The organism is Halalkalicoccus tibetensis (assembly GCF_037996645.1).
Taxonomy (GTDB): Archaea; Halobacteriota; Halobacteria; order Halobacteriales; family Halalkalicoccaceae; genus Halalkalicoccus; species Halalkalicoccus tibetensis.
The window spans coordinates 1-55,235 of sequence record NZ_JBBMXV010000002.1 but is presented as its reverse complement, the minus strand read 5'-3'; the positions used below and the strand labels follow the sequence as shown (position 1 = coordinate 55,235).

Sequence of the window (55,235 nt, the reverse complement as noted above, 5' to 3'; positions counted from 1 at the left end):
GGAGATCGCCCGCCTGCTGGCAGCGCCCCACCGACTGGGCCTGACCGCGACCTTCGAGCGTCCCGACAGGGCTCACGAGACGATCGAGGAGCTGGTCGGGCCCGTCGTCTATCGGACGAGCGCCGACGAGCTCGCGGGCGAGCACCTCGCGCCCTACGACGTCAAGCGGATCGAAGTGTCGCTCACTGAGGCCGAACGCGCCGAGTACGAGGAGGTCCAGGAGACGTTCGTCTCCTACCTCCGGGAGTCGGGCATCGACATGCAGCGGGGCAGCGACTACCAGGAGATCGTGAAGCGTTCCGGCAACGACCCGAAGGCCCGCGAGGCCTTGCTCGCGAAACAGCGCGCCCGCGAGATCGTCTCGAACGCCGACCGGAAGGTCGAGGAGCTGGGCGCGATCCTCGATCGCCACCGCGGCGAACGGGTCATCGTCTTCACCGCGCACAACGACCTGGTCTACCGGCTCTCCGAGCGCTTCCTTATCCCGGCGATCACCCACCGGACGGGGACCGAGGAACGACGCGAGATACTCGAGCGCTTCCGCGAGGGTACCTACTCGCGGGTCGTCGCCTCGAACGTCCTCGACGAGGGGGTCGACGTCCCTGACGCCAGCGTCGCGGTCGTGCTGTCGGGCAGCGGCTCCGAGAGGGAGTTCACCCAGCGGTTGGGGCGGGTCCTCCGTCCGGGCGAGGGGAAACGGGCATTGCTCTACGAACTCGTCAGCGAGGACACGGCCGAGGAGAACGTCGCGGCCCGGCGGCGGTGATCAGGCGTCCGAGCGGTGGTCCTGGCGGTCGGGGTTGATCCGCCCGTGTTCGTGTCGCTCGTGGGCCCGCATCACTCGGTGGTGGTCGGCGGCAGTCCCGACGACGACGTAGAACTCGCACAGTCGGCATTTGTCGACGATCATGGGAACTGTGGTTGGTGCCGCGACCGCATAACGCGCCGGCTTGCCCCGGCGTGCTTGCTCCCGCCGGCGTTTGAGCGCGCTTTTCACTCCCGACCCCATATGAGGGGTAGTGCTGACGAAGGAACTGCTTCGCGTCTCGCGCGCCGGCGGGGGATACCGACCCCGGTTCGCCGGTCGCGAGGCCCGTCCACTCGCGGCGAAGGTGCTCGGCGCCTTCCAGGGGAGCGTCGGCGAGCCGCGCTCGGTGCTCGACGGCGCGCTCGCCGAGCTCGAGGGCGAGTACGAGTTCAAGCTCGTCCGCGGGCTCGGGAAGCTCGTCGAGCGCGGGGCGACCTTCGAGACGCGGGCCGCCGTCGAGCCCGAACGCGCCCGCCGGGCGGCCTTCGAAGCCGGCGAGGCCCTCGGGGTGGCCGACGAGGCCGAGCGCGAGGAGGCCCTCGAGCGAGCCGCCGCCACGCTCTCGATAACCCCAGCGAAGCTCGACGAGGCGCTGTACGCCGACCGCGAGGAGCGCCAGGTGCTCGTCGCGCTCGACGGGCGCTACGATCCCGACTCCCTCCTCGCCCAGTACGACCTCTCGCTGGCCCAGACGGCGCTGTTCGACGCCCGCGAGGTACGCATCAGGAGCGACGATCCTCGAAAACTCGTCTCGGCGACCAAACGGCTGGGCCTGCTCTACGAGCTGCGGAGGACGGATCGTGGCCGGGAACTCGTCGTCACGGGCCCCGACGCGCTGTTCCGGGCGACCCGCCGATACGGCACCCGCTTCGCCCGGCTGCTGCGGGCGGTCGTCGGGGCCGGCGAGTGGGAGCTGACGGCGACGATCGACGATCGCGGGGTCGAACGAACCCTTGAGCTCTCCGACGCCGACCCGCTCCGGCCGCCCGACGCCGAGCCGGTCGCCGAGGCCAGCTACGACAGCGGCGTCGAGCGCGAGTTCGCCGCCCGCTTTTCCGCGCTCGACCTCGACTGGGAGCTCGCGCGCGAGCCCGAGCCCCTCGAGGTCGGCGCGAGCGTGATGATCCCTGACTTCGCGTTCGACTACGCCCACTCCGATTTCCGGGTCTACTTCGAGATCATGGGCTTTTGGACCCCCGAGTACGTCGAGAAGAAGCTCGACCAGCTCGAGCGCGTCGAGAGCGTCGAGCTGCTGGTCGCGGTCGACGAGTCGCTGGGCGTCGGCGAGGAGATCGAGGCCCGCGACCACCGCGTCATCACCTATACGGGAAGCGTGCGGATCAAGGACGTCCGCGACGCGCTGCGCGAGTACGAGGACGCCCTGGTCGAGGAGGGCGCCGCCACCCTCTCCGACGCGCTCTCGCCCGAGGAGGACGTCCTTTCCCTGTCGGAGCTCGCGGCCCGCCACGGCGTCAGCGAGGACGCCCTCGACGGGATCGTCTTTCCCGACCACGAACTGGTCGGGCGGACGCTGGTTCGTCCGTCGGTCCTCGAGGGGCTTGCCGACCGGCTCTCGGCGGGTCAGTCGTTCTCCGAGGCCGAGGCGGTCCTCGAGGACGCGGGGCTCACGGAGCCCAGCGCCGCCCTCTCGCGGCTCGGCTACCGTGTCGAGTGGGCCGGGCTCTCGGGGGGGACGCTGCGCCCGACCGGGGACTGAGGACAATTATACAACCAAAACACTTTTTATTTAGGGGGTTGGAGTCGTTATTACTTCCCGGTCCTGCTGATTCCCCCTCCCCACCCCAGTGGATTCGGGAAGTGTTTTCCTTTCCCCTCTCTCAGAGTGAGAGCCCCCGCAGCCGGACGAGCGCGAGGCTCCCGACCGCGAGCGCCAACAGGAGTCCGAGCGCGCCGTAGGCGACGCCCCAGCCCGCGAGATCCGCGAGGGTGCCGGTGACGACGCTTCCCAGCGCGCCCAGCAGCATGTAGACGGTGCGCACGAGCCCGAACCCGCGGTTCGTCTCGTCCTCCGAGAGCCGGACGATGTAGCGGTCCTGCAGCGGCGCGCTCCAGCTCATCGCGACCCCGGCGAGGGCGACCGCGCCGGCGACGACCGGGAGCGAGGAGCCGGCCACGAGGACCGGGTAGGCGACGATCCCGGTCGCGAGCGTCGCCGCGAGGGTCGGGTCCCGGCCGAACCGATCGGAGAACCCGCCGATCGTCGGAGCACAGATCCCGTGGGCGACGAAGTACAGCGAGAACAGCGCCCCGGCGAGCGCCGTCGAGTAGCCGTGATGCGCGATCAGAAACGCCGGGAGGAAGGAGGCGGTGGCCTGCCAGACGAACGCCGAGATCACCGCGAGCACGGTCGTGTAAGCGATCGCCGGCCGCGAGAGCAGTTCGACGAGCGTCTCGGGCTCGAACCCCTCGCGCAGCGGCCGTTCGGGGTGCTGGGGCTCGGTCTCGCGCACTCGCCAGGCGAACAGCAGACCGACCGGGATCGCCGCGGCGGCCCCGAGGAGGATGGCGGCCCGCCAGCCGTAGCGCGCGGCGACGGCCGCCGCGAGCACGGGCGCCGAGAGGCCCGCGATCGGGCTGCCGGCGACGTGGAGCCCGATCGCCCGGCCCGTGTTCGAGAAGATCCGGGTCAGCAGCGTCGTCGCGACCACGTAGTGCAGTCCCGCGCCCGCGCCGAGCGCGACGGCGAACAGCCCGAAGGTCGCGAGCGACGGCGAGAGCGCGAGCGCGACGCTGGCGACGGCCGTGACCGAGACGGCCGCGAGGATCACGCTGCGCTCGCCGTAGCGATCGGCGAGGATCCCCGAGGGAAACTGCGAGAGCGCGTAGGCCGCCCACATCCCCGTGAGCGCGAGCCCGATCATCCCCGCGGAGGTCCCGAACTCGCTCTCGATCTCGGGGACGACGGGGCTGATGACGAGCCGGGCGACCATCGTCGCGAAGAAGGCCGCCGTACAGAGGACCAGGACGGTGTTGCGGTACTCCCAGCGCACATCTGGGGTTGAGCCGACCCCCGCTAAAACGTGTGGATAGCGGCCAGCGAGACTGGCTCAGTCCTCGCGCCGTCGCCCCTTCGGCACGACCGAGCGCAGCTCGCCGTGGAGGTAGAGGCCGACGCCCAGCGGCTCGCGTCCGCCCGCGATCTCGTGAGCGGCGATCAGGTAGCCCCAGTCGCCGTCCCACTCGAGCTCCTGGTCGTGTCCGCGAACGAACGCGTCGGCTTCTTTCGAGCCGAGCTCGATCACGTTGCGCGTCGCCCCGCCCCCGAACCGCTGGACGGCGTTGGTCGTCGGCTTCCAGTGTTCCTGGCGGGTCCTGAGGAACTTCATTCCCAGTCCCTCGATCCCGGTCGGTGAGGGGACCTCCCCGTGGAGGATCCAGATCTTGCCCGCGCCCTTCTCCCAGAAGGAGTGGTCCTCGAACTCCTCGGGACCGATCGCGAAGCGTTCGTCCCACCACTCAAGCACCTCCTCGCGGGTGGCCCTGTTTTCGAGTTCGCGTTCGGCCGCGGTGGCGGGAAGCCGGTCGAACCGTTGGCCTGAATTGGATTCTGTCATCCCGTCACCTCCAGCTTCGCACAGAAGAACCCGCCCGTGTCGTTGTGGTGCGGGTAGTATCGCCGCGCCTTCTCGACCGACTCGTCGTACTCCTCGCCGTCCCACTCGGTGACGCCGGGCCGGGAATCGAGGGGCGACTCGAACTCGACGACGCGACAGCCCTCGGCCTCCAGTACGTGGTCCACGACGGCCTCGTTCTCCTCGGGGGCGAACGTACAGGTCGAGTAGACGACGGTCCCGCCCTCGCGGGTGGCCTGAATCGCCCTCTTGAGGATCCCCTTCTGGACGCCGGAGACGCCCTCGACGTGCGACAGCGTCCACTCGTCGAGCGCGTCGGGGTTCTTCCGGATCGTCCCCTCACACGAGCAGGGCGCGTCGACCAGGACGCGGTCGAAGGCGTCGAGTGAGAGCGGCTTCAGCGAGTAGTTGCGTGCGTCCTGGCGGGTGACGGCGACGTTCGTCAGCCCCAGGCGCTCGGCGTTAAAGCGCAGCGCCGAGAGGCGTCCGAGGTTGTTGTCGTTCGCGACCACGAGCCCCGTGTCGTCCATCAGTGCGGCGATCTGGGCGGTTTTTCCCCCCGGGGCCGCACAGGCGTCGAGCACTCGTTCCCCCGGCTGGGGGTCGAGTACCGTCGCCGGCAGCGAGGAGACCTCCTCCTGGCCGTGGATCCAGCCGTGGAAGTAGGGCCAGGTGTTGCCGGGCTTGTCGGTGTCGAGCTCCAGTACTCGGGGGTTCCACTCGCGGTCCTCGTAGCCGACGTCCCCCTCCTCGAGGGCGCGTTTGGCCCGCTCGACGCCGGCCTTGATCGTGTTCACGCGGACGACCGACGGGAGCGGGCGCTCGCAGGCGGCCAGAAAGGCCTCGAAGTCGTCGACGATCGGCTCGTAGCGCGACAACGCCTCCATCGTCTTCCGATAGCCCGCTCGCGCGCTTGTGGGTTTCGCTATTCCTCGGGGCGCTTTCCCTCCTTGAAGTCCGCGTGCTCGACCAACCCGTTCGACGAGGGCTGGCCGCGGCTCGGCCTCGATCAGACTCGTCCCCTGCCGGGACGGACCCACCCGTTCCACACCAGCCAGGGATACACCCGGTGTGTTCCATCGGCTGTGGCGGTCATCGGCCTTCAACAGTCGGGATGCTCCCCTTCCTTGTACGCCGCGTGTTCGAGCCACTCCTCGAGGGAGGGGACACAATGGTAACGAACGGTCTCGCTTCGCCCGTCGTACTCGACGACGTTCATCGCGACCAGCTCCGGCACGTGTCGCTGCCGGAGGTCCTTCGCGATCCGCTCGCGGGACGGATCGTCGCCGTTCGCCCCGCCCCCTTCCTTCTCCGCGATCCGCCTCGCGAGCTGTCCGACCGACATCGCGTTCCCCTCCGTCCAGTGGAGGACGTACAGCGCGTATCGCTTGCGGCGCTCGCTCAACACCCCGAAGACCGTCTCGAGGGACAACGCCGAAGACACCGTTCTCCGGTTCATTTCGGTCATCTTCCGTCCATTTTTAGCCAGGATCACCTGTTAACTGATCGTACTAAATTATGCATTCATGTAGTGCCGTTGTCGTCTTCGCCATGCTATTTACTGACAACCACTATAAACGAAGTGCTTGGTATGACAAGGAAGGGCACCGATTAAAGACGGTCGGCACCGAATCGGTCTCATGGCCCAGGTTACCGTCCACGACGACTCGATCCAGCTATCGGAGCCGTACCTCGTCGAGGGGTTGCCGGGGGTGGGGTTGGTCGGCAAGATCGCCACCGACCACCTGATCGAGCAGTTCTCGATGACCCACTACGCCAGCGTCCACTGCGAGGGGGTCCCCCGGATCGGCGTCTACCACGAGGAGGACGACGAGCTCAAGCCGCCGGTCAGGCTCTACGCCGACCCCGACCGGGACCTGCTGGCCCTCCAGAGCGAGGTCCCGGTCTCCGGCGGGGACACCTCGGAGTTCGCCGGCTGCGTCTCGGGCTGGCTCGCCGAACGGTCGGTGACGCCGATCTACCTCAGCGGCCGGCCCGCGGAGAAGGACGGTTCGCCCGAGGTCTACGGCGTCGCGACCGGCGACGCCGCCCACCACCTCGATCGCGCCGGGATCGTCCCGCCCCGGGAGACGGGCTTCATCAGCGGGCCGACCGGCGCGCTGCTCAACCAGGCGACCCGGGACGACATCGGGAGCGTCGGCCTGGTCGTCGAGAGCGACCCCAAGTTCCCCGACCCTGAGGCCGCCCGCGCGCTGATCCAGGCCGGCATCGCGCCGATCACCGGGATCGAGGCCGACGTCGACGAGCTGATCGATCAGGCCGAACAGATCCGAAGCCAGCGCGAGCAGCTCGCCGAACGCATGCAACAGGTCGACGAGGAGGAGAGCACGCAGGCCACACCCCTCGGGATGTACCAGTAGCCCGAAACGCCATCCGCCTCCCTCCGGCGCCCTACCCGTGATATACGAGTGTATTATACTCGAAATCATTATGTGTCTGGCTGTTTGTAGAATACGATAGACAGCTATGGACGATGGTTCTCGTTATGAGGTGAGCGCGTGCGCGCAGCCGAGCGTCTGATCGAACTCGTTACGGAACGCAGCCGGGTCGTGATCGCGGTCTTCCTGGTCCTCACGCTGCTGATGGGAAGCGGCGTCGCCGCGATCGAGCAGTCCTCGTCGCTGGACCAGTTCCAGACCGAGAGCGAGGAGGCCGACAAACAGGAGTACATCGACGAGCGGTTCGGCGCCGACGAGAACACCACGACCGCCCAGCTGATCGTCCGCGACGACGACGCCCTCTCGAAGGAGTCACTGCTCGCGACCCTCGAGCTCCAGGAGGAGTTCCGGGAGGACGAGAGGATAAACGGGACGCTCGTAGACGAGCCCTTCGGCGACCTCGCGAGCATCATCGCCACGGCCGCGATCCAGGAGGAGCGCGGCGACGAGCTCGGCGAGCGATCCGACGAGCTCGAACAGCGCGGCGACGAGCTGGAGACGCGAAGCGAGGCGCTGGAAGCCGAGGCCGACGCCATCGAGACAGAGAGTGAGGAGCTCGAAGCCGACGGCGAGGCCGTAGAGGAGGACACGGCGGAGCTCGAGGCCGATGCTGCCGAACTCGAGGAACGCCGGGCGGGGATCGAGGAAGAGCAAGCCGACCTCGAGGCCCAGTATCAGGCGGGGGAGATCGACGACGAGGAGTACGAGGCCCGGGGCGCCGACCTCGCCGAGCGCGGCGAAGCCATAGAGGAGGACGCCGCCGAACTCGAGGAACGTCAGGCCGCCCTCGAGGAGCGAGGGGAGGCCTTGGAGGAGCGCGAGGAGGAACTCGAGGAACGTGCCGACGAACTCGAGGCCGAGGGCGAGGAGCTCGAGAACGAGGCTGACGCCCTCGAGGAGGAGGGCGACGCCCTGGAGGACGAGGGCGAGGCGATCTCGGAGATCGATCCCGACACCGACGAGCAGATCGCCCAGCTCGAGTCGATGGATCAGTCCGAGATCGACGACGTGGTCACGACGGTGCTCGACGAGGACGCGCCCCGAGAGGTCTTCGCCTTCCTGCCGACCGACTACGAGCCGGGTTCGACGACCGCCGACGCCAGGGCGATCTACGTCACCCAAGACACCGCCGACGACGCGGTGATCGACGGCGAGGCGCCGCCGGCGCTGGTCGACGCCCAGCTCGCGATGGCCGACGTCGTCGAGGAGCGCTTCGGCGCCGACGGCTTCGTCTTCGGCTCGGGGATCATCACCGACGAGATCGACCGCTCGCTGACCGATAGCCTAGGGGTCGTCCTGCCGCTGGCGCTCGGGTTCGTCGTCGTCGTGCTGGCGATCGCCTACCGCGACCCGCTGGACATCGTCCTCGGGGGCGCGGGCATCGCCGCAGTGTTGCTGTGGACGTTCGGCTTCATGGGCTGGGCCGGGATCGCGTTCAACCAGATCATGATCGCGGTCCCCGTCCTGCTGATCGGGCTGTCGATCGACTACGCGATCCACGTCTTCATGCGCCACCGCGAGCAGCGCGAGACGCAACGCGTCTCGGAGAGCGAGCGGGGAGCGACGACCCGCGAGCAGCGCGCCGGAGGGGACGAGGGGACCCGCCGCTCGATGGCGGTCGTCCTCTCGGGGCTCGGGATCGCGCTGATCTGGGTGACGGCGACCGCGGTGATCGGCTTCCTCTCGAACCTCGTCAGCCCGGTCGCCCCGATCCGGGAGTTCGGGGTCGCGAGCGCGTTCGGCATCGTCTCCGCCCTGCTGGTGTTCGGGCTGCTGATCCCCGCGGCGAAGGTCGAGCTCGACGCCGTCCTCGAGGCGCGCGGCTACGACCGGAGACGGCGGGCGTTCGGCACCGGCGGCGGCGCGACCGGGGGCTTCCTCTCGCTCGGCGCCCGGGGCGCCCGGCGGGTCCCGTGGGCCGTGATCGCCGTTGCACTCCTGCTCACGGCGGGCGGGGCCTACGGCGCGGCGGGCGTCGACACCACCTTCGAGCAGGAGGACTTCATCGCCGACGACCCGCCCGCGTGGATGAAGAGCCTGCCGGGCCCGCTCGCGGTCGGCGACTACGACTCGAAGGCGAACCTCGAGTACGTCAACGAGAACTTCCTGCGCGAGGACAGCCAAACGGAGGTGCTCGTCGAGGGCGAGATCACGCGCGCGGACACCCTCGAACGGCTCGCCGAGGAGCTGGCCGTCGGCAGCGAGTCGGCGGTCGTCCTCTCCAGCGGCGAGGCCGACGTCAGAAGTCCGTTGGCGACGATGGAGACCGTCGCCGAGGAGGACGAGGCGTTCGAGGAAGTCTTCACGGCGGCCGACACCACCGGAAACGGCGTGCCCGACGAGAATGTGGAGGCGGTCTACGACGCGCTGTTCGCGGCCGACGCCGAGGCCGCAGAGGAGGTCGTCTACCGGACCGACGCGGGCGAGTACGAGTCGTTCCGGCTCGTGCTCTCGGTGCAGGGGTCGGCCTCGACAGACCTCGCGACCGAGGAGACCCGCGCGGTCGCCGCGATCCTCGACGGCGACGGGCTCTCGGCGACGGCGACGGGCCAGCTGATCGTCTTCGGGATCGTCGAGGACGAGCTCCTCCAGACGGTCATCGAGAGCATGCTCGTCACCCTCGTGGCGGTGTTCGCCTTCCTCATGCTCGCCTACCGGTGGGCCAACGGCAGCGCGCTCCTGGGCGCCGTCACCCTGCTGCCGATCGTCTTCTCGGTCGCGTGGATCCTCGGGACGATGTACGCGCTGGGGATCCCCTTTAACGTGATGACCGGGACGATCACAAGCCTCACGATCGGGCTGGGCGTCGCCTACAACGTCCACATGACCGAGCGGTTCCTGATCGAGCGCGAGCGCGGCGCCGACACCTGGGGCGCCCTCGATCGCGCCGTCACGGGGACCGGCGGGGCGTTGCTGGGAAGCGCCGCGACGACGGTCGGCGGGTTTGGCGTGCTCGTCTTCGCGATCCTCCCGCCCCTCCAGCAGTTCGGCCTCATCACGGGCCTGACGATCGTCTACGCCTTCCTCGGCAGCGTGTTCGTCCTGCCGAGCCTGCTCGCCGTCTGGGCGCGCTATCTCGGCCCGGACCGCGGACACACGATCGAGGCCGAGACGGCCGTCCCCGCCGGCGGGTCGGATTAGCTTCATCCCCGTCGGGACCGTAGGAGGGGTATGGCAGAGCTCGAAGAGAGCGTCGAGGAGTTCCTCGACGACGCCGACTACGTGGTATCGGAGTACGAACAGGGCTACATGGACGCCGACGCGGCGCTCTCGGTGCTGGAGGGGCACGTCGACGACCTCCGCGAGGAGTTCCAGGGGTAGGTAGCAAGCGTTATGCGCGGGCGGGCCGCGCACCAACCCATGACGGAGTTCTCACGGCGAGTCGAGGACGTGTCGATCAGCGGCATCCGCGAGGTGTTCGAGGCCGCGGGCGAGGAGGCGATCAACCTCGGGCTCGGCCAGCCCGACTTCCCGACGCCCGAGCACGCCCGCCGGGCCGCGATCGACGCGATCGAATCGGGCGCCGTCGACGGCTACACCTCGAACAAGGGGACCCGCGAGCTCCGGGAGGCCATCAGCGAGAAGTACGACCGGGACTACTCGCTCGCGGTCGATCCCGAGGACGTCATCGCCACCTCCGGAGGCAGCGAGGCGCTGCATCTGGCGATCGAGGCCCACGTCGACCCCGGTCAGGAGGTGCTCTTTCCGGACCCTGGGTTCGTCTCCTACGACGCGCTGACCCGAATCGCGGGCGGGACCCCGAACCCCCTCGAACTGCGCGAGGACCTCACGCTCGATCCAGAAACCGTCGAGGCGGCGATCACCGACGACACCGTCGCCTTCGTCGTCAACAGCCCCGCCAATCCGACGGGAGCCGTCCAGAGCGAGGAGGACATGCGCGAGTTCGCCCGGATCGCGGACGCTAACGACGTGCTCTGTATCTCCGACGAGGTCTACGAGCACATCGTCTTCGAGGGGAAGCACCGCTCGCCGATGGAGTTCGCCGAGACGGACAACGTCGTCGTCGTGAGCGCCTGCTCGAAGAGCTACTCGATGACCGGCTGGCGGCTGGGCTGGATCGCCGGGAGCAATCGGAGAATCGAGCGCATGCTCCGGGTTCACCAGTACGCACAAGCCTGTGCGAGCGCGCCCGCCCAGTACGCCGCCGAGGCCGCCCTCTCGGGCCCCCAGGACCCCGTCGAGGAGATGGTCGCGGCCTTCGAGGAGCGCCGGGACCTCGTGCTCGACGGACTGGCCGACATGGGTCTCGAGACCCCCACGCCCCAGGGGGCGTTCTACGCGATGCCGGAGGTGCCCGAGGGCTGGGTCGAGGAGGTCGTCGACCGGGGCGTCGTCGTCGTTCCCGGCGAGGCCTTCGGCGAGAACGGGGCGGGCTACGCGCGCCTCTCGTATGCGACGGGCACCGAGGAACTGGAGGAGGCCCTCGGGATCATGCGCGAGGCGACGCGGGCGGTGCGCTGACCTACAGCGGCTCCTCGCCCTCGACGATCCGCCGTGCTCGCTCGGCCAGCGCGGGAACGCGCTCCTCCATCTTCGGGTACATCGGGTCGTCGGAGTTGCCCTCCAGATAGCGCCGGAAGAACATCTCGCCCAGCGCGGCGAGCTTGTAGACCGCGAGCGCCCGGTAGAACCGTTCGTCCTCGAACTCGATCCCCGTCGCCTCCTCGTAGCGCGCGACCAGTTCGCGCCGAGTGGGATACCCCTCCCGCTCCATGAACCGTGAGGTGAGCTCCGGGACGGCGGGCTCGGGGTCCTTCGGGTCGCGCCAGTACGACAGCATCCAGCCCAGATCCGCAAGCGGATCGCCCAGGGTGCTCATCTCCCAGTCGAGGACCGCCACCAGGTTCGGCGGCGTCCCGGGTGCGAACACCACGTTGTCGAGCTTGTAGTCGCCGTGGACCAGCGTGTGGGGATGCGACTCCGGACGATTGGCCTCGAGCCAGTCGCCGACCTTTCCCAGTGTCGGCACCGCCCGCTCCTCGCTCGTGACCTGCGAGGCCCACTCGATCTGTTTCCCCCAGCGCTCGACCTGCCGGTCGGTGTAGCCTGCGGGCCGGCCGAACTCCCCCAACCCCACCGCCTCGGGCTCGACCCCGTGGATGGCGACCAGCGAGTCGACGAGCTCGTGACCGACCGCCTCCCGATGGTTCGCGAACCGCTCGGGCTCGCTCTCGCGCAGGACGTCGCCCTCGACGCGCGCCATCACGTAGAAGTCGCTGCCGATCACGTCGTGGTCCTCGCAGGCCAACAGGGTGTCGGGAAGCGGGACGTCCGTCCCCTGCAGCGCGTCCATCACCCTGTACTCGCGGAGCACGTCGTGGGCGGTGTCGGCGGTCTCGCCCGGCGGCGGGCGACGGATCACTAACTCCTTTTCGCCCCACGTCACGAACAGCGTCTCGTTGGAGTGACCTTCCTGATGATGGGAGACCGAGTAGCGCTCTGCAGGGCCGAGCTCGCCCTCGAGATAGCTGGCCAGGGTCTCCTCGTCGACGAGGCGCTCGAAGTACGTCTCGCTCGTATCGGTCATGGGATGCGATAGTTCGCCGTCGTATGAATAGCTATGGGACGCTGTTACCGATCTGTGTCGAATCGGGGGAATACTTTTACACTGTATCCCCGATTCCCCCGTATGGAGTACGACGACACGGAACGTGCGACCGAGTTCGCCGCCCGGACCCGCGAGTTCGTCGCCGAGGAAGTGATCCCGGTCGAACGGGAGGTCTTGGGCACCGGTCCCGTCTCCGAGGAGCGGGTCGAATCGCTCCGCGAGGCCGCCCGCGAGCGCGGGCTGTACGCGCCGCACTTACCTGAGAAATACGGCGGGCAGGGCCTGAGCTACCGCGATATGTTACCCGTTTTCGAGGCCGCAGGGAGAAGCCTGCTGGGACCGGCCGCCCTCCGGGTCGAGGCACCCGACGAGGGCAACATGCACACCCTCGAACTGGTCGGTACCGAGGAGCAGAAGGAGGAGTGGCTCGAGCCGCTCGCCGCGGGCGAGATACGGTCGGGCTTCTCGATGACCGAACCCATTCAGGGAGGTGGGTCCGATCCGAAGATGCTCGAAACCGAGGCCGAGAAGCAGGGCGACGAGTGGGTCCTCGACGGACACAAGTGGTGGACCACGCAGGGATCGGAGGCCGACGTGTTGATCGTGATGGCCCGAACGGATCACGAGGCCCACCCCTACGCGGGCTGCTCGCTGTTCCTCGTCCCCAGCGATGCCGACGGGGTGGAGATCGTCCGGGAGATCCCCCACATGGGCGGCGAACTCACGGGAACGGGTCACGCCGAGATCCGCTACGACGACGTCCAGATCCCCGAAGAGAACCTGCTCGGGGAGCGCGACGAGGGGTTCACCCACGCCCAGGAACGACTGGGGCCCGCCCGCCTGACCCATTGCATGCGCTACTCGGGGATGGCAGAACGCGCGCTCGACGTCGCGAAGGCCTACATCAGCGAGCGCGAGGCCTTCGGCGAGCCGATCGCCGAGAAGCAGGCCCCCCGCTTTACGATCGCCGAGGCCGAGATCGACCTCCACGCCGCGCGGACGATGGTGCGCCACGCCGCCCGCGGGATCGACTCGGGCCGCGAGGTCCGGATCCCGGTCGCGATGGCGAAGGTGTTCGCCGCCAACACCGTCCAGGAAGTGATCGACGACTGCATCCAGCTCTGTGGGGGCAACGGGATCGGCAAGGACCTCCCGCTTGCGGACTTCTACGAGAACGTCCGCCAGTTCCGGATCATCGACGGCGCCGACGAGGTCCACAAGCGCGTGATCGCCCGCGAGGCCTTCGAGGACGTCGACCCCTCGGAGATCGAGGCGATCACCCGCTACGGGGAGTAGGCCGTCGGGGTCGCCGCGGCACGAACCCTTATTATCAATGGACGAAAATAGACGATTAGAATTATCAATGGTAACTACAGCGCGGAGCGAGGGACGGCGATGAGCGGGCGGTTCGGCATCGAGGGCACCGCGATCGTCACGGGGGCGTCGAGCGGGATCGGGCGCGCGATCGCCGAACGGTTCGCCGAGGCCGGGGCGAGCGTGGTCGTCTGCTCGCGCGAGCAGGGGAACGTCGACCCGGTCGCCGAGGGGATCCGGGACGCGGGCGGCGAGGCACTGGCGGTCGAGTGCGACGTCACCGACCGGGAGGCCGTCGAGGCGCTGATCGAGTCATGCGTCGAGGAGTTTGGGACGGTCGACTGTCTCGTCAACAACGCGGGCGCGAGCTTCATGGCGGGCTTCGACGACATCAGCGAGAACGGCTGGCGGACCATCGTCGACATCAACCTCACCGGGACCTACAACTGCACGCAGGCGGCCGGCGAGCAGCTCAAGGAGGGCGGCGGGACGGTGATCAATCTGGCGAGCGTCGCGGGCCAGCGCGGCTCGCCGTACATGAGCCACTACGGCGCGGCCAAGGCGGGGATCATCAACCTCACGACGACGCTGTCGGCCGAGTGGGCCGACGACGACGTCAGAGTCAACTGCATCGCGCCGGGGTTCGTCGCGACGCCCGGCGTCGAGTCCCAGATGGGAGTCAGCGCGGAGAACATCGATCGGGAGGAAGTCGACCGGCGGATCGGGCTCTCCGAGGAGATCGCCGATATCGCGCAGTTCCTCGCGAGCCCCGCCTCCTCCTACATCGTCGGCGAGACGATCACCGCCGGCGGGATCCCGCGCGTTGAAGACGGCGAAGTTTGATCAGGCGATCAACGATCAGCTGATCGAGTAGCCGCCGTCGAGCACGAGGCCGTGTCCGGTGACGTAGCTCGCCTCGTCGCTCGCGAGGTAGGCGATCGCGTCGGCGACTTCTCCCGGTTTCCCGAGCCGTTTCAGCGGGTACTGGGCGACCATCCGCTCCTTCGCCCTCTCGGGGTCGTCGTGGCCCTCGAAGAATCCCTCGCCCAGCGCCGTCTCGATGAACCCCGGGCAGACCGCGTTCGCGCGCACGCCGTAGGGGCCCGCCTCGGCGGCCACGGTCCGGGTGAAGTTCAGCACCGCGCCCTTCGTGAGGGTGTAGGCCGCCTGCTTCGGCAGGGCGATCATCCCGCCCAGCGAGGCGACGTTGACGATCGCGCCGGATTCCCGGGCTTTCATCACCGGTAGCGCCGCCCGACAGCCGTACCAGACCCCCTTGCAGTTGACGTCGATCACCCGCTCGAGCGTCGAGAGCTCGGTCTCCTCGACCGACGCCGCCTCGTGGCCGATCCCGGCGTTGTTCACCAGCACGTCGAGCCCGCGGTCGGCCGCGACGCTCTCGACTACCCTCTCGAACCCATCGGGATCGGTCACGTCCAGCTCGCGGAACTCCGCGCTCGAACCCCCGTCCTCGATCAGGTCGACCGTCCCCTCGCCGCCCTCGCTGTCGACGTCCGTGATGACCACGTGCGCCCCCTCCCCCGCGAGGCGCCGGGCGGTCGCACGCCCGATACCGGCGCCCGCCCCGGTCACCAGCGCCGTTCGGTCCTCGAACCGCGGCCCGCGTGTCGTCCCTGCCATCGTTACCACGGGGTACGATACGCTGCCGTATAAATACCGATGTTCGGATTGAGGATCTTCAGAGATAACGGTGATAACCATCGGCGGTGGAGTTAAGACGGTCGTGGTCGGACGGGGAGTATGACGATCGAAGACATCGATCGCGTCGCGGTGCTCGGCGCGGGCAACATGGGCCACGGGATCACGGAGGTCGTCGCGCTCGCGGGCTACGACGTGACGATGCGCGACGTCAAGGTGCAGTTCGTCGAGGACGGCTACGGCTCGATCGAGTGGAGCCTCGAGAAGCTCGCCGAGAAGGGCCGCATCGAGGAGGAGCCCGAAACGGTGCTCGGGCGGATCGACATCGAGGTCGACCTCGAAGCCGCCGTCGCCGAGGCCGACCTCGTCGTCGAGGCCGCCCCCGAGCGCATGGAGCTCAAGCGGGAGATCTTCTCCGACCTCGACGAGTACACCCCCGAGGGGGCGATCCTCGCCTCGAACACCTCCTCGCTGTCGATCACCGAGATCGCCGAGGCGACCGACCGCCCCGGGCAGGTCGTCGGAACGCATTTCTTCAACCCGCCGGTGAAGATGGACCTCGTCGAGGTCATCTATGGGGCGGAGACGACCGACGAGACGGCCGAGACGGCCCACGAGTTCGTCGAGTCGATCGGCAAGACCCCGATCTACGTCCGGAAGGACGTCAACGGCTTCGTCGTCAACAGCGTCCTCGGTCCCTTCGGCGACGAGGCCGGCTGGATGGTCAGCGAGGGGCTCTACGACGTCCGCGAGGTCGACGCCGCGATGGTCTTTCGGAGGAACTACCCGATGGGGCCGTTCGAGCTGGGCGACCTCACCGGGATCGACATCGGCTATCACGTCCGCAAGGAGGCCGGCAAGGAGGTCCCGCCGATCACCGAGGAGAAGGTCGAGGCCGAGGAGCTCGGCCGGAAGACGGGGAAGGGCTACTACGACTACGAGGACAGAGAGGCGTCGGAGACGCCTCAGGCAGACGGCGAAGCCGTCGACGGCGACGGCCCCGACTACGAGCGCGGCCAGGGCGAGGACGTCGACACGCTGCGCATCGAGGCCCGGATGATCAACGAAGCCGCGAAGCTCATCGGGAACGACGTCGCGATCGCCGAGGCGATCGATACTGGACTGCGGCTCGGCGCGGGCTTTCCCGAAGGCCCCTGCCGGCGGGCCGACAAGCTCGGGCTCGATGAAGTGCTAGAAAAGCTCGAGACGCTCCACGAGGAGTACGGCGCCGAGCGTTACGAGCCCAGCGAGCACCTCCGGGAGCTCGTCGAGTCGGGCCGGACCGGCGAGGACGCGGGTGCCGGCTTCTTCGAGTACGGATCGGACGCCGAGCGCGACTACACGACCCTGAACCACACCCTCGAGGACGGCCTGCTCGCGATCGAGCTCGACCGGCCCGAACGACTGAACGCACTGAACGAGGACCTGATGGACGAAGTCGTCCACCTGCTGAACGCGGCCGACCTCGAGGAGGTCCGGGCGGTCACCCTCGAGGGTGCGGGCGACCGGGCGTTCTGTGCCGGCGCGGACGTCTCGGGCTTCGCGGGGACCGAGCCCCACGAGAAGGGGGTGACGGAGGTCTTCACGACCGTCGCGGAGTTCCCGCGGCCGACGCTGGCGAAGGTCGACGGCTACTGTCTGGGCGGCGGGCTCGAACTGGCGCTGGCCTGCGACCTGCGGGTCGCCACCGAAAACTCGGCCTTCGGTTTCCCCGAGATCGACCTCGGATTGATCCCGGGCGGCGGGGGCACCCAGCGCGCCATGCGGATGCTCACCGACGCCCGCGCGAAGGAGCTGGTCTTCCGTGGGGAGCATATCGACGCAGAGCGCGCCGAGGACTGGGGACTGATCAACCGTGCGGTCCCGAGAAGCGAGTTCGAGGAGGTCGCCGACGAGTTCGTCTCGGACCTCACGAACGGCCCGCCGATCGCGCTGCGGAAGGCAAAGCGGGTGATGGACGAGGGCCGCGACGGGGACCTCGACGCGGGCCTCGAGCTCGAGGCCCAGGCGTTCGGGCTCCTCCTGGGGACGGAGGACGTCGCCGAGGGGACCGCGGCGTTCTCCGAGGACCGCGAGCCGGAGTTCCGGGGGGAGTGATGGCGGCGCTCGGGGTCGACGCATGACCCGCTTCGAGGAGATCGAGGTCGGCGCGACCCTCGAGACGGCCGGGCGGACGGTCACCGGGGCCGACGTGGCGAACTTCGCGGGGGTGAGCGGCGACTTCAACGACCTCCATACGGACGCCGAACGGATGGCCGAATCGGGCTTCGGCGGGCGTATCGCCCACGGCGCGCTCGTCTTCTCGATCTCCACCGGCCTCCTCTGGCAGGCCCGCAGACGGCCCTCCCACGTGGTCGCGTTCTACGGGATCGACTGCCTGCGGTTCGTCGCGCCGGTGTTCCTGGGCGATACCGTCTCGGCGACGAGCGAGGTCGTGGGGAAGGAGCCCCGCGAGTACCCGACGGCAAACGGGGTCGTCCGCCGCGAGGTCACCGTCTCGAACCAAGCGGGGGAGACGGTGCTGTCGTATGAGATGCTGACCCTCGTCGAGTGATCGCGGCGATCACTCGTCGTGTTTCGAGAGATCGTTCAGCAGCTCGGGATCGGTGCGGAACTTGAGCACGTTGTGGATCACCGAGTTGCGGATGTTCTCGATCACCGCGCCGTGTTCCTTGTAGAACTCGTGGATCCAGTGCGACTCCGACTGGCGGTCGGGGAACATCATCACCGACTTCCACTGGTACTCACCATCGGAAAGGAAGTAAAAGAGGGTGTGCTGGTCGTCGCGGATGTACTCCATCGCGTCGCGCCAGCCCTCCTCGAAGTTCTCGGGGTTGAACTTGAACTCGAAGAGCCCGAAGATGAAGTACTCCTCGTTGGGGACGATCGTCTCGCGGAAGACGCCCTCCTCGCGCATCTTGCGGATCGACTCGCTGACGGTGACGTGGGAGACGTCGATCCCGTACTCCTCGTCGAGGATCTCGGTGAGCTTTCGCGAGGAGATCTGTGGGTTCGCCGACAGCTCGCGCAGGATGACGATGTCGCGGTCCTTGAACTCCCAGTCGGGGGGGCTTTCGGCCATTTCGTGGGGGGTTTCTCGTCTCGCGTACTGGTCCTTTCGATTATGACAGCTGATCGGCGATGATGTTCTTCTGGATCTCGCTCGTCCCCTCGTAGATCTTGGTGATCCGGGCGTCCCGGTAGTAGCGCTCGGCGGCGTGGTCGGTGACGTAGCCCGCCCCGCCGTGGACCTGGATCGACTCGTCGGCCACCTCGACCGAGCGCTCGCTGGCGAACAGCTTGGCCATGCTCGCGAACTTCATCGCCGTCCGCTGGTCGCCCGTCTCGACCTCGCTCGCCGCCCGATAGGTCAGCGAGCGGGCCGCCTCGACGTCGGTCGCCATCTCCGCGAGCTTGTGCTCGATCGCCTGGAACTCGTCGATCGTCCGGCCGAACTGCTCGCGCTCGCCCGCGTACTCCAGGGCCGCCTCGAGCGCGCCCGCCGCCGCGCCGACCGCCTGGGCGGCGACGTTGACCCGCCCGCCGGCGAAGAACTCCATTAGCTGGTAGAACCCCTCGTTCTCCTCGCCGATGACGTTCTCCGCGGGCACGCGCACGTCGTCGAGCCGCAGCTCCCCGAGGTCCGAGGCCCGGATGCCGAGCTTGTTGTCGATCTTCTCCGCGGAGAACCCCTCCGCGTCGGTCGGGACCAGCAGGGCGCTGATCCCCCGTTTCCCGGCGTCGGGGTCGGTCTTGGCCATCACGACGACCACGTCGGCGACCGTCCCGTTCGTGATCCAGGTCTTGTTGCCGTTGAGCACCCACTCCTCGCCGTCGCGTTCCGCGCGCGTCTCGATGCCCGCGACGTTCGACCCGTGGGCGGGCTCGGAGATGGCGCTCGCACACGCCGACTCGCCGCCCGCGATCCGGGGGAGCCACTCCTCCTTCATCCGGTCGTCGCCGAACTCGAGGATCATCTTCGAGCCGAAGCCCCTGGAGCCGATCGCGCTCCCGATCCCCGGGTCGGCTCTCCAGAGCTCCTCGGTGACGATCGCGCTCGAGAGTGCGTCCATCCCCGGCCCGCCGTACTCCGTGGGGATGTTCGGCGCGACCAGGTCGTAGCGGGCGGCCTGCTCGATCAGGTCGCGGGGGTACTCCCCGCTCTCGTCGTGCTCGCGTGCCGCCGGAGCGATCTCCTCCTCCCCGAACTCCCGCACCGCGTCCCGGATCGCTCGGTGCTCGTCCGAGAGTCTGAATGCCATGACGACGAATCGAATTTCAATGTAAAATAGTTTTGGACCAGACTACACCGACGTTAATCGGTTCGCCGTCGTGGACGCCCTCGTTTAAGGGGCGGGCGTTCGTGGGGTGGGTATGCACGCCATCGCGCTCGGCAACGAGGAGTTCGAGGGTCGCAACAACGCCTACCTCCTCGAGGGCGAGTCCCTCACCCTGCTGGACACGGGGATCGCGACCGATCGGACCCGCGAGCAGCTCCGCGAGGGGCTCGCCGAGTACGGCCACGGGTTCGCCGACGTCGAGCGGGTCGTCCTCACCCACTTCCATCCCGACCACGCGGGCCTCGCCGGCGAGATCCAGCGGGCGGGCGGCGCGACGGTCCACGCCCACTCGGCCGACGCGCCGCTGATCGAGCAGGACGAGGACGCGCTCGCCGAACTCGACGCGCGTCGCCGTGAGCTCTTCGCCGGGTGGGGGATGCCCGAGACGGAGCGCGAGGAGCTGCTCTCCTTTCTCGACGCCCACACGGGGAGCATGGGCGAGCCCGCCGAGGTGACCCCGATCGAGGACGGCGACCGGATCGCGGCCGGCGAGTTCGAGCTGGAGACGATCCACACACCGGGCCACGCCGCCGGGCTCTGCTGTTTCGCCTTCGAGGGCGGGAACGAGCGACGCGAGGCGTTCGTCGGCGACGCGATCTTACCCGTTTACACGCCGAACGTCGGCGGGGCGGACGTCCGGGTCGAGGCCCCCCTCGAGAACTACCTCGACTCGCTTCGCGAGCTGATCGACCGCGGCTTCGACCGGGCGTGGCCGGGCCACCGCGACCCGATCGACGCGCCCGCCGAGCGCGCCCGCTACATCGTCGACCACCACCGCGAGCGCACCGAGCGCGTCCTCGAGGTGCTTCGCGAGGGGCCCGCGGACGCCTGGACGGTCAGCGCCGAGCTGTTCGGCGACCTCGAGGGGATCCACGTCATGCACGGCCCCGGCGAGGCCTACGCACACCTCGACCACCTCGAGCGGGCGGGTCACGTCGAGCGCCGCGAGGGGGAGTACGTCCTCGCCGAGGAGCCCGACCTCGAGACGCTGATCCTGCCGGCCTGAACCGACCTCTGACCGACCGCTCAGCGGCCCTCGAACGCGGGATCGCGGCCCTCGAGGAACGCCTCGACGCCCTCCTCGTGGTCGGCGCTCTCGAAGACGACCCCCTGGGCGACCGCCTCGTCGGTCATCGCGCGGTCGATCGACTTCCCGAGGCCCTCGCCGAGCAGCCGTTTGGCGTGGCGAAGCGCCACCGTCGGGCCCGCGGCGATCCGCTCGACGATCGCGTCGGCGCGCTCGTCGAACTCGCCCTCGGGGAAGACGTGGTTGAACAGCCCGAGTTCGCCCGCGCGCTCGGCGTCGAGGATCTCGCCGGTGAAGACGAGCTCCTTTGCGACGTTCTCGCCGACGACCCGCGGGAGGAGATAGGAGGTGCCGGCGTCGACGCTCAGGCCCACGTTCCGGAAGACGAAGCCCATGCTCGCCCGGTCGCTCGCGAGCTGGAGGTCACAGGCCAGCGCGAGGTTCGCGCCCGCGCCCACGGCGGGCCCGTCGACCTTCGCGACGGTCGGCAGCGAGAACGTGACCAGCCGGGCGAGCGTCTCGCTGGTCGTGCGTTCGAGCTCGCGCACCCGCTGGTCGATCGGGGCGTCGCCCTCGATCCCCTCGCGCATCGCGGCGATGTCCCCGCCCGCCGAGAAGGCGCCGCCGGCTCCCTCGACGACGAGACAGCGTCCCTCGCGCTCCTCGACCGTCGCGAGCGCCTCGCGGAGCCCGTCGCTCACCTCGCGCGAGAGGGCGTTCCTCCGGTCGGGGCGGTCGATCGTGACCGTCGCCACCCCGTCGTCGAGCGCCAGTCGAACGGCGTCGTTGTCGGTCATTCGGCCTCGACCTCCTCCTCCCCCTCGCGGAGCTTGAACTTCTGGACCTTGCCGGTCGTGGTGCGGGGCAGCTCCTCGACGAACTCCACCTCGCGGGGGTGTTTGTACTCCGCGAGGTTCGACAGACAGTACTCCTTGATCCCCTCGGGATCCACCTCGGCGTCGGGCGTCGGCACGACGTAGGCCTTGACGGTCTCGCCCCGGCGTTCGTCGGGGATGCCGACCACGGCGGCGTCGGCCACGTCCTCGTGTTCGAACAGCAGCTCCTCGACCTCGCGCGGGTAGACGTTGTACCCCCCGGTGACGATCATGTGTTTCTCGCGGTCGACGACGTAGTAGAAGCCGTCCTCGTCGTGGTAGCCCACGTCACCGGTGTGGAACCACTTTCTACCACTCTCCTCGGTGAAGGCCGCCTCGTTGGCCTCGGGCAGGCCGTAATACCCCTTCATCACGTTCGGCCCCGCGATGACCACCTCGCCGGTGATCTCGTCGAGGTCGACCTCCCCCTCGTCGACGGGCCCGCGCTCGACGGGCGGGACGTCCTCGAAGCCGTCGGTGACGATCCGTGACTCGATCCCCGGTAGGGTCCGGCCGATCGAACCGACCCGCCGATCGTTCGGGCTGTTGAAGTGGGTGACCGGTGCGGTCTCGGTCAGCCCGTAGCCCTCACAGACGGTCACGTCGTAGAGCTCCTCGAAGCGCCGCAGCACCTCGATCGGGATACCCGATCCGCCCACCCCCGCGAGCCGCAGCGAGGAGAGGTCGAACTCCTCGGCGTCGGGCTGGTTGATCACGTCGTTGTACATCGCGGGCACGCCGTGCATCAGGGTGAGCTCCTCCTCGGCGATCAGCGAGGTCGCCTCCCCCGCGTCCCAGGAGGGAAGCGGGTAGAACGCCCCGCCGTCGAACAGCGTCGCGTTCATCGTCACCGTCATCCCGTAGATGTGAAACAGCGGCAGGACACCCAGCTGCTTGTCGTCGGCCCCGATCCCCCCGGGGACGACCGAGGCCGACGCCTCGGCGTTCGACGCGAGGTTCTCGTGGGTGAGCTGGACCCCCTTGGGCTGGCCGGTCGTCCCCGAGGTGTACGGCTGGACCGCGTCGTCGTCGTCGGCCCGGTCGACGACGTCGAGCTCGTCGCCGGCGAGGAACCCCTCGAAGGGGGTCGCACCCTCCGCGCTATCGCCGACGCTGACGACCTCCGCGACGTCGGTCCCCTCTTTGACCTCGTCGACGAACGGGACCAGATCCGAGAGCGCGACGACCGCCTTCGCCCCGCTGTCCGACAGCAGATGGCCGATCTCGCGGGCCTTGTACTGGGGGTTCATCGGGACGACCACGCCGCCGGCCCTGAGGGTGCCGTGGAAGGCGACGAGGAACTGCGGGAGGTTCGGCAGGTAGATCGCCACCCGGTCGTCCGCACCGATCCCCCGCTCGTCGAGCGCGGCCGCGAACCGGCCCACCTGCGCCCAGAACTCCCCGTAGGTGATCTCCCGGCCCTCGTACCCGATCGCCGTCCGATCCGGTCCCGCCTCGACGACCGACGCCACCTGGCTGACAAGATTTGCCATGTTCGACCCTCACAATGACCCTCGCCGCCAAAAAGATTCCCACTGTCCTTTCCATAGTTGCCCTATTCGGAGAGAAGACCTACCACTGATTACATCCGGGCCCGCGCCGCGTTATGGGTTACACTGCCGGCGGGAACGCGAACGGGGACCCAGAACTATGTGACTCCGATCCGATACGCCGTACATGGCTTTCGCACGCCACGGGGAGGGGGCACGCGGGGATCTCTCGGCGCTTCTCTCGCAGGTCCATCCCGTGTTCATGCTGCCGCCGGTCGCCGCCTCGTGGTTCGGGAGCATGCTCGCCGGCGAGTTCTCGCTCGCGCTCGGTGCCGTCCACATGGTCGCGATCTTCGCCGCCGTCTACACCGCCCACGTCAAGGACGGCTACGTCGATTTCTATCTCAGGAGCGAGGACGACGACCACCCGCTCTCGGAGGCGGGCTGTAAGCGCGCGCTTGCGGGCTCGACGACCCTGTTCTTCGCCTGTCTCGTCGGCCTGTGGTATCTCGTCGACGCCTGGGCTGCGCTTCTCACGCTGCCGACGTGGCTGATCGCCTACCACCACGCCCCACAGCTCGACACCAACCCGATCACGGCGACGACGGGCTACCCGGCGGGGATCGCGCTGGCGATCCTCGGGGGATTTTACGTGCAGACGGGCACGCTGGCACCGGTCGCGATCGCCTTCGCGCTGGTCTTCCTCGTCCTCCTCTCGGGCGTGAAGGTCATCGACGACGAGCAGGACCACGACTACGACAGCTCGATCGAGAAGCGGACGGTGGCGGTGGTCATCGGCCCCGAGCGCGCCCGAACCGCGGCCTACGGGCTGATGGCGCTGGCGCTCGCGCTCGTCGTCGGCTTCGTCCTCCTGCGGGTGTTCCCCCCCGAGACGACCCTCGCGGTCGTCGCGTTCGGCGCGGTCGCCGCGGTCTCGCGGCGTGCGGACTCGGAGATCGCGACCATGCTCCTGGTCCGGGGGGCGTACGTCTTCCTCGCGCTGCTGCTCGCGGCGGTCTGGTTCCGGCCGCTGTAGCCGGCCCGGGTCTTTAATCCGGTCCCGTTCGAACCCCGGCACATGGCAGACGACACCGCCCGCACGACGGCGCTCGAGACCGACATCGTCTCGCGGACCGCCGAGGACTCGGACGTCCCCGAGGAGGAGCTGAGGGACGCGCTCGAACTGCTCGATGCCGACCTGAAGGGCCGGCATTCGGAGTTCGAGCACAACACCTACGTCACCGTCGAGGAGCGGCGCGCCTACGCGATCGACCCCGAGGAGTGGGACTCGCTGTTCGAGCCCTACGATCTCGACGGGTCGGTCGAAAACGCCGCCCGACGGGCCCACGAGCGCCAGGCCGAGGCGCTGTTCGTCGCGGGCGAGGGCGACAGCGATTCCTTGGGTGATGCCTCCGGCGTCGTCGCGGGTATCGACACCGCAGAGCAGTTCGACTGAGTCAGCGAAACAGCGCGCCGGGGCCCGCGGGCTCGACGTCCGCGGTCCGACAGAGGTCCCACAGCGTCGCCCCGTTACTCGTTATCACTGGTACCCCCAGCTCGTTCTCCACGGACTCGACGGCCGATAGCGTGGGGTAGTTCGTACAGGAGACGAAGACCGCGTCGACGGCGGGGTCGACGCTTGCGACCTGCTCGGCGGCGTCCTCGGGTGTCAGCGCCCCGATCTCCGTGTTGTCCTCGATCCCGAGCCCCGAGATCGAGCCCACCTCGTAGCCCGCGTGTTCGAGATACTCGCACTCGCGGGCGTTCAGCTCCTCGTTGTAGGGCGTACGGACGGCGACACGCTCGGCCCCGAGCTCCTCCAGGGCGCGGTCGACCGACAGCGCCGTCGCGACCGCCGGGCCGTCGATCGCCGCCGAGAGCTCCTCCTCCAGCTCCTCGTCGAACCCGGGGCCGTGCAGCAGGCTGCCGGTCGTGCAGGCGTAGGCGACCGCGTGTACGTCGGCGTGCGAGAGCAACTCGGCGCACTCGACGACCCGGTCGCTCATCGAATCGAGCGCCTCCGCGGTCACGGACTCCAGCGGCATTCGGCTGGTATGAACCGAGACGCCTTCCGGAGCGTATCTCGGAAACTCCCGCTCGACGGCGGTGTTCGAGGAGGGAACGACGACGCCGAGGCGACGCCACTCGCTCATTCGCCCACCCCGTTCTCGCGGTCGCGCTCGGTCAGTTCGGGGTCGCGGTTCTCGAGGTCGCCGTGGCCACCGCCGCCGGGCGTCTTCACGGTGATCAGCGCCCCGGCGGGGACGTCACGGGTCGTCTTCGCCGACACGAGCTCCCCGTCTATCAGGTTCTCGCCCGGCTTGCCGTCCTCGCCGCCCGCGACCCCGCGGGGGCCGTAGCGTCGGCGCTCGGTCAGCAGGGAGACGGTCGCGGGCTCCGCGAGGCGCACCGAGCGCACGAGCCCGAGGCCGCCCCGGTGGCGCCCGCGCCCGCCGCTCCCCTCCCGCAGCGAGTACTCCTCGACACGCATCGGATATTCGGTTTCGAGGGACTCGATGGGCGTGTTGAGCGTGTTCGTCATGCCCACTTGGACGCCGTCCATGCCGTCTTTGTCCGCCCGGGCCCCGAACCCGCCGCCGATCGTCTCGTAGTAGGCGAACTCCCCGTTTCTGCCGCCGACCGTCAGGTTGTTCATCGTCCCCTGGCCCTGTGCGGGCACCCGGTCGGGTGCGGCCTTCGCCAGCGCGAGGAAGACGGTGTCGGTGACCCGCTGGCTCGTCTCGACGTTTCCGCCGACGACCGCCGCCGGGGGTCGCGGGTTCAACAGCGAGCCCTCGGGCGCGCTCACCGAGACGGGCTCGTAACAGCCGTGGTTCGGCGGGATCTCGGGGTCAGTCACGCAGCGCACGACGAAGTAGACCGCGCTCTTCGCCACCGAGAGCGGCGCGTTGACGTTGCCCGGGACCTGCTTCGAACTCCCCTCGAAGTCCACGTCGATCGACTCGCCCTCGACGGTGACCGTCGCCGCGATCGGGATCTCCTCCTCGGTGATCCCGTCGCCCTCCAGCACGTCGGTCGCCTCGTAGGTGCCGTCGGGCAGCTCGGCGATCTCCGCCTCGATCCGCTCTCTGGAGTAGTCGATCACGGCGTCGAACCCCTCCTCGACGACCCCTCGGCCGTGTTCGGAGAAGAGGTCCTCCAACCTGTCCTCGGCGCGGTCGTTTGCCGCGAGCTGGGCGCGCAGGTCCGCGCGGCGCTCGCCCGCGTTCCGGACGTTCGCGAGCAGGATCTCCATCACGTCGTCGTTGGTCTCCCCGCCCGCTTGGAGCCGAACCGCCGGCAGTCGCAGCCCCTCCTCGTAGATCTCGCGGGCCCCCGCGGGCATGCTCCCCGGGGTCGAGCCGCCGACGTCGGCGTGGTGCGCCCTGGAGACGGCGTAGCCGACGATCTCCTCGCTCACGGTCAGCGGCGAGACCATCGTGATGTCCGGGAGGTGCGTCCCGCCCGCGAAGGGGTCGTTCAACACGAAGACGTCGCCCGGCCGTGGGTCCTTCTCCCGGACCGTCTCGACGGCCTCGGGCATCGCGCCCAGGTGGACGGGGATGTGTTCTGCCTGCGCGACCATCCGCCCCTCCCGGTCGAACAGCGCGGTCGAGCAGTCGCGGCGTTCCTTGATGTTCGGGGAGTAGGCGCCCGTGATGAGGACCTGTCCCATCTCCTCGGCGATGCTTTCGAGCTGGTTTCTGAGTATCTCCAGTGTTATCGCGTCCATCAGTCCTGCCTCCGTGCGGTGAGCGTTCCGTCCGTCTCGACCGTCCCGACCCACTCGGGGGGCAGGACGGTCGTGCTTTCGGCCTGTTCGAGCACCGCGGGCCCCGCGACCCGCTCGCCGGGCGCGAGGCGATCGCGGTCGTAGACCGTCGCCTCTCGGCGACCCCCGCCGGGGAAGTACGCCTCGCGCTCGCCGACGACGGGGTCGCCCGCGCCCTCGTAGGCGACCCGCGGGGCCTCGCGGGGCACCGTCGCCGTTGCCCGGAGGTTGACGAGTTCGACGGCCTCGTTCATCCGATAGCCATAGGCCTGGTTATGAGCCGCGTGGAACCGCTCCTCGAGCGCCGCGGGGTCGAACTCGCTCAGGGGGACGGTGATCTCGAAGCTCTGGCCGACGTACCGCAGGTCGGCCGCCCGCTCGACCGCGGGCTCGCCGGTAGCGGTCTCCTCGCGGACCCGTTCCTCGAGCTCCGCGTACACCGATTCGACCGCCTCGATGTCGGCCTCCCCGAGAGGGGATCGGTAGGTCCTGACGGCGTCGTGCTTCTCGTCGGCCGCGAGCAGGCCGAAGGCCGAAAGCACGCCCGCGGGCCGGGGGACGACCACCCGCTCGATGTCGAGCGACTCGGCGAGCGAGACGGCGTGCATCGGGCCCGCGCCGCCGAAGGCGACGAGCCCGAACCCGCGGGGGTCGTAGCCCCGTTCGACCGTGACGGCCCGCACCGCGCGGGCCATGTTCGCGTTCGCGACCCGGTAGACGCCGCGGGCCGCTTCCAGCGCGCCGTCGAGATCGGCCTCCTCGGCCAGTCTCGCGAGCGCAGCGTGGGCGGCCTCGACGTCGAGCGTCATCTCGCCGCCCAGCGCCGTCTCGGGACCGATATACCCCAGAACGACGTTCGCGTCGGTGACGGTCGTCCGCTCGCCGCCCTTGCCGTAGCAGGCGGGGCCGGGCTCGGCGCCCGCCGAGCGCGGGCCGACCCGCAGGGCTCCTCCAGAGTCGACCCAGGCGATCGAGCCGCCGCCGGCCCCCACGGTGTTGACGTCGACCATCGGGGTCCCGATGGGGATGCCGTCGATCTCGGCGTCGGTCGTGCGTTCGATCTCGCCCTCGCGGACGAGGCTCACGTCGCTCGAGGTCCCCCCCATGTCGAACGTCACGAGCCCCTCCTCGCTTTCGACGGTGGCCCCCGCACCGACGACGCCCGCCGCCGGCCCCGAGAGGGTCGTGGTGACGGCGTGCTCCCGTACCGTTTCGGCCTCGGCGGTTCCGCCGTTGGACTGCATGATCCGAGGTATGGGAACGCCCGCCTCCGTGGCGCGTTCCGCGAGCCGCCCGACGTAGGAGTCGATTGCGGGCGTCACGTAGGCGTCGACCGCCGTCGTCGAGCTCCGCTCGAACTCGCGGAACTCCGCGAGCACCTCGCTCGAGGTCGAGACCGGTACGTCCAGCTCCTCGCGCAGGAGTTCGGCGACGCGGCGCTCGTTGTCGGCGTGGGCGTAGGCGTGCAGCAGGCAGACCGCGACGCTCTCGACCTCGCCGTCGAGCTCGCGCGCCAGATCACGGACCGCGCCCTCGTCGACCCGCTCCTCGATCCCCTCGGGGGTGGCGCGCTCGTCGAGCTCGTAGCGCCGTTTCCGGGGAACGAGCGGCGCGGGTTTCTCGGCGTCCAGGTCGTAGAGGTCGGGCCGGGCCTGTCGGCCGATCTCGAGGACGTCGCGGAACCCGTCGGTGGTCACGAGCGCCGTCTTCGCACCGTTCCGTTCGAGCAGGGCGTTGACCGAGACGGTCATCGCGTGGCTGAAGGCGTCGACCTCTCCGGGAGCGATTCCCGCCTCCTCGCAGGCCTTCTCGATGCCGGCCATCACGCCGACGCTCTGATCCTCGGTGCTCGGTACCTTCGCCGTCGTGAGGTCGCCGTCGGTATAGAGCGCCACGTCGGTGAACGTGCCGCCGACGTCGACCCCGATGTGTGTGTATCTCGTTGTCATAGCAGCAGGACGTCGTAGAGCGTCTGTAGCCCGATGCCGATCACGACGAGCGTCACGATCGCCCCCAGGGCGTTCTGTAGGGTGGAGTTGGTGTGCTCGCCGAGCAACGCGTCGTTGTTCATCGCGTAGATGAGGAACATCGCCAGGATCGGCAGGAGGATCCCGTTCGCGACCTGCGCGAAGACGATCACCTGAACGGGGTCGTAGCCGAGCCCCGAGAACACCGTCCCCGTGCCGAGGATCGTGATCCAGATCGCGCGAAACCGCGTCGAGGTGAGGTCGCGCTCCCAGCCGAGCGCCCCGGCGGTGGCATAGGCACCCGCGAGCGGCGCGCTCATCGCGCTGGTGAAGCCCGCAGCGAAGAGGCCGACCGCGAAGAAGGACAGCGCCCAGCCCCCGAAGACGGGTTCGAGCTGGGCGGCCATCGCGCCGACGTCGCCGATCTCGGTGCCGGCCGGGAACACCGCGGCGGCGGTGACGACGATCGAGAGGGTGATCGCGCCGCCGAAGACCACCGATGCGATCGTGTCGGTGCGACATTCGGCGAGCTCCGCGGGCCCGTCCCAGCGCTCTTGGACGGTGCTCGCGTGCAGGAAGAGGTTGTACCCTACCACGGTGGTCCCGATCAGCCCGGCGATCAGGTAGGCCGAGCCCGCCGGGATCGTCGGGACGAACCCGCCGCCGAGCGCGCCCAGATCGGGCCGGACGAGGATCGCGTTCGCGACGAACGCCAACCCCATGACGATCACCAGCCCGACGAAGGTGCGCTCGATCAGCTTGTAGTTCCCCGTCCAGAGCAGCGCCGCCGCGACGACCCCGATCAGCGGCCCCCAGACGTTCGCGCCGACGCCGGTGATCGTCGCCAGCCCGGCCGCGCCACCGACGATGTTCCCCGTTTGAAAGGCCGCGGTGCCGACGCCGATCGCGCTCACGACGAGCACGACGCTCGCGGTCTTCGCGGCGGGGTTGTCGAACTCCGCGCGCAGCGCCTCGCCGAGCCCCTCCCGGGAAACGAGCCCGAGCCGCGCGCTCATCTCCTGGAGGACGATCGTCGCCACCACCGAGAAGACGATCGTCCAGACGAGCACGTAGGCGTACTCCGCCCCGATGACGCTCGCGGTCGTTACCGTCCCGGGGCCGACGAACGCCGCCGCCACGATCGCTCCCGGCCCGATCGCCCGCAGCCGATCCATCAGTGCCATCCGTTCTCACCCATGCTATGGCACTACGAACCCAGCCACGGGGTATGAAGCTTGTTGAGAGACGTTCATACGCGTTCCATCATCCGTATGAACCGATCACTCGTCCAGTTCTTCGCTCAGCAGTGCCTTCGCGACCCCCTCCTCGATCGCCAGTTCGAAGGGGAGCTCGGCCGTCGAGCGCTCGATGAAGCGCAGCATGAACCGTTTCGTGGGTTCGGAGGGGAAGACGACGTGATAGGCACCGTTTTCGACCCCGCGAACGGTGAGGAAGCCACACAGTGAGAGCCACTCGAGGACCTCGCCCAGCTCGGAGAACCGCTCGGCGTACTCCGCGGCGTGGAAGTCCGCGACCCGGTCCGCCGCGGTCCGAAATTCGGGGTCGGGCTCGCCCTCGCGGTAGACGTGATCGAGAAAGCAGTGCAGGAAGTCGACGTCGAGCAGGACGTGCTCGCCCGTCGAGAGCAGGCGGTGGTACTGCTGGAGGTCGGCGCTCACGTCCGTTTCTGCGGCCTCGAAGTTCGCGGCGTAGAAGGTCAGCGCCCGACGGATCACGGCGCTCTGGCCCCCGCCGGTCTCGGAGAGCAGGGCTTCAAGGGCAGCCCGCGAGTCATCGTCGAGCGATACGGTCACACGATCTGTCATACCCGTCCGCAGGGCGGCCATCCGTGTATAGCGTGCGATCAGGAACTGCCTCGCCGATAGAGCAGCAGGTCGACCCCGGTCAGGAGTATCGCGAGGCCGAGCACTCCGGCTCCGGCCGTCGGCTCGCCGACGGAGAACGCGTAGGCCGCGAGCCCGAACAGGAGCAGGTCCAACAGCGCGATCGAGAGGAGCATCCCGGCGGGGCCGGTCTCCTCGTCCTCCCCTTCGCCGCCCTCGTCGTTGGCCTCGCCCTGGCCCGCGCGCTCGTTCTCGGCGTTCGCGCCCATGGTCGCCCTTCGGCCGGACGCTACTAACGGTTGTGCTCCGCTACGTCGCCGTGCTGCCGATCCCGACCGGAATGCCATCCATCGTCCGAAACCTGAAACACGAGCGCCGAGAGGTCCCGGTATGGAGCTCGTGGAAGCCACCGCGGACGACCTCGATGCGCTCGCCAACCGTTGGTACGACCTCGGGACGGGAATGGAGGAGTACTCCGAGCTGAACGAGCTCGCCTACACGGACGTCGATGAGGTCCCCGACGACGGCTTCCGCGCTCACCTCGACAGCGAGGACGTCACGGACTACCTCGTCGTTCACGAGGACGAGACCGTCGGCTTCGTCACGCTCCGCGAGGGTCGTCACCCCTCCCGGCAGTACTCGAACTACCTCCGTATCGTGAACGTCGCCATCGACGAAGCCGATCGGAGCCGAGGTCACGGCACGGCGGTCATCGAGCGCGTAAAAGAACTCGCTCGCGAACGGGGCTGTGACCATATCAAAGTCTCCTGTGAGTGGCACAACGAGGGCGCACGCCGGTTCTATCGCGATGCGGGTTTCGAGCCGAAGCAGGTCGACTACGCACAGCCTCTAGAGTAAGTGGCTCTGTTGAAACCCTCGATCGGCAACCGATTTCGGGGAGTCGTATCGAATACAGGGCGCGAATACCGTACGAGGTCCGGCTCGATTCGCGAAAGGAGGACCGCTCAGTATGGTCTTAGTGGTCCACGTATTTAGGAGGCGACGAGAGATGGATGACCATGGTGGATGTCGTCCTGCTTCGGCTCAGGGTGCGATCCGGATGGCCGCGACTGGTGATGGGACTTCTCGTCCGGATCTTCAGGCTCGAACAACGCATCATGAACGAGGGTGGAACGATCGGGGAGACCTTCCGGAACTGGGTGAACGCACAGTTCGAACCGATCCTCGTCAATGAAGGGATGTATACTGAATCCGCCTTTCTGGGTCGGGAGGACGACGATATCTGTCTGTTCTGGTATATGGAAGCGGACGATGTCGAAGCCGTGTACGAGGCGTTCGACGCCTCGGACCACCCCGTGACGAGCGAACGGGCCATCGGCTGGTTCTTCGAGAACCCTGAAAAGGTCCTCACGGCTGACGTCGAAAGCGATTATCCACTTCTCTTGCATGCCTGGCATCCCGATAGACCGTGATTCGCGAGGATTCGATGAACAGGTACACCTCATCGATTAGTAAGCGGGTGTACTGATCAGTTGATTCGTGGTCTCGAAGCGAGTACCCGGTTCGATATCCGTCGCCGCCGCTTCGACTCTCGCCCGATCGCCGCCGTTCGAAACGAGGCTATGCTCACTCAACAGACCATTCTCAATTGGTGCTCACGATCTTGACCACGTCGCCCTCGCTCAGTTCGTGGCCCTCGCCGACTCGGCGGTTCGAACGGGCGTCGACAGCGTGCAAGTAGCCCTCGCCGATGTCGCTATGGACGGCGTACGCGAGGTCCTTCGGCGTCGAGCCCGCCGGCAGGAGGAAGGCGTCGGGCAGGACCCGACCCTGCCCGTCGGTCCAGTGCGTCTCGTTCTGGACGGGGTAGGCCGTGAAACGGTCGAGCAGGTCGTAGACCGCGGTATCGAGGGCGGCCTGTACCCCGGTTCCGTCGTACTCGCCCATCGTCCCCTGAAGTTCCTCCAGTCTCGCCCGCTGGGCGTCGCTGAGTTCCCCGAGAACCTCGAAGTCGGGGTCGCCCGGGTCGTATTCGATCAGTCCCGTCTCGGCCCCCTTTCGCAGGGCGAGCTCGCCCTCGGCGGTGGTCGGGATCACGTGCCGGCCCGCCTTCTCGCCCGCTTCGCGCAGCCGTTCTATGTTCTCGGCGGGTGCGATATCGGCTTTGTTCGCGGCCACGAGGATGGGTTTCGTCCGCGCGCGGACGAGCCTGGCGAGCGCCCGCCTGTCCTCGTCGGTCCACTCCCGTGGGTTCTCGGGGTACTCGAGTTCCCGCAACACGACCGCGACGTCGGCCTCGCTCGCGCCGAAGCCCGTCAGGACCTCCGAGATCGCCTCGTCGATGTCGAAGCCCGGCGACCGGGACTGGCGCTCGACGCTTTCCCAGTTGCGATCGACGATCCCCGCGAGCCAGCGGTCCATCTCCTCCTCGATGAAGTCGATCTCCTCGACGGGGTCGTACGTGCCGACGTCGACGGGCTCGCCCTCGGCGTTCGTCCCGCCGGAGGCGTCGATGACGGTGATGATCGCGTCGGCATCGGTGAGCGCGTCCAAAAACTGATTGCCTAGCCCGCGGCCCTCGTGAGCGCCCGGAACCAGCCCGGCGACGTCGATCAGCTCGGCGGGGACGTAGCGCTTCCCCTCACGACAGTTCTCGTTGTCACAGCGTTCCTCGCGGGCGAGACACGGGCAGTCGGTGCGGACGTAGCTCACTCCCCGGTTGGGGTCGATCGTCGTGAACGGGTAGTTCGCCATGTCGACGTCCGCGCGGGTCGCGGCGCTGTAGAAGGTCGACTTGCCGGCGTTGGGCTTGCCGGCGAGCGCGAGCGAGAGCATACCCCTGCTACCGCCGAGCGGGGGAACTGCCTTTCGGTGGCCTCTCGTCGAGCCCTGCCCCGATCGGTCGGCTTTTGGGTCGAACTGGGTAATAGAGGGTATGGCAACGGAGTTCCTTTCCCACGCGGACCTCGTCGAGCGGCTCGAGGACCACACGTTCGATCGCCCGCCCGCGATCGTCTGCAACGCCCACATCACCGGGCTGGGGGTCGCCCGCGCGCTCGCGGCCCACGACGTCCCCGTGATCGCGATCGACCGCAACGGCGACGGGGTCGCCCCGTCCTCGGAGGCCGTCGCGTTCGCCGGGGAGGTCACCTACCCGCTCGACGACCTGGATGGCTTCCGTGCGGACGTCGAGGCGATCGCCGCTGCGGTCGAGGGCGAACCGGTCGCGTTCGGCTGCATGGACGAGTGGGTCCACGCCTTCGCCGACAGCGAGCCCGCGGGCGTTCGTCTGCCCTTCGCCGAGAAACGCGTCGTCGATCGCGTGCTCGATAAGGAGTCGCTCTACGGGATCGCCGAGGGGCTCGACGTCCCCTACCCCGAGACTCACCGGATCGCCGGGATCGGCGACGAGTCGCCCGATGCTGCCGCCGCGCTCGGCGATCCCCTCGACCCCGAGGCGGTCCTCAACCATCTGGAGTTCCCGTTCGTCGTCAAGCCCGCGCGGAAACGCGAGTTCGAGGAGGCGGTCGGGACGAACGTCATCGAGGTCGAGAGCGAGGCCGAGTACGCCGACGTGATCGAGACGGCCCGCGAGGCCGATATCCGCGTGATGGCTCAGGAGCGGGTGCCGATCGCGCAGGGCGAGGACTGCTCGCTGGCCTCCTACGTTCCCCCCACTGGAGATCCCCTGACCTTCGTCGGCAACCCGCTGGTCAGGTATCCCCGCGCGTTCGGCACTTCGTGTGTCGTCGAGCGCGTCGACCGCCCGGAGATCGAGGAGCGCGCCCTCTCGGTGCTCTCGGAGACGGAGTACTATGGAATCAGCGAGTCGGAGTTCGTCTACGACCGCGAGCGAAAGGAGTACGTCCTCCTCGACATCAACACCCGGCCATGGAAGTGGATCGGCCTCCCCGTTGCTGCGGGCGCGAACCTCCCGATGGCCGCCTACGCCGACGCGACGGGTGCGGAGTACGAACCCACGGCAGTCACGGACGCGCGCTGGGTCTACCTGCCCGACTACCTCGAACTGCTCGCGACCGACGAGAGCTTCGGCGACGTGATGAGCGAGGCCCAGTGGACGGCACTGATCTCGGGCGAGTTCGAGGACGGCGATGACCTGGCGACCGGCGTCTACTCGCCGAGCGATCCCGGCCCCACGTATGACGTGATCCGAACGGAGTTCGGCGGAATCGAGTACTACTGTTCCTGCTAGGGGACCTTTTTGCGCTTCGGGATTCGCTCGTTCGCTTCGCTCACTCGCGAACCGCTCAGCGCAAAAACCTCCTCCAAAAAAGCCGGCGCGGCGGAGCCGCGCCGGTCCACTCCGTTTACCCAGCAAGGGCCTCACAGTCCCCGATATCTCCCTGCTGATTTGCTCGCCACAATCAGGCGGCTTTTGGCGGCGGGGTCCGACCCCACGGGTATGACGGACGAGCGAATGGGGCTCAACCTCTTCACGATGAACTCGGTCGAACACGTCAGCGCCGGCTCCTGGCGCTATCCGGGCGACCAATCCCACCGATATACCGACCGGGAGTACTGGACCGAGCTGGCACGCACCGCCGAACGCGGCGGGTTCGACGCGATCTTCTTCGCCGACGTGCGGGGGATCTACGACGTCTACGGCGACGACCGGGAGATGGCGATCGAGCGCGCCGTTCAAACGCCCTCGAACCACCCCCAGGCGCTGGTGCCCGCGATGGCCGAGGTGACGAACCACCTGGGATTCGCGATCACGCGCTCGACGACCTACGCCCATCCCTACCAGCTCGCCCGCGAGTTCTCGACGCTCGACCACCTCACCGACGGCCGGATCGCGTTCAACGTCGTCACCTCGTATCTCGAGAGCGCCGCCCGGAACCTCGGCCTCGACGAGCGCATGGACCACGACGAGCGCTACGACCGCGCCGAGGAGTTCATGCAGGTCTGCTACCGCCTCTGGGAGGGAAGCTGGGACGACGATTCCGTAGTACGGGACCGCGAGGCCGGCGTTTACACCGACCCGGGGAAGGTCCGGGAGATCGACTTCGAAGGGGAGTATTTCGACGTGCAGGGTCCCCACGGCTGCGAGCCCTCGCCCCAGCGCACGCCAGTAATCTACCAGGCGGGCTCCTCCGATCGGGGGCGCGCGTTCGCCGCGAAGAACGCCGAGGCGGTCTTCACGAGCCAGCCGACCGAGGAGGGCGTGAGGGAGTACATGGACGACATGCGAGAGCGCGCCGCTTCACATGACCGGGAGCCCGATTCGCTCGACTTCTACGCCGGGATCGTCCCGATCGTCGGCGAAACCGAGGAGATCGCCGAGGCCAAACACGAGAGCTACAAGGAGACCATCGACGTGGAGGCGACCCTCGCGCTGCTCAGCGGCTTCATGGACATGGACCTCTCGGAGCTCGACCCCGATCAGAAGCTCGAACACATCGAGACCGAGGCGATCCAGGGTGCGGTGAACGCCTTCACGAAGGGCGATCCCGACCGCGAGTGGACGGTGCGGGAGATGGCGCAGTTCGCCGGGCTCGGGACGACCTCGCCGGTGGTGGTCGGCACACCAGTAGAAATCGCCGACGCCTTCGAGTACTGGTTCCACGAGGTCGGCGTCGACGGGTTCAACGTCAAGGAGGTGGTTCGACCGGCGAGCCTGCGCGATTTCGTCGACCTCGTGGTTCCTGAGCTCCGCGAACGGGGGCTCGTCCGCGAGGAGTACGAGGGGGGGACGCTGCGCGAGGGCATGACGGGGCGATCGGGCCTTCCCGAGGACCACGCCGGGAGGCGCGAGGCGCTGTCGGAAATGGGGCTGTAGTTACAGCGAGACGGCCATCATCACTTCGTCGACGTACTCGCCGTCGATCTTGTAGTGGTCCTCCCGAACCGCCTCGACCTCCCAGCCGTGACCCTCGAGGAACTCGATAGCCCCCTCGTTCGTCGAGGGCACGCTCTGATAGACCCGTTCGTAGCCCTGCGAGCCGGCCCACTCCAACCCGCGCTCGAGCAGGTGGCCCCCGAGGCCGTAGCCGCGGTACTCCTCGAGGACGCCCGTCGTGAGCTCCGCGGTGTGTGAGAGCTTCTCGATCTCCGGCGACTGGAGGTGCGTCCAGCCGACGACCTCGTCGTTGACCGTCGCGACGAAGAACACCCGCGACTCGACGTCGTCCTGGCGGAGCAGCTCGCGCTCGTGGTCGAGCTCCTGGGCGACGGTCTCGGCGACGATGTATGTGCGTTTCTCGGCGACCTGCCGGAGGACGCCGAGGATGCCGGAGAGATCGGCCTGGCGGGCCGGTCGGACGTGGAACTCGATGTCGTCCCGGGTGAACTCCTCCTCCTCGCCCTCTAGTTCGGGAACGACCTGAAGTCCGCCACCCAGTGCCTCCTCCAAGAGGCCGTTTCGCTTCAGGATCGCGACGTGGTGGCGAAAGCCGCCGGGGTCCTGCGGGAAAACCGTCTCCTGGACGCTCCCGTGATCGGTCGGTCCGTGTTCCTTCACGTACTCGTAGATCCGTTCGCGGTCGCCGTGGTCGAGGTCGGGCTGGGTCTGGGCGTTCATGATTAATGATACCACACCACTAACCAATAATCTTACGTCCGATCTATCGGCGGTCCGGAACGTGGGTAAGGAGCTGGGCAGTATCCCGAAGGTGGTGGGTCTCGACGAACAGCTCGGCGGTCTCCCGGACCGAGAACTGGGCGTCGATCCCGACGCCGTAACACAGCGCGTACAGCTCCAGCCACTCGTTGAGCGCGTCCTCGATCGCGTCGTGCTCCGCCCGCGAGAGGCGTCCGCCGTTCGAGCGCGCCTCGATGTAGACCGCAAGAACGGGCCACAGCCCTTCTCTCAGGTACGAGAGGGCCCGTTCGTCCGGGTTCTCAGGAGGATCGAACGCCGCTCGCTCCTCGCGGGCGCGCTCCGCGAGCGCCCCGATCCGGGCCTCACGGCCCGCGCCCCCCGCGCTCATCCCTCGCGGAACTCGACGCCCTTCCCGCCGCGCGGGTGCTCCCAGCGGGTGTCGGCGACGATCGCACACGTCCCACACTCGACACAGGGCTGGGTGTCGAGGCTGACGAGTCGTTCCTCACCTCCGTTGGTCTTCACCACCTCCTCGCGGTAACAACCCCCGCCGAAGTCCTGCGCGCTGACCGGACAGGCCGTCACCGCCGCGCCGCTGGCCTCGACCGACTCGTCGAGCAGTTCGATGTGTGGGTTGCCCACGTCGGTGTCGTAGGTCAACTCGCCGATCCGGTCGGCGAGGCTCGGCGGCTCGACGTCGTTCTCGCCCTCGACTGGCTCGCCGAGCTCCTCGGCGATGACGGCCGGGAGCGTTACGTAGGGCGTCGCGGTGTCGGGGACCATCATCGAGAGGTACGGCGAGCCGTAGAGCCGCTCCAACTGGCCCGAGAGCGCGCGGACCCCCGCCCGTCCAACGCGGGAGTCGACCACCCTGTCGGTGAGGGCCGCGACCGGGGCGCGCTCGCCCAGGGCGCTTGCGACCTCGTAGCGCCGCGGGCGGAGCTTCGCCATCACGCCCTCGTCACGGAGGCGTTTCGCGTAGCGCTCGCCCGCGAGGGTGGGATCACCCCGCGAGCGCGCCTCGACGAACGCTTCCGCGGCGAGCGCGCCCGCCGTCACGGCGTGGTTCATCCCCTTGATGATCGGCCCCTGGGCCTGCATCTGCCCGCCCGCGTCGCCCACGAGCACGAGCCGACCCTCGTGGGGCTCGGGGTTGGCGACCTTCTTCGAATCCGGCACCAGCTTCGCGCTGTACTCCCGTTCGTGGTAGTCGTCGTCGAGCCACTCCCCGAGGAGCGGGTGGGTGAGCAGCACGTCCAGCAGTTCGTGGGGTTCGGCCTCCTCGGCGACCAGCGAATCGAGGTGGAAGACCGTCCCGATCGAGAGCGACTCCTCGTTGGTATAGAGGAAGCCCCCGCCCCGGACGTCCGAGAACAGGTCGCCCGAGAAGAGGTGGGCCTCGCCCTCATCACTATCTAGCCCGAACCGGTCGTTCACGTCGGGCAGGTCGACGACCGCTTTCACGCCCTGGAACCACTGCTCGGGCTCCTCCCAGTCCATCAGCCCGGCGTCCCGGGCGAGCTCGCTGTTGACGCCGTCGGCCGCGACGATCAGATCGGCGCGGATGGGATCGAGCTCGTCGCAGGTGACGCCGACGATCTCCCCGCCGTCTCTGAGAAGGCCGTTCACCCGCACCTCGGTCAGCAGCCCGCCGCCCGTTTCCCTCGTCATCTCGTGGACCCGCTCTGCGAGCCACGAGTCCATCCGCCGCCGCAGCACCGCGTCGGACCACTCGGTGTCGTGCTCGTGCAGGCCGGTGATGTCGAACGTCTTCACCCGATCGCCGGCGACGTTGTGGAGGTAGTACTCCGTGATGGGGCGCTCGGCGGCCTCCTCGCGGAAGTCGGGAAAGAGGTCGTCGATCGTGTAGGGGGCCGATCCCTCGGCGTAGAGCAGCCCCCCGGAGACGTTCTTCGAGCCGGCGTCGACGCCGCGTTCGAGCACCAGCGTCTCGACGCCGTTGCGAGCGAGCGTGGCGGCCGCGGCCGCCCCGCCCGGTCCGCAGCCGACGACGACCGCCTCGTAGTGCTCGTAGTCGTCTGTACTCCCGCCCGCGTCGGCCGCCTCACCCCGATCGAGCGCCTCCGCAGGTGCGTTCTCGGTCTTCTCGGCGGGATCGGTGTTCGCGGCCATCAGTCATCACCCCCTCCGTCGGCGGCAATCGGGACCGGTTCGCCGCGCTCGATCGCCTCCGTGAGCCGCGGGAGGACCTCGAAGAGGTCGCCCTCGATGAAGTAGTCCGAGAAGTCGCGGATGTCGGCCTCGGGGTCGGTGTTGATCGAGACGATCGTCTCGGAGTCGTCCATCCCCACCTTGTGCTGGATCGCGCCGCTGATCCCCGCGGCGATGTAGAGGTCGGGCGCGACGACCTGGCCGGTCTCGCCGATCTGGCGTTCCTCCTTCGCGTAGCGCTCGACGTGGCCCTCGAACTGATAGGAGGAAGTGACGATCCCGCGGCTGATCCCCAGATCGGCGTCCTCGAAGGCGTCGACCAGTTCGAGGCCGAGCTCCATTCCCCTCGTGGGATCGTCGCCGATCCCGCGCCCGAGCGCGACGATCACCTCCCGCCCCGTGAGGTCCACGCCGCCTTCGAGGCGGTCGTGGTCCTCAATCGTGACGCGGAACCACTCCTCGTCTAAGGTCGCCTCGAACTCCACGATCTCGCCCTCGCGCTCGAAGTCGGGTTCGGGCAGGTCGAAACTCCCCGGGATGACCGAGGCGCCCTGCGGGTGGAACTCTCTCCCGGGAGCGTCGAGACAGAGGATGGTCGAGTACTCGAAGCCCGAGAAGTCGGGCCGTTTCATGTGGAGCACGCGCTCGAACTCCTTCTTGTCGCCGGCCCCGCCCGTCTTCGCGGGGTTCGAGATGACCGTCTCCTCGATGTAGAGGCCCGAACAGTCGCTGGCGAGCCCCGAATCGAGCTCGGCCTGGACCTGTGCCGAGAGGTCCCGGCCGTTGTTCGTCGCCGGGAAGAGCACGTACCGGGGCTCGTCGTAGACCTCGCCCTCGGTCGTCTTCCAGTCGGCGTCGGCTCGTGAGGTGTCCCGCTCGCTTCCCGATCCGGCCCGGGCCATCTCGCAGAACACCTCGGTGTAGGGCTTGTGGTAGAACCGTTCCAACCGATCGTCCTCGGTGTAGATCGCCACGTCCGCGCCGTAGGCGATCGTTTCCTCGGCCAACTCCTCGACCGAATCGCCGATCACGACCGCGACGACGCGCTCTTCCTCGTCATAGGAGTCGTTGTAGCCGTCCATCAGCTCGCGGGCCTTCCCGAGCATCTCCTTTGCGGCGTCGATCAGCTCGCCCCGCTGGGTCTCACAGTAGACCCACATGTCCCGGTAGTCGCCACCCTCCAAGGCCTTCACGTACTGTTTGTCCGCCGTCGGGTGGTCGAGGTCGGGGTGTTTCTCCTCGGGCGGGAGCCGCTCCGTCGTCTCGCCCTCCTCGCTGCCCTGGACGGAGTCGAGCTGGCTCTCGATCAGTCGCTTCGCGGTCTTCCGGTCCTGTCCCTTCTTCTCCTCCTCCAGCAGGACTTCCAGTTCGTCGACGTCGTCGATCTTCCGGACGAGGTTGCCCAGTTCGGCGACGGTGTGCTCGCTCGGGTCGACGTCCGTTGGACTCTCCTCGTCCTCCTCTTCGGCCTCCACTTTTTCGATCCGGCTGACGAGCAGGGTCTTGACGTCCTCGCGGTTCGGCCCGCCCTCCTCGATCTCGAGCATCTCCTCCAGCTCATCGAGGTCCTCTACTTCCCGCAGCTTGGGCCCGAGCTCCGCGATGTCGTGATCGCGCGGGTTGAGTTCGACCATCGTCAGTCACCCCCTGCGGCAGCCTCGCCGCCGGTGTAGGGCAGCAGTTCGTCGAGCACCGACTCCATCCCGGCCTCGTCGCCGGGTTCGACCATCGTCGCCTCGCGCTCGGAGGGAGCCTTCGGGATCGGATCCACGCCGGAAACGATTGTCGGCGAGCCGTCGAGCCCGATGTAGTCGGGGTCGAGGTTCAGCTCCTCGTGGTCCCACGTCGTGAGATAGCCCTCGTGGGACTCGGCGCGCGCTTTGGTCTCCTCGCGGAGGTCCTTGTACGTGAGGCGATGGGCGGCCTTTCTGTACGTCGGCTCGAACTCGGGGTCGGTGACGATCATCGCGGGAAGCGGCGCTTCGACGGTCTCGATCTCCTCGATGTCGCCCTCGACGAGCCGTTTCGCCCGGACGGTTCGCTCCTCCTCGTCCACGTCGAGCGCGATGACGTGCGTGAGGATCGGCCAGTCGAGACACCAGCAGGTCTGCGGGCCGGTGTGGCCCGTCTCGCCGTCGGCGGTCTTGAACCCCGCGAAGAGGAGGTCGGGCTCCTCGCGCGTTTCGGCGATCTTCTCAATCCCAGTCGCGAGCGTGATCGACGTCGCCCAAGTGTCGGCGGCGGCCATCTCGCGATCGGAGAGCAGGAACAGCTCGTCGGCGTAGACCGACTCCATGGCCTCCTGGAGCACGTCGCCGTAGCCCGGCGGGCCCATGCTCATCACGGCCGCGGTACCCCCGTGGCGCACCTTCGTCTGGAGGGCCGCCCGGAGCGCGAACGCGTCGTTAGGGTTCATCACCGTCGGGGTCTTGCCCCGCTCCAAGTGTCCCTCGTCATCGAACGAGACCGCTCCCTCGCTGAAGTCCGGGACGCCCTTCGTCAGCGTGACTGTGTACATGCCCACTCACCCCCTCAGGTCCGCCCCGCTCGACCCGCGTCGACGTCGATCGCGTCGACGGGACAGACGTCGACACAGAGCATGCAGTCGATGCACTGGGCCTCGTTCGTCGGGTCGGCCTTGATCTCGCTTTCGGGATGACCGGGCGTGTCGACCCACTCGAAGACGTCGACCGGACAGTCCTCCAGACACGCGCCGTCGGCCAGACAGACGTCGAAGTCGACCGCGACGTGCGTGCCGTGGATCCCCAACTGTTCTGGCTCCTCGACCGGTCCCCAGACGTCGTGGCCCCGGTGTGTGTCTACCTTCTCTCGGTTCTCCTCGAACGACGAATCGATGGACATTGGTATACATACCCACGATAACTCTTCACTTAAATCACTCGGCAAACATCATCATTGTCCGGTAGGGTCACTGGGGCGAGCCGCCGGGGTCCGTCGAGAGCCCCATGTTCACCTCGCCGCGGGCGCGGATCGTCCCGTCGACGACCCCGTCGCGGGCGAGATCGAGGTGCTCACACGAGATGTCGCCCCACACCCGCGCGTCCTCGGCGACGGTGACGGTCCCGCCACGGGTGGTGACGTCGCCGTGGACGATCGCGCCCGGGGCGATGGTGATGTCGTCTCGCGCACGCAGGCTGCCGAAGATCTCGCTGTCCTCGCCGAGCGAGATCGACTCCGTGCGGACGTTGCCGTGCAGCCGACAGTCCCGGCCGATATCGGCCGGCGCCGAGACCCGCCAGGCGTCGTCGGAGACGGTCGCGCCCGTCGGGATCGTGAGCGGCGGCGGGCCCTCCTCCTCGTCGAACATCCCCTCAAGGAGCTCCTCGGCGGCGTCGTCCTCGCCCATCCGGAGGAGGTGGGTGAGGTACATGAACAGGAAGACGACCGTCGGCATCGGGTTCCGGATGACGATCCAGCCGCTGGCCTCGAACCCCTCGGCGATCTGGACGTCGTCGCCGATGTCCAGATCGCCCCCGACGACCAGCTGGCCGTCGATCTCGATGCGCTCGCCGAGATACGCGTCCCCCCCGACGAGAACGTTGTCGGCGACCGTACACCAGGTATCGAGCCGGCAGTCGCCCTCGGCCTCGATGTGGCCGCCGAAACGCACGCGCTCGCCGGCGACGACGTTCCGGCCACGGATCCCGAACTCCACCGTGCTCTGTGCGCCGACGAGCACGTCGCCGTCGGCCACGAGGTCGTGCTCCTCGACGACGGTGCCGTCGGGGATGGAGAGCGCGGAGAGCGGGTCCGGCCGGAGTGACACGCCTTCCTTTCGTCGGCCGGACCTCTTAAAACTCCTGTGGCCGTCCGACGGGCGTCAGACGACAGGATCTTTGCGCTCGACGGCCTCGATCCAGCCATGACGACGATCTCCATCGACGACGAGGGCGTCGACGCCGTCTACGAAGGGACGGAGTTCCGCCTCGAGCGCGAGCTGATCGAGGAGGCCACGGAGAAGCGCTACTGGGACGTCACCGACCACGAGATCCTCCAGATCATCGAGGACAGCCCCGACCTCTCCGGCGAGCCCCGGCGCGTGGGCGACATCGTCGGGTGACCGCCGGTAGCTTTTACCCGGTCCCCCTCGACCGCCCGGTATGGACTCCACCCGGTTCGACCATCCCGCCTTTCGCGCCGCCGCCGGCACGCTGGCGGGCTACGGTATCGTCCTGGTCGTCATGACGGTTCTGCTCTTCCTGATACCGTACGCGGTCTTCGCGGCGTTCTAACGGTCGACGCTCCGGCCGAGCGTCGCCGAGTCGTCGTTTGCACAGTCCCCGACGAGCTTCGCGGGGTTGCCAACGACCGTGCAGTTGCCCGGCACCGAGTCCAGTACCACCGACCCGGCGCCGACGCTCGCGCCCTCGCCGAGCACGATCGGTCCCAGGAGCGTCGACCCTGCCCCGACGGTGACGTCGTCCTTCAGCGTGGGGTGGCGCTTCTCGTCGGCCAGCGAGTCCCCGCCGAGGGTCACGCCGTGATAGAGCATCACGTCGTCGCCGATCTCGGCGGTCTCGCCGATCACGACGCCCATGCCGTGGTCGATGAAGAACCGCCGGCCGATCTCGGCGCCCGGATGGATCTCGACGCCGGTCAGCCCGCGAGTGAGATGCGAGAGCAGTCGGGCGGCGAGGCGGAAGTCGGCGGACCAGAGCGCGTGGGCGATCCGGTGGAGCCAGATCGCGTGCAGGCCCGGGTACGCCAACAGGACTTCGAGCGTGCCCTTCGCCGCCGGGTCCTTCGCCTTCGCCGTCCGGACGTCCTCGCGTAGTCGCTCGAGCATGTCGCTATCTGGTTCCGATAACGCGTGTAGAATGGTAGCTGTTGTGGTACCGGTGGTCCGACGACCGGAATCAGGCGAACGTCTTCGAGACCTCGTCGTCCTCCTCCTCGGCCTGGATCTTCGCCCAGGCCTCCTCGAAGTCCGCCATGCGGACCTCGGTGCGGTCGTCGCGGATGGCGAACATCCCCGCCTCCGTACAGATCGCCTTGATGTCCGCGCCGCTTGCCTCGTGGACCTCCTCGGCAAGCGCCCCGAACTCGACGTCGTCGGAGACGTTCATGTTCCGGGTATGGATCTGGAAGATGAGCTCCCGACCCTCGACGTCGGGCTTGGGGACCTCGATGAGGCGGTCGAACCGGCCCGGGCGGAGGATCGCGCGATCGAGCATGTCGAAGCGGTTCGTGGCGGCGATGATCCGCACTTCTCCCCGATCCTCGAAGCCGTCCATCTCCGAGAGGAGCTGCATCATCGTGCGCTGGACCTCGGCGTCGCCGGAGGTCTTCGATTCGGTGCGTTTGGAAGCGATGGCGTCGATCTCGTCGATGAACAGCACGGCGGGCTCGTGGGCCCGGGCGACCTCGAAGAGGTCCCGAACCAGCTTCGCGCCCTCGCCGATGAACTTGTGGACGAGCTCGGAGCCGGCCATCTTGATGAAGGTGGCGTCGGTCTCGTTGGCGACGGCCTTCGCCAGCATCGTCTTCCCGGTGCCCGGCGGTCCGTAGAGGAGAACGCCGCTCGGGGGCTCGATCCCGACCTCCTCGAAGGCGTCGGGCTTCAGAAGCGGCATCTCGACGGTCTCGCGCACCTCGTTCATCTGCTCGTCGAGGCCGCCGATGTCGGTGTAGGAGACCTCGGGGCTCTCCTCGACCTGCATGACGCGGGCGCGGACGTCGGTCTCGCCCTCGAGCTGCTTGACGATCGACAGCGAGTTGTTGACCGCAACCCGGCTGTCGGGTTCGAGCTCCTCGCGCATCTCCTCGGTGACCTCGGTGAGCGCCTCCTGGTTGTTGCCGTGCTGTTTGATGATGACGCCTTCGTCGGTCAGCTCCTGGACCGTCGCGACGAACAGCGGCGACTGCTTGAGCTTCTTGTTCTCGTGGGTCAGGCGCTCGAGCTTCTGCTGGTACTTGTTGTTCTCGGCGTTCGCGTCGAGCAGCTTGTCGCGCATCTCCTCGTTCTGGTCCTCGAGGACGTCGAGCCGGTCGCGCAGCGCCTCGATCTTCTCCTGCTGTGAGGTGTCGTCCTCCTCGTAGGGAAGGTCCACGTCCTCGACGGTATCAGTCATTGCCCGATTTACGGCGCTGACTCATAAGAGGTTTCGGGTCAACCCGACTGAAATTCTCAGTAGTAATATTCCAAAAGGAGAAATATTATTACGTTGAATCCGGTAGATGGACGTGAAATGAGTACGTCAGAGGCAGTCACGGCCGGCCCGGGGGAGGAGACGGGATGGGAGGCGGTCCGGGAGCTCCCACCAAGTGCGAAGCTGGTGGCGAAGGTGCTCGAGTACAACGAGACACTGACCCAGAGCCAGCTCGCCGAGGAGACGCTGCTGCCCCCGCGGACCGTTCGCTACGCGCTGAACCGCCTCGAGGAGGAGGAGGTCGTCGAGTCGCGCTTCTCGTTTTCGGACGCCAGAAAGCGGCTCTACACCCTCGCGATCGAGTCGCGCTGAGCCCACGTAGCTTATCCCTCCCGCCCGCGAACCACGGGACATGACACGGGTGATCCACACCGGCGACACCCACATCGGTTATCGCCAGTACCACTCGGCCGAGCGCCGGGCCGACTTCCTGGCCGCCTTCGAGCGGGTCGCCGCCGACGCCGTCGACGACGGGGTCGACGCCGTCGTCCACGCCGGCGACCTCTTTCACGACCGGCGCCCCGACATCGGGGACCTGCTCGGCACGCTCGACGTGCTGCGCGATCTCGACGACGCCGGCGTTCCCTTCCTCGCGATCGTCGGCAACCACGAGGGAACTCGAGGCGGGCAGTGGCTCGATCTGTTCTCCCGGATGGGCCTCGCGACCCGCCTCGGGAGCGAGGGGGTCGAGATCGGCGAGACCACCTTCTACGGGCTCGATCACGTGCCGGCCTCCCGGCGCGACGAGCTGGAGTACGACTTCGCCCCGCCCGAAACGGAGCACACGGCGCTGGTCGCCCACGGGTTGTTCGAACCGTTCGCCTACGCCGACTGGGACACCCAGGAGCTGCTCGAACAGGCCTCCGTGGAGTTCGACGTGATGCTGCTGGGCGACAACCACCAGCCCGACCGCGCGGAGATCGAGGGGACCTGGGTGACCTACTGCGGCTCGACCGAGCGCGCGAGCGCGAGCGAGCGCGACGACCGGGGCTACAACCTCGTGGAGTTCGCCGAGGGCGAGGCCCACATCACCCGCCGGAGGCTCGACACTCGGGAGTTCGTCTTCATCGACGCCGAGCTCGGCGAGGGCGAGGGCGCCGAGCGGCTGCTCGAACGGGTCGGCCAGCACGAGCTCGAGGACCGGGTCGTGATCGTCACGGTCGAGGGCGAGGGCGAGCCGATCACGCCCGCGGAGGTCGAGTCGTTCGCGAGCGAGCGCGGCGCGCTGATCGCCCGCGTGAACGACAAGCGCGAGATCGAGGGGGGCGAGGCGGTCGACGTCTCCTTCTCGGATCCCGACGCCGCGGTGCGCGAGCGCCTGCGCGAGATGGGACTCTCGGCCGCCGCCGGCGACGTCGACGAGACCGTCCGGGCGAGCAAGATCGCCGACTCGAACGTCCGCGAGACCGTCGAGGAGCGGGTCCGGACGCTGATCAAGGAGGATCCGGGGGCGTTCGAGACGGCCACGAAAGCGGACGGATCGGCGACGTCCGAACCGACGACGGCGGACGAGGGGAGTCGGGACGGCTCGCCGACCGCCGGACCTGAGGCTGACGAGTCCGGAGCGGACGAAGCCGGAGTGGAAGGATCCGAGGCCGACGAGACTGAGGCCGACGACCCCGCGATGGGTGACTCGGAGACCGACGAGCCCGCGGTCGGGGCGACGGAGGCGACCGAGCGGCCCGAGGGGGCGACCTCGGACGGGCAGGCCCAGTCCTCGATGGAGGAGTACCTGTGAGGATCGAGCGCGTCCGCCTGGAGAACTTCAAGCCCTACCGGGATACCGACCTCCGGCTCGATCGCGGCGTCACGGTGATCCACGGGCTGAACGGCAGCGGGAAGTCCTCGCTGCTGGAGGCGTGTTTCTTCGCGCTGTACGGCTCCTCGGCGCTCGACGGCACCCTCGAGGACGTCATCACCAACGGCGAGGACGAATGCGAGATTGAGCTGTGGTTCAGCCACGACGGGGGATCTTACCGTGTCGAGCGCCGCGTCCGGCTCTCGGGCGAGCGCGCCCAGACCGCGACCTGCGTCCTCGAAACGCCGGAGGGGAGCGTCGAAGGGGCCCGCGACGTAGAGCGCTACGTCGAGGGGATGCTGCGGATGGACAGCGAGGCGTTCGTCAACTGCGCGTACGTCCGCCAGGGCGAGGTCAACAAGCTGATCCACGCCACCCCCGGCGAGCGCCAGGACATGATCGACGACCTCCTCCAGCTGGGAACCCTCGAGGAGTACCGCGAGCGCGTCAGCGAAGCTCGATTGGGGGTCAACGACGTCCGCACGGACGTCCAGGGCAGCCTCCGGGAGGTCGACTCGCAGATCGACGAGAAGGAGGGAAAGGGGCTGCCCGCGACCCTGAACGACCTCGAGACGGAGCTCAACGAGACCGAGAGCGAGATCGAGCGCTTCGAGGGGAACCGCGACAACGCCGAACGGACCCGCGAGGAGGCCGAGGAGGTCCTCGATTCCCACGAGGAGGTCCGCGGGGAGATCGCGACGCTCGAGGACGACATCGAGGAGCTCCGCGGGACGATCTCCTCGACCGAGGACGAGCGCGACGGGCTCAAGGGGGAGCTGGCCGAGACCCGCGAGCGGATCGCGGAGCTCGAGAGCGAGCGCGACGGGCTCCTCGCCGAGTCGGAGCTCGACCGTGCCAAGGAAGACGCCATCGAGGAGCGCCGCGGGGAGCTCGAGACCGAACTCGAGGGCTGTCGCGAGTCGATCCGCGAGGCCAGCCTCGACGCCCAGAGCGAGAAGAGCGATGCGAAGGCGGCCGCGGAGGCCGTCGAGGAGCTCGCCGAGCGCGCCGAGGAGGCCCGCGAGGAACGCGCGACCCTCGAAAGCGGGATCGAGGAGGGCGAGGCGGCGCTCGCGGACCGTCGGGAGGCGCTCTCGGAGCTCGACGGCGAGATCGAGGAGCTCCGGGATCGGTTCGACGACGCGCCCGTCGACGTCAGCGAGACGGACGAACTCCTCTCGGAGCTTCGCGAGCAGCGCGAGGGACTCCGCGAGCGCGAGACCGAGCTCCGGGCGAGCCTCGAGAGCGCCCGCGAGGCGGTCTCGGAGGGTGAGCGACTCCGCGAGGCGGGCAAGTGTCCCGAGTGCGGCCAGCCCGTCGAGGAGTCGCCCCACGTCGACGCCCTGGAGGATCGCCGCGAGCGGGTCTCGGAGCTCGAAGAAACGCTCTCGGAGCTCCGCGAGGGGCGTGAGGGGGTCGAGGACCGGATCGACCGGGCCGAGGCGCTCGCGGAGGCCGAGGAGGGGATCGCGAGGCGAAAGGAGCGCCGCGGGACGCTCGAGGAGCTCCTCAAGGAGCGCGAGGACGCGCTCGCGGAGAAGCGCGAGCGGGCCGCCGACCTCGAGGAGCGCGCTGCGGAACTCAAGGACGAGGCGGACGAGAAGCACGAGACGGCCGCCGAGGCCCGCGAACGCGCGGAGGAGGCCCAGGAGCGGATCGGCGAGCTCGACGAGCGCCGGACCGCCCTGGAGGAGCGCATCGGCCGGCTCGAATCGCTCGCGGACGTGCTCGGGAAGATCGAGGATGCCCGCGAGACGGTCTCGACGCTCCGCGAACGACGCGAATCGCTCGCGGAGCTGAACGACGAACGGCGCGAGCGCCTCGCGGAGAAGCGCGATCGGAAGGCGGAGCTCGAGGACGAGTACGACCCCGAGCGGATCGAAGACGCTCGGGACCGGAAGGCCGAGGCCGAGGACTACCTCGAGAAGGTCGAGCCGAAGCTCGCGGAGCTCGCAGAGGAGGAAGCACGGCTCCGCGACCGGATCGGCGGCGTGAAAAGCGAGCTCGAGGCGCTCGAGGAGCTACGGGAACGACGCGACGCCCTCGAGGAGCGCCTGGAAGCGCTGGACTCGCTCTACGGCGAGGCCGAGCAGCTCCAGGAGATGTACGGCCGGCTCCGTGCGGAGCTGCGCCAGCGCAACGTCGACCAGCTCGAACGGATGCTCAACGAGACGTTCGAGCTGGTCTATCAGAACGACGCCTACGCGACCCTCGAGCTCACGGGCGAGTACGAGCTCACCGTCTACCAGAAGGACGGCTCGCCGCTCGACCCCGAGCAGCTCTCGGGCGGCGAGCGCGCGCTGTTCAACCTCTCGCTTCGCTGTGCGATCTACCGTCTGCTCGCCGAGGGGATCGAGGGAGCGGCGCCGATGCCGCCGTTGATCCTCGACGAACCCACCGTGTTCCTCGACTCGGGTCACGTCTCGAAGCTGGTCGACCTCGTCGAGTCGATGCGCCGTCTGGGCGTCGAGCAGATCGTGGTCGTCAGCCACGACGACGAGCTCGTGGGGGCGGCCGACGAGCTCGTTCGGGTGAGCAAGGACCCGACGACGAACCGCTCGACCGTCGAGCGCGGCGAGGAGCTACTCGCCGCCGGGGCCGCGGAGTGAGGAGAGCGCCTCCGCCGCGAGCTCGGTCGTCCCGTAGCCCCGTTCGCCCGCGACCTCGCGCTCCTCGAGCAGCCCCGCCGCCCGGAGCTCCGTGACGGTGCCGTGGAAGTCGCTCTCACAGAGCGTGTCGAAGGAGAGCAGCTCCCGGACCGAGCGCGGTCCGCCCGCATCGAGGAAGAGCAGTAGGCCCAGGGTCCGGTCGTCGTGGACCGCCCGCAGGAGCCGCCGGGTCGGCTCGTCGACCTCGCTCGCGGCCGTCTCGAGGGGCGACTCGCCCACCGCGGAGAGCTCGCCGTTCTCGACGTAGCGCTCCTCGCCGGTCTCGGGGTCGCGCACCAGGCTCGCGTCGCTCGAGCGCTTGAGCAGGAGGTAGCGCGCGCCGTCGTCGTCCTCGACGGTCTGCATACCCGTCTTATCCACCCCGCGGGTTAGTCGCTGTCGGTGCCCAGCTCGTCGACGTCGAGGCGCCAGTACTTGTAGGTCCCCCGGGCGAGCGCGAGCAGGCCGACCGCGAGCAGCCCGCCGCCCAGATAGGTTCGCCCCTCGAAGACCAGGAAGAGCGCGCCGATGCTGGCGGCGAGGATCCCGACGTTGAACAGGACGACGAGCATCCAGAAGGCGCTCAGCAGGTCCGTCGGCGCGTCCTCGGGACCGAGGAGGCCGTCGGCGGGCAGCGAGACGTCGGGCGCGTCCGGCCCGAGGTCGGGCTCCTCCTCCTCGGGCTCGATGTTCGGGATCTCGGGGCCGAGATCGGGCTCGTCGGGCTCGTGCTCCGAGCGGTCGTCGGGGAACACGCTCGGGAGTCGGGCGAGTGGGAGCAAAAGCGATTCGACACGCGCCGGGCGCGTCGGGCTCAGACCTGGTCGGGGAGGGCCACGCTGTGGGTCGCCTTGACCCACGCGAGCGGGTTGCGGACGTCGTAGAAGACGATGCCCCCGGAGGTCTCGTACGTCTCGACGGACTCGACCGCGTCGAGTTCCAGTTCGTCGTCGGTGCCGCTTTGGCGTTCGTGATCGGCGCTTGACATCGTCGTCACCGTCTGGTGGTATGTGTTAACACAATATATGTCTTGTTGCTCCGTCACCCGTTGCCAAGATCGTGTCGGCTCGGACGAATAGCCGGACGAACGACCGTTCCATCGTCCATCGATCCGTTCGGCTCACCTCGTGGTCGCTCCTTAGTGCGCCTCGCTTGCCTCGGCGAACCTCGGTCGCAGCGGTGCTGCTTCCTGGTTTATCTCACTCTGTTCGATAAACCACGGTCGTTCAGCTGCGCTTCACTCCCCCACTTCACTTCGCTCCGCTCAGTGAACCACGGTCGCAGCGATGCTGCTCCCCGGTTTCGCTCGCTTCGCTCGCTAAACCACCGGTGTTTTAGCCACCCACGACCAACGAGCGGCTATATGGAGCAATCGGGGCTTTCCGCGTACGGGGACGTCGACGAGGGGCGTCCGGCTGCGGAGGCACGCGCCGTCGCCGGCAACGGGGACGGGAACGCGAGCGAGGTCGTCGACATCGACGAACGGCGGTTCCCGACGGTCGAGGGGACGATCGACCTCGGGGTCACGCAGGTCAACTACACCGTCGAGGAGACCTCGGACGGCGAGCGCCCCGTCATGCACGTCTTCGGGCGGGACGACGCCGGCGAGTCCCATCACGTTCGGATCTACGAGTTCCGGCCCTACTTCTACGCGCCGACGGCGACGCTCACCGACGAGGACCTCTCGGACAGCCGGATCACCGGCCACGAGGAGGGCTATCAGTCGATCCGGGGCGAGGAGCTGACGAAGATCTTCGGGCAGACCCCCCGCGACGTCGGGAACATGCGCGACCGGTTCGACCACTACGAGGCCGACATCCTCTTTCCCAACCGCCTGCTGATCGACAAGGGCATCAACAGCGGGATCCGGGTCCCCGACCGGCGCGACGACGACGGCTCCGTTCGAGCGCACCACGAGGAGATCGAGGCCGTCGAGGCCGAGGCCGACCTCCGGGTCCACAACTTCGACCTGGAGGTCGACGACCGCTCGGGCTTTCCCGAGGAGGGCGAGGAGCCGATCGTCTGTCTGACCAGCCACGACTCGACGCGCGAGGAGTACATCGGCTGGCTGTACATCGCACCCGAGAGTGACGGAACGTCGCCGTCCGAGCTGCCGGAGTACGCGCCGATCGCCGAGGGAACCGAGATCGACATCCGTGCCTTCGAGAGCGAGGAGGCGATGCTTGATGCGTACGTGAGCTACATCGAGGGGACCGACCCGGACGTGCTGACGGGCTGGAACGTCGACGACTTCGACGCGCCCTACCTGATCGACCGGCTGGAGCGCCTCGACGGCGGGACCGACTACGACCTCTCGAAGGAGCGCCTCTCGCGGGTCGACGAGGTCTGGCGCTCGGACTGGCAGGGGCCCAACATCAAGGGACGGGTCGTCTTCGACCTACTGTACGCGTACAAGCGAACTCAGTTCAGCGAGCTCGATTCCTACCGGCTGGACGCCGTCGCCGAGACCGAACTCGGGGTCGGCAAGGAGCGATACACCGGCGACATCGGGGATCTCTGGGAGCAAAATCCGGAACGCCTGCTCGAGTACAACGTCCGCGACGTCGAGCTCTGTGTCGAGATCGACGCGCGCCAGGGGATCATCCCCTTCTGGGACGAGGTACGCACGTTCGTCGGCTGCAAGCTCGAGGACGCCCCGACGCCGGGCGACACCGTCGACATGTACGTGCTGCACAAGGTCCACGGCGAGTTCGCGCTGCCCTCGAAGGGCCGCGTCGAGAGCGAGGACTACGAGGGCGGGGCGGTGTTCGACCCCATCACGGGGGTGAAGGAGAACGTCACCGTGCTCGACCTCAAATCGTTGTACCCGATGTGCATGGTGACGATCAACGCCTCGCCCGAGACGAAGGCCGGGCCCGACTACGAGGGCGAGACCTATCGCGCGCCAAACGGCATGGAGTTCAAACGCGAGCCCGACGGGATCATCCGGTCGATGGTCGACGAACTCCTCACGGAGCGCGACCGCAAGAAGTCCCGGCGGGCCGAACACTCGCCCGGCAGCGGCGAGTACGAGCGCTTCGACCGCCAGCAGGGCGCGGTGAAGGTCATCATGAACTCCCTTTACGGGGTGCTCGGCTGGGAACGCTTCCGGCTCTACGACAAGGACGTCGCGGGGGCGGTCACGGCGACGGGGCGGGAGGTCATCGAGTTCACCGAGGAGTCGGCGAACGAGCTGGGTTACACCGTCACCTACGGCGACACCGACTCGATCATGCTTGAGCTCGGCGGCGACGTCGACAAGGAGAGCGCCCTCGAACAGTCCTTCGAGATCGAGGAGCACATCAACGCCTCCTACGACGAGTTCGCCCGCGAGGCCCTCGGTGCGGAGGACCACCGTTTCCAGATCGAGTTCGAGAAGCTCTACAGGCGCTTCTTCCAGGCGGGGAGGAAGAAGCGCTACGCGGGCCACATCGTCTGGAAGGAGGGAAAGGACGTCGACGACATCGACATCACCGGCTTCGAGTACAAGCGATCGGACATCGCGCCGATCACCAAGGAGGTCCAGAAGGACGTCATCGAGATGATCGTCCACGGGGAGGACCTCGAGGAGGTCAAATCGTACGTCCACGACGTCATCGTGGACTTCCAGAAGGGGGAGATCGATCTCGAACGGATCGCGGTTCCGGGCGGGATCGGCAAGCGCCTCGACGCCTACGACACCGACACCGCACAGGTCCGGGGCGCCAAGTACGCGAACCTCCTGCTGGGAACGAACTTCACGCGCGGGAGCAAGCCAAAACGCCTCTACCTGAAGAAGGTCCACCCGAAGTTCTTCCGGCGCATGGAGGAAGAAGAGGGGTTCGACCCCCAGCGCGACCCGTTGTACGGGGAGTTCAAGCGCGATCCCGACGTGATCTGTTTCGAGTACGAGGACCAGCTCCCCGAGGAGTTCGAGGTCGACTGGGAGAAGATGCTCGAGAAGACGCTCAAGGGCCCGATCTCCCGCGTGCTGGAGGCCCTCGACGTCTCGTGGGACGAGGTGAAGTCGGGCCAGCAGCAGACGGGCCTGGGCAGCTTCATGTAGCGACCGCGTTAGCAGTTGGCAAAGTAAAGTTCGGGTTTCGGAAACCGATACGAGGAAAGACGAAACCATTATGGACGCCACGGCCCTTCGTCTAGCCGATTGAGGAGCCACAATGGCAACACTTGAACTGAAAAACCTGCACGCGGAAGTAGCGGAGGACGACGAGGCAGAGACGATCCTCAACGGGGTGGACCTCGAGGTCGACTCCGGCGAGATCCACGCGCTGATGGGCCCCAACGGCAGCGGGAAGTCCACCACCGCGAAGGTCATCGCGGGCCACCCGGCCTACGAGGTCACCGAGGGCGATGTGCTGATCCACCTCGAGGAGGGTGACTTCGGCGAGGACTTCGAGATCCCCGAGGACAAGCGCACGTGGGACCTGCTCGAGCTCGAGCCCAACGAGCGCGCCGCGCTGGGCGTGTTCCTGGCGTTCCAGTACCCCGCCGAGATCGAGGGCGTGACGATGTCGAACTTCCTCCGGACGGCCGTCAACGCGAAGTTCGACGAGCGCGAGGAGCTGTTCGAGGACGAGGAGCGCGAGGAGCCCGAACGCACCGAGTCCGAGGACACCGGCTACGACACCAGCCCGATGGAGGGTCCGGCCGACGACGGCGAGATCGGCGTCGCGGAGTTCCAGCAGCTCCTCAGCGAGAAGATGGAGATGCTCGACATGGACGAGAAGTTCGCGCGTCGCTACCTCAACGCCGGCTTCTCGGGCGGCGAGAAGAAGCAGAACGAGGTCCTGCAGGCCGCGCTGCTCGAGCCCTCGATCGCCGTGCTCGACGAGATCGACTCCGGGCTCGACATCGACCGCCTCCAGGACGTCTCGAACGGGATCAACGCGCTGCGCGACGAGCAGGGCACCGGGATCCTCCAGATCACCCACTACCAGCGGATCCTCGACTACGTCGAGCCCGACCGCGTTCACGTCATGCTCGACGGCGAGATCGCCATGAGCGGCGACGCGGAACTCGCCGAGAAGCTCGAGGAGAACGGCTACGACTGGGTCCGCGAGGAAGTCTACCAGACGGCCTGAACAGCACGACGACTACACCCATACATACCAACCAATGAGCTCAGAAGAACTCACGAAGAACCAGGAGCGCTTCGATCACAAAAACGAGGAGCGAAGCGCGCTTCGCTCCGGCAAGGGCCTCACCGA

Annotated in this window: 54 protein-coding genes (1 of these 54 running past the window's edge); 24 read left to right on the top strand and 30 right to left on the bottom strand. The window is 68.1% G+C overall.

All coding sequences use genetic code 11. The features are described from left to right. A protein-coding gene (locus WOA58_RS05515; RefSeq protein WP_340603174.1) for a DEAD/DEAH box helicase crosses the window boundary here: on the top strand, window positions 1–766 show its 3' portion. It extends 599 nt beyond the left edge of the window; the window shows 766 of its 1,365 coding nt (coding positions 600–1,365); its start codon lies beyond the left edge, outside the window; it ends in the stop codon at window positions 764–766. Here WOA58_RS05515 and WOA58_RS05510 read toward each other — a convergent pair whose 3' ends face one another. Continuing rightward, window positions 767–910, bottom strand: coding sequence for a hypothetical protein (locus WOA58_RS05510; RefSeq protein WP_340603173.1), 144 nt, complete (start codon window positions 908–910; stop codon window positions 767–769). A gap of 109 nt (window positions 911–1,019) precedes the next feature. On the opposite strand from WOA58_RS05510, the gene WOA58_RS05505 reads away from it, so the two are divergent. Continuing rightward, window positions 1,020–2,525, top strand: a complete 1,506-nt coding sequence (locus WOA58_RS05505) for a DUF790 family protein (RefSeq protein ID WP_340603172.1) — start codon at window positions 1,020–1,022, stop codon at window positions 2,523–2,525. Between the two features lie 121 nt (window positions 2,526–2,646). On the opposite strand, the gene WOA58_RS05500 is transcribed toward WOA58_RS05505, so the two are convergent. From WOA58_RS05500 to WOA58_RS05485, 4 genes are all read right to left on the bottom strand, one after another. Continuing rightward, the gene (locus WOA58_RS05500) at window positions 2,647–3,819 is read right to left on the bottom strand and encodes an MFS transporter (RefSeq protein WP_340603171.1); all 1,173 of its coding nucleotides are present in this window, start codon (window positions 3,817–3,819) and stop codon (window positions 2,647–2,649) included. A gap of 57 nt (window positions 3,820–3,876) precedes the next feature. Continuing rightward, complete coding sequence (locus tag WOA58_RS05495; RefSeq protein WP_340603170.1) at window positions 3,877–4,383, bottom strand: DUF7122 family protein; 507 nt, start codon at window positions 4,381–4,383, stop codon at window positions 3,877–3,879. Then, window positions 4,380–5,288: an RsmB/NOP family class I SAM-dependent RNA methyltransferase gene (locus tag WOA58_RS05490; RefSeq protein ID WP_340603169.1), complete on the bottom strand. Its 909-nt coding sequence runs from the start codon at window positions 5,286–5,288 to the stop codon at window positions 4,380–4,382. The genes WOA58_RS05495 and WOA58_RS05490 overlap by 4 nt, the downstream gene beginning before the upstream one ends. 215 nt (window positions 5,289–5,503) lie before the next feature. Further along, window positions 5,504–5,860: a DUF7344 domain-containing protein gene (locus WOA58_RS05485; RefSeq protein ID WP_340603168.1), complete on the bottom strand. Its 357-nt coding sequence runs from the start codon at window positions 5,858–5,860 to the stop codon at window positions 5,504–5,506. Between the two features lie 181 nt (window positions 5,861–6,041). Here WOA58_RS05485 and WOA58_RS05480 point away from each other — a divergent pair, with 181 nt between their 5' ends. From WOA58_RS05480 to WOA58_RS05465, 4 genes are all read left to right on the top strand, one after another. After that, the gene (locus WOA58_RS05480; RefSeq protein WP_340603166.1) at window positions 6,042–6,782 is read left to right on the top strand and encodes a proteasome assembly chaperone family protein; all 741 of its coding nucleotides are present in this window, start codon (window positions 6,042–6,044) and stop codon (window positions 6,780–6,782) included. Window positions 6,783–6,920: 138 nt separating this feature from the next. Further along, window positions 6,921–10,001: an MMPL family transporter gene (locus WOA58_RS05475; protein ID WP_340603165.1), complete on the top strand. Its 3,081-nt coding sequence runs from the start codon at window positions 6,921–6,923 to the stop codon at window positions 9,999–10,001. 30 nt (window positions 10,002–10,031) lie between these two features. Next, window positions 10,032–10,181: a hypothetical protein gene (locus WOA58_RS05470; protein ID WP_340603164.1), complete on the top strand. Its 150-nt coding sequence runs from the start codon at window positions 10,032–10,034 to the stop codon at window positions 10,179–10,181. 39 nt (window positions 10,182–10,220) lie between these two features. Next, on the top strand, window positions 10,221–11,342 hold the full coding sequence (locus tag WOA58_RS05465; protein WP_340603163.1) for a pyridoxal phosphate-dependent aminotransferase: 1,122 nt from the start codon (window positions 10,221–10,223) through the stop codon (window positions 11,340–11,342). A gap of 1 nt (window position 11,343) precedes the next feature. Here WOA58_RS05465 and WOA58_RS05460 read toward each other — a convergent pair whose 3' ends face one another. Next, window positions 11,344–12,408, bottom strand: coding sequence for a phosphotransferase family protein (locus tag WOA58_RS05460; protein ID WP_340603162.1), 1,065 nt, complete (start codon window positions 12,406–12,408; stop codon window positions 11,344–11,346). A gap of 102 nt (window positions 12,409–12,510) precedes the next feature. On the opposite strand from WOA58_RS05460, the gene WOA58_RS05455 reads away from it, so the two are divergent. Both WOA58_RS05455 and WOA58_RS05450 read left to right on the top strand, forming a co-directional pair. Next, window positions 12,511–13,725: an acyl-CoA dehydrogenase family protein gene (locus WOA58_RS05455; protein WP_340603161.1), complete on the top strand. Its 1,215-nt coding sequence runs from the start codon at window positions 12,511–12,513 to the stop codon at window positions 13,723–13,725. A gap of 99 nt (window positions 13,726–13,824) precedes the next feature. Further along, the gene (locus WOA58_RS05450; RefSeq protein WP_340603160.1) at window positions 13,825–14,586 is read left to right on the top strand and encodes an SDR family NAD(P)-dependent oxidoreductase; all 762 of its coding nucleotides are present in this window, start codon (window positions 13,825–13,827) and stop codon (window positions 14,584–14,586) included. A 15-nt stretch (window positions 14,587–14,601) separates the two neighbouring features. On the opposite strand, the gene WOA58_RS05445 is transcribed toward WOA58_RS05450, so the two are convergent. Beyond that, on the bottom strand, window positions 14,602–15,384 hold the full coding sequence (locus WOA58_RS05445; RefSeq protein WP_340603159.1) for an SDR family NAD(P)-dependent oxidoreductase: 783 nt from the start codon (window positions 15,382–15,384) through the stop codon (window positions 14,602–14,604). Window positions 15,385–15,504: 120 nt separating this feature from the next. Here WOA58_RS05445 and WOA58_RS05440 point away from each other — a divergent pair, with 120 nt between their 5' ends. Beyond that, window positions 15,505–17,499 carry a 3-hydroxyacyl-CoA dehydrogenase/enoyl-CoA hydratase family protein gene (locus tag WOA58_RS05440; RefSeq protein ID WP_340603158.1) on the top strand — a complete coding sequence of 665 codons (1,995 nt, stop codon included), beginning with the start codon at window positions 15,505–15,507 and terminating at the stop codon, window positions 17,497–17,499. 22 nt (window positions 17,500–17,521) lie between these two features. Beyond that, window positions 17,522–17,956: a MaoC/PaaZ C-terminal domain-containing protein gene (locus WOA58_RS05435; RefSeq protein ID WP_340603157.1), complete on the top strand. Its 435-nt coding sequence runs from the start codon at window positions 17,522–17,524 to the stop codon at window positions 17,954–17,956. Between the two features lie 9 nt (window positions 17,957–17,965). Here WOA58_RS05435 and WOA58_RS05430 read toward each other — a convergent pair whose 3' ends face one another. Together WOA58_RS05430 and WOA58_RS05425 are read right to left on the bottom strand one after the other, a co-directional pair. Next, complete coding sequence (locus WOA58_RS05430; RefSeq protein ID WP_340603156.1) at window positions 17,966–18,484, bottom strand: Lrp/AsnC family transcriptional regulator; 519 nt, start codon at window positions 18,482–18,484, stop codon at window positions 17,966–17,968. Between the two features lie 40 nt (window positions 18,485–18,524). After that, on the bottom strand, window positions 18,525–19,664 hold the full coding sequence (locus tag WOA58_RS05425; protein ID WP_340603155.1) for an acyl-CoA dehydrogenase family protein: 1,140 nt from the start codon (window positions 19,662–19,664) through the stop codon (window positions 18,525–18,527). A gap of 112 nt (window positions 19,665–19,776) precedes the next feature. Between WOA58_RS05425 and WOA58_RS05420 the strand changes: the two genes are divergently transcribed. Next, a complete protein-coding gene (locus WOA58_RS05420; RefSeq protein ID WP_340603154.1) occupies window positions 19,777–20,748 on the top strand; it encodes an MBL fold metallo-hydrolase in 972 nt (323 codons plus the stop codon). Between the two features lie 20 nt (window positions 20,749–20,768). Here the strand turns inward: WOA58_RS05420 and WOA58_RS05415 are convergent, their stop codons facing one another. Both WOA58_RS05415 and WOA58_RS05410 read right to left on the bottom strand, forming a co-directional pair. After that, window positions 20,769–21,566, bottom strand: a complete 798-nt coding sequence (locus tag WOA58_RS05415) for an enoyl-CoA hydratase-related protein (RefSeq protein ID WP_340603153.1) — start codon at window positions 21,564–21,566, stop codon at window positions 20,769–20,771. Next, entirely contained in the window at window positions 21,563–23,137 is a 1,575-nt protein-coding gene (locus tag WOA58_RS05410; RefSeq protein ID WP_340603152.1) for a class I adenylate-forming enzyme family protein, read from the bottom strand. Before WOA58_RS05410 ends, WOA58_RS05415 begins: the two co-directional genes overlap by 4 nt. A gap of 184 nt (window positions 23,138–23,321) precedes the next feature. On the opposite strand from WOA58_RS05410, the gene WOA58_RS05405 reads away from it, so the two are divergent. After that, window positions 23,322–24,170, top strand: a complete 849-nt coding sequence (locus WOA58_RS05405) for a UbiA family prenyltransferase (protein WP_340603151.1) — start codon at window positions 23,322–23,324, stop codon at window positions 24,168–24,170. Between the two features lie 42 nt (window positions 24,171–24,212). Continuing rightward, entirely contained in the window at window positions 24,213–24,590 is a 378-nt protein-coding gene (locus WOA58_RS05400; protein WP_340603150.1) for a hypothetical protein, read from the top strand. 1 nt (window position 24,591) lies between these two features. Here WOA58_RS05400 and WOA58_RS05395 read toward each other — a convergent pair whose 3' ends face one another. The 6 genes from WOA58_RS05395 to WOA58_RS05370 form a co-directional block, all read right to left on the bottom strand. Continuing rightward, window positions 24,592–25,287 carry a maleate cis-trans isomerase family protein gene (locus WOA58_RS05395; protein ID WP_340603149.1) on the bottom strand — a complete coding sequence of 232 codons (696 nt, stop codon included), beginning with the start codon at window positions 25,285–25,287 and terminating at the stop codon, window positions 24,592–24,594. Next, window positions 25,284–26,867 (bottom strand): hydantoinase B/oxoprolinase family protein, encoded by a 1,584-nt coding sequence (locus WOA58_RS05390; protein WP_340603148.1) that lies wholly within the window; start codon window positions 26,865–26,867, stop codon window positions 25,284–25,286. The genes WOA58_RS05395 and WOA58_RS05390 overlap by 4 nt, the downstream gene beginning before the upstream one ends. Continuing rightward, complete coding sequence (locus tag WOA58_RS05385; RefSeq protein ID WP_340603147.1) at window positions 26,867–28,855, bottom strand: hydantoinase/oxoprolinase family protein; 1,989 nt, start codon at window positions 28,853–28,855, stop codon at window positions 26,867–26,869. Before WOA58_RS05385 ends, WOA58_RS05390 begins: the two co-directional genes overlap by 1 nt. Further along, window positions 28,852–30,057, bottom strand: coding sequence for an Nramp family divalent metal transporter (locus tag WOA58_RS05380; RefSeq protein ID WP_340603146.1), 1,206 nt, complete (start codon window positions 30,055–30,057; stop codon window positions 28,852–28,854). The genes WOA58_RS05385 and WOA58_RS05380 overlap by 4 nt, the downstream gene beginning before the upstream one ends. 96 nt (window positions 30,058–30,153) lie before the next feature. Then, the gene (locus tag WOA58_RS05375) at window positions 30,154–30,699 is read right to left on the bottom strand and encodes a ribbon-helix-helix protein, CopG family (protein WP_340603145.1); all 546 of its coding nucleotides are present in this window, start codon (window positions 30,697–30,699) and stop codon (window positions 30,154–30,156) included. 38 nt (window positions 30,700–30,737) lie between these two features. Beyond that, entirely contained in the window at window positions 30,738–30,986 is a 249-nt protein-coding gene (locus WOA58_RS05370) for a hypothetical protein (RefSeq protein ID WP_340603144.1), read from the bottom strand. Between the two features lie 121 nt (window positions 30,987–31,107). Between WOA58_RS05370 and WOA58_RS05365 the strand changes: the two genes are divergently transcribed. Together WOA58_RS05365 and WOA58_RS05360 are read left to right on the top strand one after the other, a co-directional pair. After that, entirely contained in the window at window positions 31,108–31,575 is a 468-nt protein-coding gene (locus WOA58_RS05365; RefSeq protein ID WP_340603143.1) for a GNAT family N-acetyltransferase, read from the top strand. Between the two features lie 161 nt (window positions 31,576–31,736). Beyond that, window positions 31,737–32,150: a DUF6176 family protein gene (locus tag WOA58_RS05360; RefSeq protein WP_340603142.1), complete on the top strand. Its 414-nt coding sequence runs from the start codon at window positions 31,737–31,739 to the stop codon at window positions 32,148–32,150. A 172-nt stretch (window positions 32,151–32,322) separates the two neighbouring features. Here the strand turns inward: WOA58_RS05360 and WOA58_RS05355 are convergent, their stop codons facing one another. Continuing rightward, complete coding sequence (locus WOA58_RS05355; protein ID WP_340603141.1) at window positions 32,323–33,513, bottom strand: redox-regulated ATPase YchF; 1,191 nt, start codon at window positions 33,511–33,513, stop codon at window positions 32,323–32,325. A 100-nt stretch (window positions 33,514–33,613) separates the two neighbouring features. Here WOA58_RS05355 and WOA58_RS05350 point away from each other — a divergent pair, with 100 nt between their 5' ends. Beyond that, window positions 33,614–34,891: a carboxylate--amine ligase gene (locus WOA58_RS05350; RefSeq protein WP_340603140.1), complete on the top strand. Its 1,278-nt coding sequence runs from the start codon at window positions 33,614–33,616 to the stop codon at window positions 34,889–34,891. A gap of 210 nt (window positions 34,892–35,101) precedes the next feature. Then, entirely contained in the window at window positions 35,102–36,478 is a 1,377-nt protein-coding gene (locus WOA58_RS05345) for an LLM class flavin-dependent oxidoreductase (protein WP_340603139.1), read from the top strand. On the opposite strand, the gene WOA58_RS05340 is transcribed toward WOA58_RS05345, so the two are convergent. The 7 genes from WOA58_RS05340 to WOA58_RS05310 all read right to left on the bottom strand — a co-directional run bounded on the left by WOA58_RS05340 (window position 36,479) and on the right by WOA58_RS05310 (window position 43,199). Further along, on the bottom strand, window positions 36,479–37,219 hold the full coding sequence (locus tag WOA58_RS05340; RefSeq protein WP_340603138.1) for a GNAT family N-acetyltransferase: 741 nt from the start codon (window positions 37,217–37,219) through the stop codon (window positions 36,479–36,481). A 43-nt stretch (window positions 37,220–37,262) separates the two neighbouring features. After that, complete coding sequence (locus WOA58_RS05335; protein WP_340603137.1) at window positions 37,263–37,628, bottom strand: hypothetical protein; 366 nt, start codon at window positions 37,626–37,628, stop codon at window positions 37,263–37,265. Further along, complete coding sequence (locus tag WOA58_RS05330) at window positions 37,625–39,373, bottom strand: FAD-dependent oxidoreductase (protein WP_340603136.1); 1,749 nt, start codon at window positions 39,371–39,373, stop codon at window positions 37,625–37,627. Before WOA58_RS05330 ends, WOA58_RS05335 begins: the two co-directional genes overlap by 4 nt. Further along, complete coding sequence (locus WOA58_RS05325) at window positions 39,373–41,046, bottom strand: electron transfer flavoprotein subunit alpha/FixB family protein (RefSeq protein WP_340603135.1); 1,674 nt, start codon at window positions 41,044–41,046, stop codon at window positions 39,373–39,375. The genes WOA58_RS05330 and WOA58_RS05325 overlap by 1 nt, the downstream gene beginning before the upstream one ends. Window positions 41,047–41,048: 2 nt before the next feature. Continuing rightward, entirely contained in the window at window positions 41,049–41,930 is an 882-nt protein-coding gene (locus WOA58_RS05320; protein WP_340603134.1) for an electron transfer flavoprotein subunit beta/FixA family protein, read from the bottom strand. A 14-nt stretch (window positions 41,931–41,944) separates the two neighbouring features. Then, window positions 41,945–42,274: a 4Fe-4S dicluster domain-containing protein gene (locus tag WOA58_RS05315; RefSeq protein WP_340603133.1), complete on the bottom strand. Its 330-nt coding sequence runs from the start codon at window positions 42,272–42,274 to the stop codon at window positions 41,945–41,947. A gap of 67 nt (window positions 42,275–42,341) precedes the next feature. Next, on the bottom strand, window positions 42,342–43,199 hold the full coding sequence (locus WOA58_RS05310) for a polymer-forming cytoskeletal protein (RefSeq protein ID WP_390220510.1): 858 nt from the start codon (window positions 43,197–43,199) through the stop codon (window positions 42,342–42,344). Window positions 43,200–43,295: 96 nt separating this feature from the next. Between WOA58_RS05310 and WOA58_RS05305 the strand changes: the two genes are divergently transcribed. Both WOA58_RS05305 and WOA58_RS05300 read left to right on the top strand, forming a co-directional pair. After that, entirely contained in the window at window positions 43,296–43,493 is a 198-nt protein-coding gene (locus WOA58_RS05305) for a DUF5800 family protein (protein WP_340603132.1), read from the top strand. A gap of 40 nt (window positions 43,494–43,533) precedes the next feature. Then, on the top strand, window positions 43,534–43,665 hold the full coding sequence (locus WOA58_RS05300) for a hypothetical protein (RefSeq protein WP_340603131.1): 132 nt from the start codon (window positions 43,534–43,536) through the stop codon (window positions 43,663–43,665). On the opposite strand, the gene cysE is transcribed toward WOA58_RS05300, so the two are convergent. Together cysE and pan1 are read right to left on the bottom strand one after the other, a co-directional pair. After that, complete coding sequence (gene cysE / locus WOA58_RS05295) at window positions 43,662–44,252, bottom strand: serine O-acetyltransferase (RefSeq protein WP_340603744.1); 591 nt, start codon at window positions 44,250–44,252, stop codon at window positions 43,662–43,664. The genes WOA58_RS05300 and cysE overlap by 4 nt on opposite strands. 37 nt (window positions 44,253–44,289) lie before the next feature. Beyond that, window positions 44,290–45,504 (bottom strand): proteasome-activating nucleotidase Pan1, encoded by a 1,215-nt coding sequence (pan1, locus tag WOA58_RS05290; RefSeq protein WP_340603130.1) that lies wholly within the window; start codon window positions 45,502–45,504, stop codon window positions 44,290–44,292. A gap of 117 nt (window positions 45,505–45,621) precedes the next feature. Between pan1 and WOA58_RS05285 the strand changes: the two genes are divergently transcribed. The 3 genes from WOA58_RS05285 to rad50 are packed head-to-tail and all read left to right on the top strand — an operon-like array spanning window position 45,622 to window position 49,989. Continuing rightward, window positions 45,622–45,894: a MarR family transcriptional regulator gene (locus tag WOA58_RS05285; protein ID WP_340603129.1), complete on the top strand. Its 273-nt coding sequence runs from the start codon at window positions 45,622–45,624 to the stop codon at window positions 45,892–45,894. Between the two features lie 40 nt (window positions 45,895–45,934). Beyond that, window positions 45,935–47,320: a DNA double-strand break repair protein Mre11 gene (mre11, locus tag WOA58_RS05280; protein ID WP_340603128.1), complete on the top strand. Its 1,386-nt coding sequence runs from the start codon at window positions 45,935–45,937 to the stop codon at window positions 47,318–47,320. Further along, complete coding sequence (rad50, locus tag WOA58_RS05275) at window positions 47,317–49,989, top strand: DNA double-strand break repair ATPase Rad50 (protein WP_340603127.1); 2,673 nt, start codon at window positions 47,317–47,319, stop codon at window positions 49,987–49,989. The genes mre11 and rad50 overlap by 4 nt, the downstream gene beginning before the upstream one ends. On the opposite strand, the gene WOA58_RS05270 is transcribed toward rad50, so the two are convergent. Genes WOA58_RS05270 through WOA58_RS05260 form a run of 3 tightly spaced genes read right to left on the bottom strand, consistent with a single transcriptional unit; the run spans window position 49,963 to window position 51,016 of the window. After that, window positions 49,963–50,394 carry a DUF7346 family protein gene (locus tag WOA58_RS05270; RefSeq protein ID WP_340603126.1) on the bottom strand — a complete coding sequence of 144 codons (432 nt, stop codon included), beginning with the start codon at window positions 50,392–50,394 and terminating at the stop codon, window positions 49,963–49,965. The two genes, rad50 and WOA58_RS05270, sit on opposite strands and share 27 nt — an antisense overlap. A 23-nt stretch (window positions 50,395–50,417) precedes the next feature. Beyond that, entirely contained in the window at window positions 50,418–50,783 is a 366-nt protein-coding gene (locus WOA58_RS05265; RefSeq protein WP_340603125.1) for a DUF7322 domain-containing protein, read from the bottom strand. Between the two features lie 59 nt (window positions 50,784–50,842). Next, window positions 50,843–51,016, bottom strand: a complete 174-nt coding sequence (locus tag WOA58_RS05260; protein WP_461782287.1) for a DUF7331 family protein — start codon at window positions 51,014–51,016, stop codon at window positions 50,843–50,845. 375 nt (window positions 51,017–51,391) lie between these two features. On the opposite strand from WOA58_RS05260, the gene WOA58_RS05255 reads away from it, so the two are divergent. Together WOA58_RS05255 and WOA58_RS05250 are read left to right on the top strand one after the other, a co-directional pair. After that, entirely contained in the window at window positions 51,392–54,073 is a 2,682-nt protein-coding gene (locus WOA58_RS05255) for a DNA-directed DNA polymerase (protein WP_340603124.1), read from the top strand. A gap of 112 nt (window positions 54,074–54,185) precedes the next feature. Continuing rightward, the gene (locus WOA58_RS05250) at window positions 54,186–55,109 is read left to right on the top strand and encodes an ABC transporter ATP-binding protein (protein ID WP_340603123.1); all 924 of its coding nucleotides are present in this window, start codon (window positions 54,186–54,188) and stop codon (window positions 55,107–55,109) included. The last annotated feature ends 126 nt before the right edge of the window (window positions 55,110–55,235 follow it).

Bases quoted from the DNA above. Each gene is read 5' to 3' on its own strand.
- WOA58_RS05510 (WP_340603173.1), bottom strand. From the start codon at position 910: ATGATCGTCGACAAATGCCGACTGTGCGAGTTCTACGTCGTCGTCGGG.
- WOA58_RS05495 (WP_340603170.1), bottom strand. From the start codon at position 4,383: ATGACAGAATCCAATTCAGGCCAACGGTTCGACCGGCTTCCCGCCACC.
- WOA58_RS05490 (WP_340603169.1), bottom strand. From the start codon at position 5,288: ATGGAGGCGTTGTCGCGCTACGAGCCGATCGTCGACGACTTCGAGGCC.
- WOA58_RS05485 (WP_340603168.1), bottom strand. From the start codon at position 5,860: ATGAACCGGAGAACGGTGTCTTCGGCGTTGTCCCTCGAGACGGTCTTC.
- WOA58_RS05480 (WP_340603166.1), top strand. From the start codon at position 6,042: ATGGCCCAGGTTACCGTCCACGACGACTCGATCCAGCTATCGGAGCCG.
- WOA58_RS05470 (WP_340603164.1), top strand. From the start codon at position 10,032: ATGGCAGAGCTCGAAGAGAGCGTCGAGGAGTTCCTCGACGACGCCGAC.
- WOA58_RS05465 (WP_340603163.1), top strand. From the start codon at position 10,221: ATGACGGAGTTCTCACGGCGAGTCGAGGACGTGTCGATCAGCGGCATC.
- WOA58_RS05460 (WP_340603162.1), bottom strand. From the start codon at position 12,408: ATGACCGATACGAGCGAGACGTACTTCGAGCGCCTCGTCGACGAGGAG.
- WOA58_RS05455 (WP_340603161.1), top strand. From the start codon at position 12,511: ATGGAGTACGACGACACGGAACGTGCGACCGAGTTCGCCGCCCGGACC.
- WOA58_RS05450 (WP_340603160.1), top strand. From the start codon at position 13,825: ATGAGCGGGCGGTTCGGCATCGAGGGCACCGCGATCGTCACGGGGGCG.
- WOA58_RS05445 (WP_340603159.1), bottom strand. From the start codon at position 15,384: ATGGCAGGGACGACACGCGGGCCGCGGTTCGAGGACCGAACGGCGCTG.
- WOA58_RS05440 (WP_340603158.1), top strand. From the start codon at position 15,505: ATGACGATCGAAGACATCGATCGCGTCGCGGTGCTCGGCGCGGGCAAC.
- WOA58_RS05435 (WP_340603157.1), top strand. From the start codon at position 17,522: ATGACCCGCTTCGAGGAGATCGAGGTCGGCGCGACCCTCGAGACGGCC.
- WOA58_RS05430 (WP_340603156.1), bottom strand. From the start codon at position 18,484: ATGGCCGAAAGCCCCCCCGACTGGGAGTTCAAGGACCGCGACATCGTC.
- WOA58_RS05425 (WP_340603155.1), bottom strand. From the start codon at position 19,664: ATGGCATTCAGACTCTCGGACGAGCACCGAGCGATCCGGGACGCGGTG.
- WOA58_RS05420 (WP_340603154.1), top strand. From the start codon at position 19,777: ATGCACGCCATCGCGCTCGGCAACGAGGAGTTCGAGGGTCGCAACAAC.
- WOA58_RS05415 (WP_340603153.1), bottom strand. From the start codon at position 21,566: ATGACCGACAACGACGCCGTTCGACTGGCGCTCGACGACGGGGTGGCG.
- WOA58_RS05410 (WP_340603152.1), bottom strand. From the start codon at position 23,137: ATGGCAAATCTTGTCAGCCAGGTGGCGTCGGTCGTCGAGGCGGGACCG.
- WOA58_RS05405 (WP_340603151.1), top strand. From the start codon at position 23,322: ATGGCTTTCGCACGCCACGGGGAGGGGGCACGCGGGGATCTCTCGGCG.
- WOA58_RS05400 (WP_340603150.1), top strand. From the start codon at position 24,213: ATGGCAGACGACACCGCCCGCACGACGGCGCTCGAGACCGACATCGTC.
- WOA58_RS05395 (WP_340603149.1), bottom strand. From the start codon at position 25,287: ATGAGCGAGTGGCGTCGCCTCGGCGTCGTCGTTCCCTCCTCGAACACC.
- WOA58_RS05390 (WP_340603148.1), bottom strand. From the start codon at position 26,867: ATGGACGCGATAACACTGGAGATACTCAGAAACCAGCTCGAAAGCATC.
- WOA58_RS05385 (WP_340603147.1), bottom strand. From the start codon at position 28,855: ATGACAACGAGATACACACACATCGGGGTCGACGTCGGCGGCACGTTC.
- WOA58_RS05380 (WP_340603146.1), bottom strand. From the start codon at position 30,057: ATGGCACTGATGGATCGGCTGCGGGCGATCGGGCCGGGAGCGATCGTG.
- WOA58_RS05375 (WP_340603145.1), bottom strand. From the start codon at position 30,699: ATGACAGATCGTGTGACCGTATCGCTCGACGATGACTCGCGGGCTGCC.
- WOA58_RS05370 (WP_340603144.1), bottom strand. From the start codon at position 30,986: ATGGGCGCGAACGCCGAGAACGAGCGCGCGGGCCAGGGCGAGGCCAAC.
- WOA58_RS05365 (WP_340603143.1), top strand. From the start codon at position 31,108: ATGGAGCTCGTGGAAGCCACCGCGGACGACCTCGATGCGCTCGCCAAC.
- WOA58_RS05360 (WP_340603142.1), top strand. From the start codon at position 31,737: ATGGTGGATGTCGTCCTGCTTCGGCTCAGGGTGCGATCCGGATGGCCG.
- WOA58_RS05355 (WP_340603141.1), bottom strand. From the start codon at position 33,513: ATGCTCTCGCTCGCGCTCGCCGGCAAGCCCAACGCCGGCAAGTCGACC.
- WOA58_RS05350 (WP_340603140.1), top strand. From the start codon at position 33,614: ATGGCAACGGAGTTCCTTTCCCACGCGGACCTCGTCGAGCGGCTCGAG.
- WOA58_RS05345 (WP_340603139.1), top strand. From the start codon at position 35,102: ATGACGGACGAGCGAATGGGGCTCAACCTCTTCACGATGAACTCGGTC.
- WOA58_RS05340 (WP_340603138.1), bottom strand. From the start codon at position 37,219: ATGAACGCCCAGACCCAGCCCGACCTCGACCACGGCGACCGCGAACGG.
- WOA58_RS05335 (WP_340603137.1), bottom strand. From the start codon at position 37,628: ATGAGCGCGGGGGGCGCGGGCCGTGAGGCCCGGATCGGGGCGCTCGCG.
- WOA58_RS05330 (WP_340603136.1), bottom strand. From the start codon at position 39,373: ATGGCCGCGAACACCGATCCCGCCGAGAAGACCGAGAACGCACCTGCG.
- WOA58_RS05325 (WP_340603135.1), bottom strand. From the start codon at position 41,046: ATGGTCGAACTCAACCCGCGCGATCACGACATCGCGGAGCTCGGGCCC.
- WOA58_RS05320 (WP_340603134.1), bottom strand. From the start codon at position 41,930: ATGTACACAGTCACGCTGACGAAGGGCGTCCCGGACTTCAGCGAGGGA.
- WOA58_RS05315 (WP_340603133.1), bottom strand. From the start codon at position 42,274: ATGTCCATCGATTCGTCGTTCGAGGAGAACCGAGAGAAGGTAGACACA.
- WOA58_RS05305 (WP_340603132.1), top strand. From the start codon at position 43,296: ATGACGACGATCTCCATCGACGACGAGGGCGTCGACGCCGTCTACGAA.
- WOA58_RS05300 (WP_340603131.1), top strand. From the start codon at position 43,534: ATGGACTCCACCCGGTTCGACCATCCCGCCTTTCGCGCCGCCGCCGGC.
- pan1 (WP_340603130.1), bottom strand. From the start codon at position 45,504: ATGACTGATACCGTCGAGGACGTGGACCTTCCCTACGAGGAGGACGAC.
- WOA58_RS05285 (WP_340603129.1), top strand. From the start codon at position 45,622: ATGAGTACGTCAGAGGCAGTCACGGCCGGCCCGGGGGAGGAGACGGGA.
- mre11 (WP_340603128.1), top strand. From the start codon at position 45,935: ATGACACGGGTGATCCACACCGGCGACACCCACATCGGTTATCGCCAG.
- WOA58_RS05270 (WP_340603126.1), bottom strand. From the start codon at position 50,394: ATGCAGACCGTCGAGGACGACGACGGCGCGCGCTACCTCCTGCTCAAG.
- WOA58_RS05260 (WP_461782287.1), bottom strand. From the start codon at position 51,016: ATGTCAAGCGCCGATCACGAACGCCAAAGCGGCACCGACGACGAACTG.
- WOA58_RS05255 (WP_340603124.1), top strand. From the start codon at position 51,392: ATGGAGCAATCGGGGCTTTCCGCGTACGGGGACGTCGACGAGGGGCGT.
- WOA58_RS05250 (WP_340603123.1), top strand. From the start codon at position 54,186: ATGGCAACACTTGAACTGAAAAACCTGCACGCGGAAGTAGCGGAGGAC.